Consider the following 57,671-nt stretch of genomic DNA (forward strand, 5'->3'; position numbering starts at 1 on the left):
GAGAACGTGCCCGTCAACCTGCTCCAGTCGGAGCAGAAAGGCGAGGCCTTCACCAGCCGCAATCCCTTCGGCTCGGTACCCTTGCTCGAGGCCGATGGCCGCGATCGGGTGCAGTCGATGGCGCTGATCGAATGGCTCGACGAGGCCTATCCCGAGCACCCCCTGCTCCCCGCCGATCTGGAGCAACGCTACACCGCGCGCGAGCTGGGTTATGCGATCGCCACCGAATTGCACGCCCCGCTCAACCTGCCGGTCCTGAAATACCTCAAGGACCCGCTCGGCCACGATCAGGAGACGGTCGAGAGCTGGTACCGCCACTGGCTGGCGCGCACGCTCGATCCGGTCGAGGCGCGGCTGGCGCAGCTCGGCACCGGCGACTTCCTGTTCGACGCGCCCGGCTTCTTCGAGGCGATCCTGCTGCCGCAGGTCTACAATGCTCAGCGCTTCGGCTTCGATTTCGGCGACAAGCCGCACATCGTGCGGATCGAACGCGCCTGTCTCGCATTGCCACCATTCCAGCGGGCGCATCCCGATGCCCAGCCCGACAGCCCGGAAAACCAATGAACCCCGAGAGGAATTGAGATGAAACTCGCCACGCTGAACGATGGAACCCGCGACGGGAAACTGGTCGTCGTCTCGAAAGACCTCACCCGCTTTTGCCCGGCGGACAACATCGCCCCCACGCTGCAGGCCGCACTCGACAATTGGGCCGAGTGCGAGCCCAAATTGCGCAACCTCTATACCGATGTCGAACACCAGTCGGTGCCCTGCGAGCGGTTCCACGAGCGCGAGGCGCATTCGCCGTTGCCGCGCGCCTATCAATGGGCCGACGGTTCCGCCTACATCAACCATGTCGAGCTGGTCCGCAAGGCGCGCAATGCCGAGGTGCCCGAGAGCTTCTACCACGACCCGCTGATGTATCAGGGCGGCAGCGACAAATTCCTCCCCCCGCGCGCGGACATCCCGCTGGGCGATCCCGCCTGGGGCTGCGACATGGAAGGCGAGATCGCGGTCGTCACCGACGATGTGCCGATGGGCGTCACCAGCGAACAGGCGGCCGATCACATCAAGCTGGTGATGCTGGTCAACGATGTGAGCCTGCGCGGCCTCATCCCCGGCGAACTCGCCAAGGGCTTCGGCTTCTTCCAGTCCAAACCGTCGTCCGCCTTCTCGCCCGTGGCGGTGACCCCCGACGAACTCGGAGACGCCTGGAAGGACAGCGTCGTCCACCTGCCGCTGATGGTCGATTACAATGGCGAACCCTTCGGTCGCGCCGAAGCCGGCGAGGATGCCACTTTCAGCCTCGCCGAGCTGGTCGCGCATGCCGCGAAGACCCGCGATCTCGGCGCGGGCACGATCATCGGTTCGGGCACCGTCTCCAATCAGGGTCCCGAGGGCGATCCGGGCAAGCCCGTCGCCGATGGCGGGCGCGGCTACAGCTGCATCGCCGAAATCCGCATGATCGAGACGATCCGTAGCGGCGAGGCCAGCACCCGCTTCATGCGGGCAGGCGACACCGTGCGCGTGGAAATGAAGGACAGAGACGGCCATTCGATCTTCGGCGCGATCGAGCAGACGGTAGTCGATATCTGAACCCGAAGCGTCGCGCCTGGCGGGCGACCAGTCGGACCGACGTGAAAAACCCCCGCGCCGTTGCCGGCGCGGGGGTTTTGCGTTCACCCAACTGGCGAGGGTTACGTCTTGGTCACAGTCTTGCGGCCGGTGGTCGGCCGGTTGGTGGCATCGGGATCGCGGGCCACGGCGGAACTCTCGTCGTCGCGGTGTTCGACGCGGATGTTGTTCTGCACATGGCGGACATTGCGCACCCTGTAGGCGCAGTTTTCGGCCCGCCGCTTGCTCCAGCGCGAGTCGGTCGTGCCCTCGAGCGTCACTTCGCCATTGTCGCTGGTTTTGACCTCGATATCGCTGGCGTCGAGATCGTGGTCGTCGTGCAATTCGTCGCTGACACGCTCTTGCACGCGCTCCTTGGACCTCGTATCGTTCCTGGGCCCCTTGCCGTAGTGGCTGCGGCGCGATTCATGCTCGTGGAGATCGTCGTCGCTCAGATCGCGGCGATAGGAAGAGCCGTAGCCGCGCTCGCCGCCATACCTGTCCGAGCGGTCGCTATAGCCCCAGCCGCGATCTTCGCGATCGCTGCCGCCGCCATATCCGCCCCTATCGTATCCGCCGCGATATCCGCTGTCGCGGTAGTCGTCGTCGGAATAGCCGCGACTGCGGTAGCGGCCGTAATCGTCACGGTCGCGCCCACCGAAGTGGTTGGTGTCGGGATCGCGGCGTTCGTCCATGCGGCGCCGCCGCTCGGCATCGTCGTCGCCGAACCACGACTGGATTTCGTCCCCGGCGCGATCCATCGCGCCGCGGTCGTCGCGATAGCCCCTGTCGCCGCGATAGCTGCGACCGTAGTCGTCCCGGTCGTTACCATAACTCCCGCTGTACCGGTTCTGTTGACCGTAGTCGTCGCGATAGCCTCTGCGATAGTCTGCCATAATGTCTCTCCTGCTGTATCATTGGCTCCCGTATATCCAAACAATGGAGGCGCTTGCGGCAGGTTCCGCTGTTTCGGCAATCGTCGCCAGCCGGTGGTTCTGATGGGACGCAATGCCAAAGAGGGCTGCATCCAAGGCGCGGCCGCAGACGGTTCACAGGGTCTTGTTCTCAGGATTGCTTGGCCGCATGCTCGCCGCCAGCCTTCAATCGCCAGCCGTCAGCGCAACTGCTCTTCGATGCTGCGCGTGCGCGGGGTGATCTCCTCGCCGGTGTGCTTGGTCGAGGCGGGTTCGATAAGCAGCACCCAGCACTCCTGCGCCGCCACGGGATTGTGCCGGACCCCGCGCGGAACGGTGAGGAAGTCGCCTTGCGAAAGCGCCACGGGGCCATCCTCGAACTCGATGACGAGCGATCCCTTGACGACGTAGAACAGCTCGTCCTCGCCCTCGTGCGCATGCCAGACGAACTCGCCCTTGAGCTTGGCCACCTTGAGCAATTGATCGTTCACCCGGCCGATCACCTTGGGGGACCAATATTCGGTCACCTGCGCAAAAGCGTCTGCCAGTCTCGTCGCGTTCAACATGGCGCTCCCGTTAGAGCGCCGGGGGCCGAAGCGCCAGCCTCGCGCATGCCCACCCCCCCCCGCGACAAGCCCCCCGACGGAACAAGCCCGCCGCCGACGCATTCACCGTAGATGGCAGAGAACAGCGGTCCCCGACCCGTTTCCCCCACCCGCGTGCAGCCATCGTCCGATCGCTGGAGGATTCCGATCCTGGTGATCGCATTCGCAGCGGCGTTCTGGTTGCTGCGCGAAGCCTATGCCGTGGTCATGCCGGCGGTCTGCGCCTTGCTGCTTGCGCTCGCCGTATGGCCGCTTGCCTCGGCGATATCCGAGCGCATGCCGTCCAGGCTGCGGTGGCTGGGCGCGGTCGCGGGGCTGCTCGTCGTGCTCTTTTTTCTCGGTGCCTTCGTGTTCGGTATCGGGCTCGCGGGGAGCCAGGTCTACGATCTGCTGACCGATCTCGGCCCTCGGCTGGAGCAGCAGCTCCACAATCTGGGCCTACCCGATCTCGGCCTGCCCGACATCCTTAGCGATGGCCCGGATCCCGATTCCACATCGCTGGTGTCGAACGGAGCGCTCGCATCCAGTGCGATGACTGCGCTCGGCATCACCACCAGCACGCTGGGCGGGATCGTCCTGATCCTGTTCCTGATCCTGCTGATGCTGCTGGAAGCGGGCAATTGGCACGACAAGATCGCCGCCGCGGCGACGCGCGGGCGTGCGAAGGGAGGCGCCGGGGGAAGCGGGGATCGCGCTGGCCGACGCTGGCTGGAAATCGGCCGGTCCGTGGGCGAGAAGTTCCGCGCCTATTTCCTCATGCGCCTCGTGCTGGGAACAGCGACAGCCTGCCTCTACGCGGCCTTTCTGGCGATTTTCGGCGTCGATTACCTGCTCCTGTGGGCTGTCCTGACCGTCCTGCTCGGCTTCATTCCCACTGTCGGCTCGATCGTCTCCGGCGCACTGCCCGTGTTCTATGTGCTGGTCACGCGCGATCCCGGAACGGCCGCACTGGTCGCGCTGGGCCTGCTGGTGATCGAACAGGTCATGGGCAATTTCGTCGATCCCAGGCTGATGGGCAAACGGCTCTCGATCTCTCCGCTGGTCGTGCTGCTCTCGCTGCTGTTCTGGTCGGTGCTGTGGGGCGTGGTCGGCGCGATCCTAGCGGTGCCACTCACGGTTCTCATCACGATGGTCATGGCCCATTTCGACGGCCTGAAGCCGGCCGCCCTGCTGCTCACCGATCGCTCCTCCTTCGAGGAACTCGATCGCTATATCGAGCCGAAGAGATGACCATGCCGCTCTCTCGCTGAGGGAGCAAAACCGGAGGCCCCGAGCACTGCAAGCGGCGGCGCATTGCCCTTGCTTGCTCCCTGCTGCCCCGCGACTGCTGCAATTGACAATCATTCGCATCCGCGTCAGTGGGAGGGGAGATACGGCGCGACGCGCCTACCCCCGAAGGACAAGACGGTCATGATGGTTCGCGTGGAAGGCGTCCTCGACACAGCGCAGGTGGCCGAGCTTCGGGCGCTGATCGAGAGTGGCGAATGGGTCGATGGCAACGAGACCTCGGGGCATCAATCGCGCACCGCCAAGCGCAACCGGCAATTGCGGCAGGGCAGCCAGACCGAGCAGGAGGCGGGCAGGATGGTACTCGATGCGCTCGGCCGTACCCCCGAATTCATCGCGGCGGCGCTCCCGCTCAAGGTCTTTCCGCCGCTGTTCAACCGCTACGAGGGCGGCGAGACCTTCGGCGCCCATGTCGACAATTCGATCCGCCGCCTCGACGGCACCGATTTCCGGATCCGCAGCGATCTGTCGGCGACGCTCTTCCTCGCCGATCCGGACAGCTACGGGGGCGGCGAGCTGATCGTCGAGGATCTGTTCGGCGAACACCGGGTCAAGCTGCCCGCGGGAGATCTGGTGCTCTATCCCGCCAGCAGCGTGCATCGCGTCACGCCCGTGACCTCGGGCGCCCGTATCGGCTCGTTCTTCTGGCTGCAAAGCATGGTTCGCGATCCCGGCGAACGCGAGCAGCTCTACCGCCTCGATCGGACCGTCCGCTTGCTGAGCTCCGAACGCGGGCCGAGCGATGGCGCGGTCCTCGAACTGACCAATCTCTACCACAATCTGATGCGCCGCTGGGCGGACGCCTGAGCGCAAGAGCGCCTATTTCCAGCATTCGTCAGTGCTATTGCGAATAAGTTGCATTTGCATTGACACTGCAGCCTTGGTTTCGCATAGGCCCCTCCGACGACGAAAACAGGGAGGCCATCAGAGCCATGACACGATCGACATTCACCCGCACCTCCGCACCGTTCCTCGCGCTGGGCTGTGTCGGGTTCATCGCCAGCGCCCCGGCAACGGCCGAAACCGGCATCGACCCCGATGGATCGATCGTCGTGACCGGCGAACGGACCGACGAGCTGAGCATCGACCAGGCGACCGCACCGATCCTCGACACGCCGCGCACGATCAACGTGGTGACCGAAGAGGCGCTCGAGCAGACCGCATCCTATTCCTTCGAGGAAGCGCTGCGGATGGTGCCCGGCATCACGCTGGGCGCCGGCGAAGGCGGAACCGCGGCGGCGGACATCCCGCTCATTCGCGGCGTCGACGCGACCGGCGACGTCTTCGTCGACGGCGCGCGCGATCTCGGCTCGCAGACGCGCGAAACCTTCGCCGTCGAACGTATCGAGGTGTTCAAGGGCCCCAGCGGCGCGCTCGGCGGTCGCGGGGCGGCAGCGGGCGGGATCAACCTCGTCAGCAAGACCGCCCGCGCAGGCGATTTCGCTTCGGCGACCGGATCCGTGGGAACCTCGGACCTCTATCGCGTCACCGCGGACGTCAATCGCCAGCTCGGCGACCGCGTGGCGGTGCGGATCGTCGGCTTGTTCCACGATTCGGAGACGCCCGGCCGCGATGCGATCTACGACGACCGCTGGGGCATCTCCCCCTCGATCGCCTATGGCATCGGCACGGACACCATCGCCAGTCTGACCCATTACCATTTCGAGGGCGACCAATTGCCCGATTACGGCATTCCGCTGACATCGCGAGGCCAGCTTGGCGACGGTCGCCGCGTCCCTGCGGATGTCGATTACGACAATTTCTACGGGCTGTTGGCTCGCGATTTCCAGAACACGCGGGTCGATACCACGACCTTCCAGTTCGACCACGATCTGGGCAATGGCTGGAGCGCCTCGGCGCTGCTGCGCTACTCCAGCTCCGCCATCGACTATATCGTGACCAATCCCGACGACAGCGCCGGAAACGTCGCCGACGGTCTGGTCTGGCGCGCCACCAAGAGCCGCAATTCCGACACGCAATCGATGGCCGGCAATGCCAATATCTCGGGCGAGTTCGCGACGGGTTCGATCCTGCACAATCTGTCGATCGGCGCCGAATATGGCTGGGCGGATACGCGCAACCTGAACTACAGCGTCGACACCGGCAATCGCAGCTGCCCGCCCGCTGCAATCGCCGCCTTCAATTGCACCGATCTGTCGAACCCCGATCCGTTGGATCCGTGGAGCGGCGCGATCACTCCGGCCAGCACCCCGAGCCTGTCGGAAGCCGAAGACATCAGCATCTACGCCTTCGATTCGGCAACCCTCATCCCCGAGCTCATCGTCACTGCCGGGGTCCGCTACACCGACTATCGCGCCTCCGGCTCCGGCGCAGGTCGGGGCGGGCCCTTCAGCGGGAGCGTGGAGACCGATTTCGTCAGCTGGCAGGCGGGCGCGATCTACAAGCCGGTTCCCTGGGCGAGCATCTATGCCTCCTACGCGAATGCCAAGAATCCTCCCGGCACCGATGTGGGCGCGGGCTCGGGCAATATCGCGATCAGCAACGACACCTATGCACCCCAGGAAACCGAGAATTACGAAGTGGGTGCGAAAGCCGATCTGTTCGGGGGCGCGTTGCAGCTCTCGGCCTCGGCATTCCGGGTGGACCGCAACAACATCATCGACACCGATGCGCTGGGCGAGGTGGTGGAGATCATCGATGCCGCTCGCATCGAGGGGTTCGAAGTGGGCGCGACAGGCCGCGTCGGCGCGCTGTCGCTGTTCGGCGGCTACACCTTCGTCGACAGCGAGCTGACCGGCGATACCGCCAGCGCGGGCAATCGCCTGCCGAACACTCCGAGGCACAATCTGGCGCTGACCGCGAGCGTGGAAGTGAGCGATCGCTTCGGCTTTGGCGGCGGGGTCTACCATCAGTCGGGCCGCTTCGCGGATACCACCAACCTGATCTCCGCCGATGGCTATGTCCGCTTCGATGCCTTCGCCACCTATGAGTTCAACCCGAACCTGGCGCTGCGGGTGAATGTGAAGAACGTCGGCGACGAACGCTACATTACCAAGCTGCGCAACCCGCACTTCGCGGTGCCCGCCAACGGACGCCAGGCAATCGTCTCGCTGACCGCCAAATATTGAGCGCAGGAAATGCCGCCGGGGCCGCACGGATGCGGCCCCGGTGGATCACGGTCGACCCCCGCGCATAATCCGGTTTCCTACATGCAGAGCCCGCGTTACCCTCGCATCGGCTCTTTCTCACCGTCGTTCGCGCAAGCAGACCGCCCGCCTCCCCTGAGGACGGCGACCCGCATGTGTTTCATGTACAAACGCGCGGCGACTACATCGAGCGGGCGATCACCATCCGCATGATCTCGTTCGAGCCGCCGAAGATCCGCGTGATCCGGCTGTCGCGATACATCCGCGCGATCGGGTAGTCGTTGATATAGCCCGAGCCGCCATGAAGCTGGAGGCATTTGTCGACCACCTCGCTCTGCAGTTCGGTGACCCAGTATTTGGCCATGCAGGCGGTGGGGACGTCGAGCTTGCCATCGAGATGCTTGGCGATGCAGTCGTTGACGAACACCCGCGCCGCGGTGCCGCGGGCCTTGAGGTCGGCGAGCACGAACTGGGTGTTCTGGAAGTCCCACACCGTCTGCCCGAAGGCCTTGCGCTCCTTGACGAATTCGACCGTCACATCGAGCGCGCGCTCGATCCCGGCGATCGCGCCCATGGCAATGATCAGCCGTTCCTGCGGCAGTTCGCCCATCAGCTGGTAGAAGCCCTTGCCCTCCTCGCCGCCGAGCACGTTTTCCGCCGGGACGAAGACATCGTCGAAGAACAGTTCGGAGGTGTCCTGTGCATCGAGCCCGATCTTGTCGAGCTTCTTGCCGCGCTGGAATCCCTCGGCGCCCTCGGTTTCGAGCAGCAGCAGCGAGATGCCCTTGGCGCGCTGGTTGGGATCGGTCTTGGCGACGACGATGATGAAATCGGCGATCTGGCCGTTGGAGATATAGGTCTTGGCGCCGTTGAGCCGGTAGCCATTGCCGTCTTTCAGCGCGGTGGTGGTGATGCTCTGCAGATCCGAGCCGACGCCCGGCTCGGTCATCGCGATCGCGCTCACCAGCTCGCCGCTGACCAGCTTGGGCAGGTAGCGCTTCTTCTGCTCCTCGGTGCCGTGGCGGACCAGATAGGGGAGGATCACCGTGTTGTGCAGGCTGGCGGCAAAGCCATCGACATTGTGCCTGCCCTGCTGCTCGATCACCACCATGTCGTGGCGGAAATCGCCGCCGTGGCCGCCGTATTCCTCGGGCACCGAGACGCCCAGCAGACCGGCCTCGCCCGCCTCGTTCCAGAACTCGCGCTCGACCTGGCCGTCCTCGCGCCATTTGGCGACGCGTTTTTCGGGAGCGTGCTTCTCGTAGAACTTGCCGACCGCGTCGGCGAAGATCGAGATTTCTTCGTCTTCCATGAAGGCGGGCGGCGGAATGTCGATGACGGGCATTTAGGGTGATCCTCTCTCAGGGGTAGTCAGATGGCAGTAGCGCGCTTGTGCCGCGCGCTTACTTGCCCTTCCAGTTGGGCTTGCGCTTCTCGGCAAAGGCAGCCGCGCCTTCGCGCGCATCCTCGCTCATGAAGACCTTGGGCAGCAGCTTGGCCTGCTCGTCCCAGCGCTCTTCCAGGCTCCAGCCACGCGACTGGTCGACGATCTGCTTGGAGACGCGCACCGCGAGCGGGCCGTTCTCGTTGATCTTCGCCGCCAGTTCCTTGGCCGCGTCGAGCGCCGAGCCTTCGACCACGCGGTTGACCAGCCCGAGCTCGTAGGCGCGGGTAGCGTCGATGAAATCGCCGGTCAGCGCCAGTTCCATCGCGATCTTGGGGGGGATCAGATCGGGCAGTTTCATCAGCCCGCCCGCCGCAGCGGCGAGCCCGCGCTTGGCTTCGGGAATGCCGAATTTGGCGTCCTTGTTGGCGACCACGAGATCGCAGGAGATCATCAGCTCCATCCCGCCGGCGAGCGCATAGCCCTCGACCGCGGCGATCAACGGCTTGGAGGGGCCCTGCTGGGTAATCCCGCCGAAGCCGCGCCCCTCGATGCTGGGGGATTCGCCGCGCAGGAAGCCCTTGAGATCCATGCCGGAACAGAAGGTGCCGCCCGCCCCGGTTAGGATCGCGACGCGCAGATCGTCGTCTTCGTCCAACCGGTCCATCGCCGCGGCGATGCCCTCAGCGGCGGCCTTGTTCATGGCGTTCTTGGCTTCGGGGCGGTTGATCGTGACGATCAGAATGCCGTCTTCGACCTCTATCAGGACGTCTTCGCTCACTTGCTCATCTCCCATTGCAATGTGAAACTGGTCTTGCGCCCTTGCTGCGGCAGGCTTACGCCTACGTCAACCGGCAATCGCCGCGAAAGGCGCGCCCGGAGAGGAGAACACTAAATGTCAGAAGCCTATATCGTCGATGCCGTCCGCACCCCGCGCGGGATCGGAAAACAGGGCAAGGGAGCGCTTGCCGAGCAGCATCCGCAGCACCTCGCGGCAACCGTGCTCAAGGCGATCGCCAGCCGCAACAACCTCGACACCGCGACGATCGACGACGTCATCTGGTCGGTCAGCACGCAGGACGGGATGCAGGCAGGCGATCTCGGGCGCATGGCCGCGCTCGATGCAGGCTACGACGTTACCAGCTCGGGCACGACGCTCGACCGCTTCTGCGGCGGCGGGATCACCAGCGTCAGCCTCGCGGCCGCGCAGGTGATGAGCGGGATGGAGGATTGCGTGGTCGCGGGCGGCACCGAGATGATGAGCCTCACCGGGCAAATGGCGCGCGACAAGATGGCTGCGGGCATGAAGCCGCCGATGATGGGCAGCTACAACGCGCGGCTGCAGCAGTCGCATCCGCAGAGCCACCAGGGCGTCTGCGGCGATGCCATCGCCACAAAGGAAGGCTTCACCCGCGAGGAACTGGACGAGGTCGGCTATCGCAGCCAGCAGCGCGCCGCGCAGGCCATCGCGGAAGGCCGGTTCGACAAGTCGCTGGTCCCGGTGGTCGATGACGAGGGCAACGTGGTGCTCGACAAGGAGGAGTTTCCGCGTCCGCAGACCACCCGCGAGGGGCTGGCAGAGCTGGAACCCGCCTTCACCAAGATCGCCGATGTTCCGACCGACCAGAACGGAACCACCTTCCGCGGGCTGATCAACCGCAAATATCCCGATCTCGAGATCGAGCATTTTCACCATGCCGGCAACAGCTCGGGCGTGGTCGATGGCGCCGCGGCGGTGCTGGTGACCAGCAAGGCCTATGCGCAGAAGCACGGTCTCAAGCCGCGCGCGCGGATCGTCGCCACCGCCAATATGGGCGACGACCCCACGCTGATGCTCAACGCTCCCGTCCCTGCGGCGAGGAAGGTGCTCGAGAAGGCGGGACTGACCATCGACGATATCGACCTGTTCGAGATCAACGAGGCCTTCGCGGTGGTCGCGGCCAAATTCGTCCGCGACCTCGGGCTCGACTGGGACAAGGTCAACGTCAACGGCGGCTCGATCGCGTTGGGTCATCCGATCGGTGCGACCGGATCGATCCTGATCGGCACGATGGTCGACGAGCTCGAACGCCAGAACAAGCGCTACGGCCTCGTCACCATGTGCGCCGCGGGCGGCATGGCCCCCGCGATCGTAATCGAGCGAGTCGAGGATTTCGTCGACTGATAGTTGGTTCTAGCGAAGAGTGGATGGGAGTTCGGGCACCGCGCCCGGCTCCCATTGCTCGCCGGCGAAGCGGATCGGAGGGGCGATATGATGCGCGCCGCCTTTGGTCTCGACCAGCAGCCCGCGCTCGGCAACATGTGGCTGATCGAGCGCTTCGCGAAAATCAAGCACCGGCGCGAAGGCGACGTCCTTGTCGGCGAACCATTCCACCCATTCGTCTCGCGTTTTGGCGGAGAAGGTCTCGCGCAGGAATGCGATGAGCGGTTCCTGCTCGCCGGCAGGCGCTTCGGCATAGGGCAGCAGATCCTCGCGCCCCAGCGCCGCCAGCAGCACTTTCGCGAACTTGATCTCGCGCCCGCCGAGCGCGACATGGCGTCCGTCGGCGGTCCGATAGACCTGATAGAACCCCGCCCCGCCGAGCGAGCGCTGGCTGGCCGAGCGCGGGCTTTCGCCGCCCGCGATCGCGCTGCCCGCTGTATGCGCGCACCACGGCAGCAGGCTGTCGAACATCGCGCAGTCGATATAGGCGCCCTCCCCGCTGCGTTCGCGGCCGAGCAGCGCCATCAGCACCGCCGAGAGCGCGGTGAGCCCCGCCGCCATGTCCGAGCTCGCCACCCCGGGCACCACCGGCACGCCGTCGGGCCCGTCATTGACCGCGAGGAACCCCGCCAGCGCCTGCACCGCCATATCGTGCGCGGGGTGCTGCGCCAGCGCGCCGTCCTGCCCGAAGGCGGTGATCGAGCAATAGACGATCCCCGGATTGAGCGCGCGCACCGCCTCGTGATCGAACCCCAGCCGCGGCATCACCCCGGGGCGGAACCCCTCGACGAAGACATCCGCCTCGCGGCACAGTTCGGCGAGCGCGACCTTGCCCGCCTCGCTCTTGAGGTCGAGCGCACGGCTTTCCTTGCCGCGGTTGCAATTGGCGAACCAGACCGAGTGCCCCGCCTCGAACGGCCCCTGGTCGCGCGCGGGATCGCCAGCGGGCGGCTCGATCTTGATCACCCGCGCGCCGTGATCGGCCATCATCACGGTCATCATCGGACCGGGAAGAAACTGCGTCAGGTCGATCACGGTGATCCCGGATAATTTGCCCATTCGCATTTCCCCCCTTGGTGCCCGCGGTCATTGCGAGGCGGCCCACATGGACGAGGAATTGTCGCTGCGCCAGTAGGGCGCGTCAGGGTTCGACAGGCAGTCGGGCTTCGGCAAGCGCGAGGTCTGCGACCGTGTCGATATCGAACAGGCTGGCGGGCGAGAACGGCGACAGGGCTTCCGCATCTTCGCTCCTGCCATGCCCGCCCGCTCCGCGGTCGCCGTGCAAGCCGCCGAGACGCGAGAACATGGCTGCGGGGAACCCGGCCGGATTGCCGTGTCTGCCATCGGGATAGCGGGTGAAGAGCGCGCCATCGGCCAGCGCGAGGCGGCGCAGATGCCCGGCTTCGACGAACGGCATGTCGGCCAGCAGGATCACCAGTCGCGAGCAATCCTTCGCCGCCTGCGCCGCGCACCGGACCGAACTCGCCAGCCCTTCGCCGGCGCGGTCATTTAGCGCGATGCGCCATTGGGTTCCCGAGAACAGGCTCGCCGAGTGTTCGCTCGCCACGACAAAGCGGGTCACGAAACCCGCTTGGGTCGCCACTTCGGCGGCCCATTGCCAGAGTGGGTACGGGCCGAGCTCTGCCGCCAGCTTGTCGCCGGTGAAGCGCTCGCCCCGTCCCGCGGCCAGCAGCGCGACCGCAATCGATGGGTCGAGCGGATCAGCGCAAGCGTTCATAGGAGCCGGCCACTTCGGCCAGGACCGACAGCGCCAAGGTCTGCGGGGTCCGGCAGGCTGGGAGCAGGCCAATCGGGCTGCGCAGCCGGGCGATGTCCTCTTCGGTCGCGCCGCGGGCAAGTAGCGCCATGGTGCGCTGTTCGCGCGCGTTCTCACCGCCCTGAGCGCCGATGTAGAAGGCCTCGCCCGCCATCGCCTCCTCGATCAGCGCGGCCTCCCATTCGTGATCGTGGAACAGCAGGATCTCGGCGGTCCAGCGGTCCGAAGGGGCGAGATCGGGCGCCTTGCCCAGAGTCAGTTCGCGCTTGTCGATCGCCTCGATCGCGATCCCGGAAGCGCGCGCCAGCCGCGCCAGTACTGCCAGTTCGGGACCTTCGCCATAGGCGCGCAGCCGCAACGCCGGAATGTATCGGCGGTGACGCAGATCGCCCTCGCCCGGGAGGGCGACTTCGACGGGCTGACGTGCCTTCAGTCGGTTCAGTGCCGCGCGGCACGCTCCCCGATCGGGAGCAGGGTCGAGCAATATGTCCAGCCCTCCGCCGCAGGGCAGGCGGAAGTCGATCAGATCCGAGCCATGTCCGTAGCGCCGCACGACCGGCTTGCTGCAATTCCTCACGTCCGCGGCGAGCTGGCTTTCGAGACAGCCATCGGCGAGGTCGCCGACAACGCTGCCATCAGGCAGCACTGCGAGCTGTGCACCGATCCGGCGCGAGAAACTGCCCTCTATCCCGACGATGGTGCACAGCGCGGCGCCCGGTTCGCCGGCAGCCGCCAGCGCCGCATGGTCCTCATCCAAAGCAGCGGAACTATCGGTCCGGAGCATCGTCACTCGGGCATCGTCGCGATCACCCGGTCGGGGGTCATCGGAAAGCCGAGCACCCGTGCTCCGCAAGCGTTGTAAATGGCATTGCCGATCGCCGCGGCACCGCCGCACATCCCCAGCTCGCCGACTCCCTTCGCCTGGATGGGGCTGGCCGCCGGATCGCGTTCCTCGACCATGATGACCTCGAGATCGGGAACGTCGCGGTTCACCGGAACATGGTATTCGGCGAGGTCGCAATTGGCGATATGGCCATCGACCGGATCGAACAGCAGCGCTTCCGTCAGCGCGGCACCGATGCTCCAGACGATCCCGCCCAGACATTGCGAACGGGCGGTCTTGGCGTTGAGCACGCGACCGAAGCCGTAAGCGCCGAGCATGCGGTCGACCCGCGTCTCGCCGGTGAAGCGGTTGACGCGCACTTGCGCAAAGAACGCGCCATAGCCGGACGCGGTGAAATCGTCCTCGACAGCACCGGGCTCGTAATGCCCCTCGACCGAGAGTTCCTCGCCATCGAGCAGTTCGACCAGCGAAGCGCCGCCGATCACACCGCCGTCCTTGAGTTTCAGATCCTCGACCGAAACCCCCGCCTTCTTCGCGAGAGTGGCGCGCATGTCCTCGCAGGCGACGAACACCGCCGAGCAGACCGAGGATGCGCCCCAGCTACCGCCCGACCCGGGCCCGCGGGGGGAATCGGTGTCGCCCAAATCGACCAGCACCCGGTCCATCGGCAGGCCGAGCATCTCACCCGCCACCTGGCCGACGATCGAATAGGTGCCGGTGCCGATATCGGTCATGTCGGTTTCGACCAGCGCGGTGCCGTCGGGCTTGAGCGTCACCCGCGCGCGCGCTTCGGCAATATTGTGGACCCGCGCCGCGCTCGCCATGCCGGTGCCGATCCACCATTCGCCCTCGCGCCGCTGACGCGGTTTGCGCGGGCCATGATCCCAGCCGAAGGCCTCGGCGCCCTGTTCGAGACATTCGGCCAGCTTGCGCGAGGAATAGGGCAAGCCGTTGACGGGATGGCATTCGGGAATGTTGTGCAGCCGCAGCTCGACCGGATCGATCCCGACTTCTTCGGCCAGCATGTCCATCGCCGATTCGAGCGCGGGCATGCCCACGGCCTCGCCCGGCGCGCGGACCGAACCTGCGGTCATGCGGTGAATACGCGCGACCTCGAGCTGGAGCACGCGGTTCTCGCCTCCGTAAAGGAATTCGCTCGACTGCAGCACGGGCTCGGCGAAATGCTCGCCCGGCAGCTGCGACACGCGTGCCTCATGCCCGAAACCGGTCAGGCGACCGTTCTCGTCGGCGGCGAGCCGGAAGCGCTGGCTGGTTTCCGAGCGGCGCATGATCGTCTGGAACACCTGCTGACGGCTCAGCACCACGCGCACCGGTCGCTCCAATTCCATTGCCGCAATCGACGCCGCAACGGCTTCCTCGCTGATCCCGAGCTTGGATCCGAAGCCGCCGCCGACATAGCGGGCAATCAACCGTACCTGGTCCTCCCCGAGATCCAGCGCATCGGCCAGTTCGGAGATGTTGTAGTTGGGCATTTGAAGCGAGGCATGGACGGTCAGACTGTTCCCGTCCCATTGCGCGATGGCGGCATGCGGCTCCATCGCCGCGGAACTGTGCCCTTCGGTGGTGTAGGTCACATCGACGCTGTGCGCCGCAGTGCTCATCGCCTGGGCGAGGTCGCCCTGCCGCGTGGCGCCGTCCTGCGGCTCGGCATCCGTCTTCTCCGGGTCGAGCGGCACATCGGCGACATTTTCGGCGCGGTATTCGAAGGTCAGATGCTTGGCCGCATCCCTGGCCTGTTCGAAGCTTTCCGCCACCACCAGCGCAATCGGCTGCCCGAAATAGCCGACCTCGCGTGCGGGCTGCGCCGGGGCTTCGCCCGCGCCCCCCTGCGCCGCTCGTGCGGTGAGCCGCTTGTCGTCGATCACCGCAACCACGCCGGGCATCGACAGCACCGAGTCCTTGTGGATCCCCGTTATCGTGCCCTTGGTGAAGGGAGCAGTGACCAGCACGCCTTCGAGACAATCCGCGATCGGGTATTCGGCGGCATAGGGTGCGGTGCCGGTTACCTTGCCGAGCCCGTCCGGGCGCGCGAGCGGCTTGCCGATGATCCCCTGCACCATGTCGTCGAGCAAATTGCGGGTGTCGGGTTCGTCCTGTTTCAGATGCGCGCTCACAGTTCCATCCCCGTCGCTTCGGCCAGCACCGCAGCCAGCGTGCGCCGGGCCAGCGGAATTTTGAAATCGTTTTCGCCATAGCCTTGCGCACTGTCGAGCAGCACATCGGCTGCCTCGTCGAACAGTTGCGCAGACGGCTCCTTATTCAGCAGCACCTCGCTCAATCGCGGGTCGTGCCACGGCTTGTGCGCCAAGCCGCCAAAGGCGAGATCGGCGCGGCTGAAACGTCCATCCTCGAGTGCCACCACGGCAGCGACCGAGACCATGGCGAAAGCGTAGGACGAGCGCTCGCGCACCTTGCGGTAAAGCTGGCGCGCCTCGACCGGCGAGGGAAGGATGACAGCCGTGATGAGCTCGCCCTCCTCCAGCACATTGTCGCGCCACGGGGTGTCGCCGGGCAGGCAGTGGAAATCGCGCACGGGCACGCTGCGGGACTTGCCGCTGGCGTCGGCGATCTCGACCGTGGCGCCGAGCGCACTCATCGCCACCGCCATGTCGCCGGGATAGGTGGCGATGCATTGATCGCTGGTGCCGAGCACCGCGTGCAGCCGCGCAATTCCCTTCAGCGCACCGCAGCCCGAGCCGGGCTCGCGCTTGTTGCAGGGCTGGTCGATGTTCATGAAATAATAGCAGCGCGTGCGCTGGCACAGATTGCCGCCGGTGGTCGCCTTGTTGCGCAATTGCTGGCTCGCGCCCGCCAGGATCGCGCGGGCGAGCAGCGGGTACTCGCTGCGGACACGGTCGTGGACCGCGGTGGCAGTGTTGCTCGCCAGCGCGCCGATCCTGAGGCCGCCGTCGTCGGTGTCGGCGATCTGCCCCATCGGCAGGCGATGGATATCGACCAGCGTCTGCGGCGTTTCCACCTGCAGCTTCATGAGATCGATCAGATTTGTCCCGCCGGCGATCGGCTTGCTGTCGCGGTCGGCGCAGAGCTGGGAGGCGTGGTCGAGGCCGTCGGCGCGCTGGAAATCGAACGGCCTCATGCCGGATCCTCCTGCGCGGCTACATCCTCGATCGCGGCGACGATATTGGCATAGGCGCCGCAGCGGCACAGATTTCCGCTCATCCGCTCGCGAATTTCGGCGCCGCTGGCCTCCATCGGACCTTCGAGGCTCTCGCTCGCATCGCTCGGCCAGCCGTTGGCGATCTCCTGCAGCATAGCGGTGGCCGAGCAGATCTGGCCCGGCGTGCAATAGCCGCATTGGTACCCGTCGTGCTCGACGAAGGCCTGCTGCAGCTTCGAAGGCGCAGCGGGGGTGCCGAGACCTTCTATGGTGGTGACATGGTCGCCGTCATGCATCGCGGCGAGCGACAGGCAGCTGTTGATCCGCATCCCGTCCACCAGCACGGTGCAGGCGCCGCACTGGCCATGGTCGCAGCCCTTCTTGGTTCCGGTCAGCCCGAGATCGTGGCGCAGGAAGTCGAGCAGGCTCACCCGCGGGTCTTCGGGCAGGTCGTGGCTTCGCGAATTGATGGTGATGGGCACGGCAGACTCCTCCAGCCGCCCGAACGCATATCGTGCGCATAAGGGTCCGCCGATCGGGGCTTTTCTTGTTTGCCGGAGTGAACGGACCTGCGCGGCTTGCCGGCCGGGCGTCTGGTCAGGCGGCGAAGATCGCACGCAGGACGTCGGCCAGATCCTCGTGGCTGAAAGGCTTCTCCAGCCGGGCCACGATGTCCTGCTTCGCGCCTTCGGGCATCTCCGCATAGCCGCTGGCGAGGACCACGGGCAGGTCGGGACGGGTGCGGTGGATTTCTCGTGCCAGCGCCACTCCGGTCATGTTGGGCATCGCCTGGTCGGTGACGACAAGATCGATATCATCGCGCGTAGCGAGCATGGCGAGAGCCGCGGCGCCCGAGCCGGCCTCGACGACCTCGTGGCCCAGGTCCTCGAGCAGGGCGACGGTCCCGAACAGCACCAGCGCGTCATCGTCGACAGCCAGTATTTTCAAATACTTGACCGGATTTCCCGGCTCGTCTTGCGGCGCGGAGGCGGGGGCCGGACCGGCGGCCCCATCCTGCGCCACGGGCAGGTACATCTCCGCAACGGTGCCCTCGCCGGCCCGACTTTGCAGCTGGAACGATCCGCCCAGCTGGCTGGTCAGCCCATGGACCATCGACAGCCCCAGCCCGGTCCCGCGTCCCACCCCCTTGGTGGTGAAGAACGGCTCCGCCGCGCGCGCGAGCGTTTCGGCATCCATCCCCGCGCCGGTGTCCTCGACCCTGAGCCGCACGTAATCGCCCGGTTCGAGCCGCGCCCCCCCGTCCGCATCCGCATCCTCGATCCGCACGCAATCCAGCCCGATCGTCAGCCGCCCGCTGCCCTCCATCGCATCGCGGGCGTTCACCGCGAGGTTGAGGACCGCCATCTCGAGCTGATTGGCATCGACCAGCGCCGGCGGGACCGATGCGCCCAGATCGAGCACGATATCCATCTCCGGCCCGAGCGAGCGTTCGAGCAGATCGCGCATTCCGGGCAGCAGCGCCGCGACATCGACCGGCTTGGGATCGAGCTCCTGCTTGCGCGCGAAGGCCAGCATCCGCTGGGTCAGCGTGGCCCCGCGTTCGGCGCCCGCGAGCGCATTGGCGAGATAGCCCTGCGCGCGCTCGTCGTCCGCGGGCAGCCGCTTGCGCAGCAGCTCGAGGCTCGATCGGACCGCCATCAGCAGATTGTTGAAATCATGCGCCACCCCACCGGTAAGCTGGCCGATGGTCTCCAGCTTCTGGCTCTGCCGCAGCGCGTGTTCGGCCTCGTCGCGCGCCGCCTCGGCGGCCTTGCGCTCGGTGACATCGACCACCGAGGCCATCACCCGATCGACCTGCCCCGCCGCGCCGAGGCTCGAATGCGCCGACACCAGCACCTCGGCGCGCTCGCCATCGCGTTTGATCACGGTATAGGGCAGATCGTAGAGCACCTTGGTCTCCGCCATTCGCTCGCTGTAGGCGCCCTCGTGTTCGGCAATGCATTCGGGGGTCATGAATTCGGTCACCGACCGCCCCAGCACCTCCTCGGCATGATCGTATCGCATGAAGGACAGCCAACGTTCGCTCACCGTCACGATCCGGCCTTCGCCATCGGTCGAGAGCAGCGCCACCGGGGTCTTGCGATAGAGTTCGGACAGTTCCTGGGTGCGTTCCTTCACTGCGGCTTCGAGCCGATCCTGCGACGCCGCCAGTTCCTCGCGAATGCGGACCTGTTCGTGGATATCGGTGCAGCTGCCGTACCAGCGGGTGATCCGCCCGTCTTCGTCGCGGACCGGCTGGGCCTTGCCCAGTACCCAGCGATACTCTCCCGAGCGGTGACGCAGCCGGTATTCGATCTCGTAGGGCAACCCGGTATCGAGCGATCGCTGCCAACGCTCCCAGGCGCGCGGTTGATCGTCGGGATGGAACATTCCCTCCCAGCGCTCGCCATCGGTCGAGCCTTGCGGCACTCCGGTGTATTCGTACCAGCGGTCGTTGTAGTAATCGTGGTAGCCGTCGGGCCGGGTCGACCAGATCATCTGATCGATCGAATTGGCGATGGCGTGGAACTTGCGCTCGCTCTTGCGAAGTTTGCGCTGATTGTCGCGCAGCTCTTCCATCCGCGCGCGCGCCTCGAACTGGCGCTGCCGCGCCTTGAGCGCGGAGCGGACCGCGCGCACGATATCGTCGCGATGCATCGGGCGCGCCAGCAGCACCGCATTGCCGAGCGCATCGATCCGCTCCTCCTCGGCCGGGGTGCGCTTGCGCGCGGTGCCGCTGGTCAGGACGATGAAGGGGATGTCCGACCAGGCCGGCTGCGCCGCGAGCGCGCCATGGATGAGCGCAGGATCGTCGCCGATGGCTTCCTCGGCGATCAGCACCACCCCGATATGCTGCTCGATCAGATCGCGCAGGCTGGCCAGATCGGAAACCACCAGCGCCTCGAACCCGCTGTGGGCGAGCAATTCCGCGGCGACCTGCGAATCGCGCCCGCGCGGCGCGAGCACCGCGACGGTGGTGCCGTATTTGCTGCCCGGCATGCTCAGGCGTCTTTCAGCAACTTGTCGTTTCCGGGGATGTAGTTCGGATTGCCGCTGAGGACCCCGGCGAAGCCCGTCAGCGGTTCGCCGATCGTGAGTCCCGAAGCATTGATATCGAACTCGCGAATGGTTCGCTCGTGATCCGAAGTGCGCGTCTTGATGACCGAGACGGATTTGCGCACCGTGCCCTCGGCTTCGAAGAATCGCATCAGCATCACGGTGTCGGCCAGATAGCTGATGTCGAGCTCCGAGCGCAGATCGCCGAGCACCCCGTGCTGCCCAAGGATCATCAGCGAGATGATCCCCTGCTGGCTGAGATAGCTGAGCAATTCGTGCATCTGCAGCACGAGGAAATTGTCGCTCGGCATCGAATGCATATAGGCGTTGAGGCTGTCGATCACGACCATGCTGGCCCCGTCGGTCTCGACCGCTTCCTGAACCGAACCGGAAAATTCTCCGGGCGACAGCTCGGCGGGATCGATCTGGCGCAGCGTGAGCTGGCCGTTTTCGAGATAGGGGCGCAGATCCATTCCCAGCGCGGCGGAGCGCTGCAGCAGCGTCGCGAGACGTTCGTCGAACAGATAATAGGCAGCGCGGGCACCCCGTTCGAGCGCCGCGACCAGGCACTTCACCGCGGTGGTGGTCTTGCCCACCCCGGCCGGACCAGTGATGAGCGTATTGGTCCCCGGTACCAGTCCGTTGCCCAGCAGGCGGTCGAGGCCCGCGAGCCCGGTCGAGACCGGTGCGGGGTCGAACTCGGCGTGATGTTCCGAGGCGATCAGCCGCGGATAGACGCACAGCCCGCCCTGCTCGATGGTGAAATCATGATAGCCGCCGCGGTATTTCAGCCCGCGCATCTTGATGACCCGCAGGCGCCGGCGCTCCGAACCGAAGGCGCTCGCGCTCTGTTCCAGCGAGACCACGCCATGGGCGATGCTGTGCAATTGCAGATCGCCGGGTTCGGAGGTCCGGTCGTCGAGCATTAGCACGGTGCAGTCGCGCTTGGCGAAGAAATGCTTGAGCGCGAGGATCTGGCGACGATAGCGCAAGGCGCTTTGCGACAGCAGCCGCAGTTCGGACAGGCTGTCGAGCACGACGCGGGCCGGATCGATCCGCTCGACCTGCTCGATGATCCCGGCGACGGTTTCGCCCAGCTCCACCTCGCTGGGGTGAAGCAGGCTCTGCTCGTTCTCGATGCTGAACTCGTTCTCGGCGACCAGTTCGAACAGGTCGATGTCGTCCAGCGACCAGCCATGCGAATGGGCGACCGAATGCAGTTCGTCGGCGGTTTCGGACAGAGTGATATACAGCCCGGTCTCGCCCCGCTTGCGCCCTTCGAGCAAGAAATTGAGCGCCAGCGTGGTCTTGCCGGTGCCGGGCGTGCCCTCGACCAGATAGAGCCGATACGCTGGCAAGCCGCCGCGCAGGATGTGGTCGAGACCCGCGATCCCGGTCTGTGTGGGGGCCGCGTGCTCGCGGCCTGTCGTTGTGTCGTTCATCCACACCCTTCTGAGATCACTCGACTATCTTGGCAAGTCGGACACGGGGGGCGTACCCGCCGTTCGCGCAAGCCCCGGCCGCCCCCATGCTCGCGGCGAAACCGGCCCCGCCCGCAACCCGATTGCTGGCTTCAATCACCCGGAGCGCAATGGGTTCCGGAAGGGCGGCTCGGTGGGGGCGTGGTTCGGGGCTGTCGGCTTTCGGCGCGGGACCTGGCGGGGGGGCTATGGCTGGGATTGGGTGGAAAGCCGAAATCAAAAATCGAGGGAAGTCTCGGTGTTAATATGAGGGGGATTAGAAGGTCTCTGCCAATTATCTAGGACCTTCGGTGTTCGATGACCGCATATCTCTTCTAGTGCGTCGATGGGTGAGCGTGGCAGGTATATCTGCACAAGTTTCGACGCTTGCGACCACGCAGCATTTTGCTCTTTTGCTGCGGATTTGATTTCATCAAACCCTACGTTCTCGTCGGAGATGGCGAGCCATAGCCGACAGAATTTAGCTACGTAGTCGTCATCCGCGCTTTCTTCTGGTTTCACGACCCTTAAACACTCTGATAGGCGGGTCCGCGCGAAATCAAGCCGGTCTTCTCCAACCATAACAAGCCCATCGAAGGCCAGAATGAACGGCGCAGGTTTAGGAGTGGAAGCGAGAGCCATGTCCAACCGCTTCCTTGCTCTGCCCATCTTTTCTTTCTGCTTGTGGCGCAAAGCCAGTTGCAGGTGGACTAGCTGCTTCAACTCGCCAGAGGGAAAGTTCTCAAACATGGAGCAACTATCGACTCTTGGCAGAGCATGGCAAGCTTCATTGACCCATCAATGCTCATGTCCGAGTGGCGGCTAGTGGGTCGTTAGCCGACAGGCAACTTTTGGTACAGAATAGCAGCAAGCGGCCCCGCGTGGATCGATAACCTCGCGGCATTGGCAAACCCGTCCGGGACTGCCCCCCGCGTCGCCCCGGGCTCGACCCGGGGTCCCGCTTTCCTCGTTGCGAGGGGCGCAGCGGCGAAGCAATCGAGCGCGTCACGTCGCGGCTGAGCGACTGCGTTGGTGCCCGGCGGCAAGCTTCGGTCATGGATTGCCGCGCCGCCTGCGGCGGCTCGCAATGACGAGGGGATGGGTTTGTCCCCGGAGGCGCGCCTGCCGGTGTCGAGCCTCTCGGCACGAAGGCAGCGGGACCCCGGGTCGAGCCCGGGGTGACGAAAGTGGCCAACCTGGCCCCGGCTCGGCCGGAGGCCTCCCCCCGTCGTCATTGCGAGGAGCGCAGCGACGCTGCAATCCAGGGCGGACCGTCGCGGGCCAACACTGCTGCGCAATTCGCGGGCACCGGCGTCCCTGGATTCCCACGCCGCCTGCGGCGGCTCGCCATGACGAACAGGATCGCGGAACGCTTGGGCCTGCGTTTCGCTGGGTCAGCAAGCGACACTCACAGGGATACGACATGGGTTTTCTGAAAGACGGCCAGTGGCACGACGAATGGGACTATAACGACGAGGATAGCGGCGCCTTCGAGCGCGACGAGAGTGCCTTTCGCAACTGGGTCACTCCCGACGGCAGCCCCGGCCCCACCGGGGACGGTGGTTTCGTAGCCGAGCCGGGGCGCTACCGGCTCTATATCAGCCTCGCCTGCCCCTGGGCGCACCGCGCCAATGCCGCTCGGCATCTCAAGGGGCTGACCGGGGCGATCGAACTGGTCAACGTCCACTGGCGGATGCAGGAGGGCGGCTGGTCGTTCCGCGAAGGTCAATGCGTGACCCCCGAACCGCTGATGGGCGCGAGCAATCTGCACCAGATCTACACCGCGGCGAAACCCGATTATTCGGGTCATGTCACCGTACCCGTGCTGTGGGACACGCAGACCGGCACCATCGTCAACAACGAGAGCGCGGATATCCTGCGGATGCTGGGCAGCGCTTTCGACCATTGCGGCGGCAACGATCTCGACCTCTATCCGGAGGCCCACCGCGACCAGATCGACGCGGTCAACGAGGAGGTCTACGACAGCGTCAACAACGGCGTCTACAAGGCCGGTTTCGCGACCACGCAGCATGCCTATGAGGCGGCGGTGGTGCCGCTGTTCGCCAAGCTCGACGCGCTGGAGCAGCGGCTGGAGGGGCAGGAGTGGCTGGTCGGCGGGCAACTCACGGAGGCTGATATCCGGCTCTGGACCACGCTGATCCGCTTCGACCCGGTCTATCACGGGCATTTCAAATGCAACCTCCGCCGGATCGCGGACTATCCCAATCTCGCAGCGTTCACGCGGCGGCTCTACGAACTCGACGGGATCGCCGAGACGGTGAACTTCCACCACATCCGCCACCATTATTACGAGAGCCACGACCACATCAATCCGACCGGCGTGGTGCCAGCGGGGCCCGATCCGCTGGTGCCGGGGGCCGCGGAATGAGCGCGCGGCGGCTGCTTTCGGTCCACAAGGCGCGGCGCGAGGATATCGGCGATCTGGTCACGCGCCGCCCGGTGCCGGGCCAGGGGCTGGAGCAGGTCGATCCCTTCCTGTTCCTCAACCACCACGGGCCGCAGACCTACCCGCCGGGCAATCACGGCCTGCCCTTCGGCCCACACCCGCACCGCGGCTTCGAGACTGTGACCTTCATCCTGGCGGGCAATCTGGCGCACCGCGACACCGGCGGCGGCGAGAGCGTGGTCGAGGCGGGCGGGGTGCAGTGGATGACCGCGGGGCGCGGGCTGATCCACGCCGAACTGTCGCCCGAGAGCTTCATGCGCGAGGGCGGGCCGCTCGAGATCCTGCAGCTCTGGGTCAACCTGCCGGCGCGGCTCAAGATGACGGAACCGAATTACGTTCCAGTCGCGGCGGAGGAGATACCGGCAGTCGAACCGGCGCCGGGGGTCGTCATGCGCGCGGTCTCGGGGGGCGAGCGCGCGCCGGTCTCCTCGCTGACCGGGGTCATGCTGGCGATGGTGGAGCTGGCTCCGGGCAGCAGCGCCACCCTGCCCGCCCCCGCAGGACGCAGCGTGTTCTTCTACATGGTAAACGGCGCGGCGCGAATCGGTCCGGGAGAAGTGCCCGAGCACCATCTGGCGCAAGTGGGCGACGGCGAGGGGGTGGAGGTTTCCAGCGATTCGGGCTGCCGCATCCTCTACGGCCATGCCGACCCGATCGGCGAGCCGGTGGTCGCCCACGGCCCCTTCGTGATGAACACGCGCGAGGAGATCCTTCAGGCGCTGCAGGACTACCGAAGCGGGGTTTTCGGCGATCCCGCGGCGCTGGGTTAGCGGCGGATCAGAACGACAGGGCTGCCATGAAACAAGAAAGCCCCGGCACTGCCGGGGCTTTCGTAGTTCGCTGTCTGCGCGCTTAGCGCGGCGAGACGAAGGTTCCCAACCATTTCCAGACCGACATAGTAATCTCCTGTCTGCACGGTATGTGCTGACAGCATGGTTAACAGAAATTAACCTTGTTGCAAGACCCTATGCTGCGGCGGCTCCCCTTGGCATCTGCGCGAGGAGATCGTCCATCGCGACGGGGTGTGAGAAATGATAGCCCTGCGCCTCCTCGCAGCCCATCTCGCGCAGGAGTTCGACGACCCGTGCGGTCTCGACCCCTTCGGCAACCGCGGTGCGGCCCAGCGAATGGATCATCTGGATCGCCGATCCGACCAGCGCCCGATCTTCCTCGCAGGTCGCAATCCCCGACACGAAACTGCGATCGATCTTGACCTCGTCGGCTGGAATTCGCCGCAGATATTCGAGCGAGGCATGGCCCATTCCGAAATCGTCGACCGAGAGCTTGATCCCCATCCGCTTGAGTTCCTGCATCGTCCGCGAGACGGCCTCGTCATTCTCGATCGGTGCGGTCTCGGTGATCTCCAGGATGATGTTGGCGACCGGGAAGCGATGCGCGGCGATGATCTGTTCGAGCTGGGGAACGAACAGGCGATCGCGCAGATCGAGCGCGGAAATGTTGATCGCGATCCGGAAATAGGGAAAGCGGTCCAGCGCCCTGCGCGCCTGGACCAGAGCGTGGTTGAGAACGAAAAAGGTGATCATCCCGACCCGGCCGTGCTCTTCGGCCAGCGCCACCACCTTGGCGGGTTCGATCTTGCCGCGCGTCGGGTGAGTCCACCGCAGCAGCGCTTCCGCGCCCACGATCAGCCCCGTCGAGAGCGAAACCTTGGGCTGGAAGGCGACGCCGACCTCGTCGTTGCGAAGTGCGGTTTCCAGTTCCGAAAGCATTTGCCCGCGCCAGGCGATGTCATCCGCAACCCGCATCTCGCTGACCAAAAAGACGCGACCCGCGCGCGCGGCGTCTTCGGCGCATTGCATGGCGTTCTCGGTCCGCTCGCGCAGCCTCGCCTCGTAATTGCTGTCGATCCCGATCGAGGAGGCGATATCGGGCGCTTGCGACCCGACCGTGATGCTCGTGCGGAACAGCGCATGCAGGCCCTGAGCGTGATCGGCGAGATCGGCAGCGGGCGTTCTGGCGCGGGTCCAGACGAAAGTATCCTTGTGGAAGGCGAACTGGGCGGACGAATCCGTGGCGCGCAGCATCGTGTGCGCCTTGATCAGCAGTTGCTCGATCTCGAACGGCGAAAGGATGGCCGAGATGGTCGCGAAATTGCGGATTTTGAGCGCGAGGACATCTACGGACCCGGCCGGTTGCGAACCGTGCAAAGTTTCGATCCGGCGCAGCCCAGTCGATCCGCGATAGGTCCTCTGTGCGAGACGATAAAGTCGAAACGAGGCGATCGCCAGACAGATCGCAGCTGGCATCACGTCCACGCTTATGTTCACGAAATCGAGCGCGAGCGGAATGAGCGCGAGAGCCACTGCAGCGGAAACGATAAGAGGTCGTGCGGGTACCGCCTGCCTGCTGGCGAGGATTATCACTCCGCAGACGATCAGAAACGCAGGAAACCACCCAAGATCGAGGGGGTATCCGCGCTTTAGGGTCTCTGCCCCAATCACGTGAAAATAGGCGGTCGGGACCAAGTCGCCGAAAGGCATCGGGTTGAGGTCGCGCGAGGCCCGGCTGGCCGGCGCGATTACCACATCTTTCCCGCGGACGGCCTCCGCCCCCATCTTCCCCTGCAAAGCGTCGATATAGCTGATCGTCGGGATCGTGGTGTGGTCGATGGCGAAATCGGGCCGGTAAGCGCCTCCTTCAAAATCCAGCCGTGCCAATTCAGCAGAGAACGAGGGGCGATTTTCACCGAGTATTTCCGAGCTTGTCGGGAACCGGGAAGAAAGCTCGAAGGGCGCCGTCTCGCCATACATCGAAACGATTTGAGCGGAGTTGCGGAAGCGTGCGTTCGGGAGGATGGACGAGATCGATCCGTCGCTCTGCTCGATTTTCGGGGTACCGCCGATGTAGACACCCGGCGCGTGCCGTCCGAGCGCGCGTGCGAATTGCGCATCCTCCTCGGGTTCGGTCAGATCGGCGTAGGCGCGGGCGAAGAAGACGCGATCCGCCCCTTGTGCGAACAGCCGGTCGAGCAATCGCGCATCCGCGCTGCGGCTCGGTTCGTCCGCACCCAACGCGTTGAGCGTCCGGTCGTCGATCGCGACGACCACCACCTGCTGATCCGCGGGATGCGAACGCACTTCTGCGCGGATGGCGCGAAACGTGTCCTCGAGCGGCAGGGTGAGATCGATGAAGCCGATCACCAGCCCGACCAGCATCGCCCATGCGGCGATCCGCCGCCGCGCTACGTGCGGCTCGGCGGCATCCTGCTCACTACGCAAACGGCTCCGCAGCCCTCGACGCCAGCGCGCGGCAACGCGGAACGGGCCGCGCTCCTGATCTGGTTCGTCTGTGTCACGCATTGGCTGTGGGCGGCTCCGCCTCCCCGAAGGATGGACTTGGGTCTCCCCACGGTCATCCCCCAGAAAGGCAAATATTTCGTAACTATCTTTGCGGGCGGGAGAATGGGCGGGCGGGAGAATGGGTGGACGGGAGAATGGGCGGGCGGGAGAATGGCGAGGTTCCTCGAAGCGCCATGGTCTCTGCGCTCGCCCTGCCCGACAGGCGCCGCGAGACCCCCGCAAACCGGCTCAGAAGGACTGGCTCACCGAAACGTTCAGACGCGGCGATTTGTCGTCGGTGTCGTAGCGCGGCCCGGTCAGCGGAATCGCCAGTTCCAGGTCGAGGTCGAGATCGCGGGTGATGTCGGTGCGGATGCCGCCCCCGCCCGAGGCGAGCGAGCCGCTGCCGCGCCCGCCGTCGAGATTGCCGACCACGCCGCCATCGGCATAGCCGTAGAACTGCATTCGCCGCACCAGCCCGAAGGCATCGTCCCAATCGTAGCGCAATTCGGCGAACCCCATGATGCCCTCGTCGCCCGACCGCTCGCCGAAATTGTAGCCACGCAGGAACCGGTTGCCGCCCAGCCCGATGTCTTCGGTGATGAGCAGCGGGGCGGAGGATATCTGGCCACGCGCCGCCAGCAGCAGGCTAAACGCCCCCGAGAGATCGCGCTGCCAGTCCATCCACGCCGACAGGGTCGTGAAATCGGGTGAGGCATCGGGACGCGAGGCCAGCGGATCGCCGCGCTGGGTGGCGCCCAGAACATCGAGCCCCTGCGACAGGGTCAGCCTGCCTCTGAGAGCCCCGCCGGCGGCAAGTGCCTGCGCATAGAGGCTGGTCCGGATCACCGGAATGCGGTCCTGGCGAGCCAACATATCGAACCGCTCCTGCCGCAGATCGCGGTATTCGAATTCCGCATCCAGCCACAGCGAGAAGGCGCGCGAACGGCGCAGCGGGTGCCGCAACTGACCAGCGATGCTCACCGATTCGCCGAAGATGCGGCGCTCTTCGAGATAGGCGCCGGGGTTGGTCGCGGAATAGGAACCGGTGGCGATGAACTGCGTGCCCTGCGGCGTGAGCACGACGCCGTAGCGCCCGCGGACATATTGCAGCTCGCTAGGGCTCGTCGGCACCGTGGAATTGGTGAAATCGACCTCGTCGAAGGGCGAGATCAAGCCGTTGGCATCGACATCGATCCTGGCGCGCAGCGGACCGATCGGCTGCGAACCGTCGTTGGCCAGCTCGGCGCGCGCGGAAAAATCGCTGCGCGAGGCGTCGACGACCAGAACGCCGCGACCCTGTTCGCGCACATAGCGCGGGCGGCGCAGATAGACGCCGGCGATGTCGTCTGCGAGCAGCACCTGTCGCTCGAGCCGTGCCAGAGTGACCGGGCGTCCATCGCGCAAGGGTTCGAGCTGCGCGCGGATGGCAGGATCGTCGGTGCCCTCGACCCGGATCTCGTCGATCACCCCTTCATCGACCCGCACGCGCAGGATCCCGCCGGTCAGCGATTGCGGCGCGATAGAGGCCGAGGCGAAGATATAGCCCTCGTCGCGCGCGCGCGCCGCGATCCGCTCGCTGAGAGCGGTCAACTCGCCCGGCGAAAGCGTCCGGGCGGAATATTCCTGGACGATGTCGGCGAAATCGCCGGGTTTCAGCGCATCCAGATTCTCGAGCACGACCGCGCCGACGTCATAGCTGGTCTCGTCGAAGATGGTGGGATCGATCGCGATCGGAACGAAGTCGAGCTGCACCGGAGCCTCTTCGGATCCCGGCGTTTCGGCCGCGCGCTCCTCCTGGGTGGGATCCGTCCGGTCGAGCGCATCCTGCGCATCCTGTGCATGAAGCGGCACACTTGCGAGCAAGGCAAGGCCTGCCGATCCGATCTTAAGCAAGGATTTCATGCGTGCCTTTCCCATCCCATCACTGCGGCTCTGCACCGCAAGTGGTTAAGCGATGCTCAATTTCACAAAGGATTTACCTTGGGTCTCAACCACTTCTTCGGATCGCTCTTGCTATTATAGAGGTGAAGGAGGCTGCCCGTGCGCAAGTCGATCAGGTTGATATCATCGCTGGCCCTGTTGTTGTGCGGCACCAGCGCCATGGCGCAGAGCGGCCCCTGGACCGTCAGCGAGGCGCGCGGACAGGTCCAGATTCGCGAGAATGCAGCCACGCGCGCCGCGCAGCGCGGATCGCAGATCCCCGCCGGTGCGACCGTCACCACCGGTGCAAACGGCAATGCGGTGCTGGTCCGCGGCCGCGAGTTCGTCACCCTGCGCCGCAATTCGCAGATCCGCATTCCCGCCGCCAAGGCCGAGCGGAGCATCGTCCAGGTGGTGCAGGACTGGGGTAGCGCGCTGTTCGAGATCGGCAAGCAGCCCGATCCGCACTTCGGCGTGGAGACTCCCTATCTGGCCGCCGTCGTCAAAGGCACCACTTTCACGATCACGGTCGCCCCCGAAGGGGCTTCGATGCAGGTTCTGGAAGGCGCGGTGGAAGTCGCTACCCTCGATGGCGGCGCGCGCGATCTGGTGATGCCGGGCGCGGTCGCCATGATCGCGGCGGACGACCGGCTGCGTCTGGTGGTCGAGAATGGCGAGCGCAAGATCATCGACTCCCCTTCCCGGCCGGTTGCGGGCCCCGCTGCGGGCGGCAATCTCCAGCCCGCGGCGGGAGCTACGGCAGCCGGCGGTTCCTACGGCATGGCCCAGCCTGCTGCGGCGAGCCGGATCGATGCCGTCTTCGCCAGCGGAGCGGCCGATCTCTCCGATCTGTCGGATGGTTTCATCGCCGGTGATACTGCGGATTTCGCCGCAGCGCTGGTGGCGGATCTGGCGACCGGGCAGGAAATGCCCAACCCCGCTCCACCTCCCCCTCCGCCTCCGCCTCCCGAAGTCGTGGTGGCACCGGAGACAGGTGAACCCGGACCCGAACCGAAGCCCGAACCCGGGACCGACGCCGGAAATGGCGGCAGTGGCGATCCCGACAACGGTCACGGCAACGATGACGATGGCGACGACGAGGACAACCCCGGCGCGGGCGGCAACAATCCTGGCTCGGAACCGCCGGACGGTGAGCCCGGAGACGAGCCCGCCGACGGGGGCGATGGCGATCCCGACAAGGGTCACGGCAACGACGAGGATGGCGACGACGAGGACAATCCGGGACGTGGCGGCGGGAAGCCCGGTTCCGGACCGCCCGACGGCGAGCCCGGAGGCGCGCCCGACGGCGGGGGCGATGGCGATCGCGACAAGGGTCACGGCAACGACGAGGATGGAGACGACGAGGACAACCCCGGCGCGGGCGGCAACAATCCCGGCTCGGGACCGCCGGACGGAGAGCCGGGAGACGAGCCCGACGACGGGGGCGATGGCGATCGCGACAAGGGTCACGGCAACGACGAGGATGGCGACGACGAGGACAATCCGGGACGTGGCGGCGGGAAGCCCGGTTCCGGACCGCCCGGGCGAGAGCCGGAACCTTGAGATGAGCAGGGTTTCGCTGAAGACCGCACGGCGCGACCCGGCTCGCGAGGTCTGAGGAGGATTCGGTGATCGCCCTGTCAAGCGCCGCCAGCGGCAAACACCCTCGCGCGCGGCGGCGCCTGCAACAGGTCGCAGTCGCGCTGCTGCTGGCGGCGGTCGTCGGTCTATTGACCGTCGCGGGCGCAGTGCGGCCGTTCGAGAACGCGCTGCAGAACGCAGGCTTCACCATGCGCGAGCACCCCGCAAGCGGCCAGCTGCACATCGTCGAAATGGACGCGGCGAGCGTGGCGGCAATCCGGCGCTGGCCCTGGCCGCGCGAGCACTATGCCCGCGTCGTCGACCAATTGCATCGCGCCGGCGCCCGGACGGTGGCGTTCGATGTGGACTTCTCCAGCGCGTCCGACCCCCGGCAGGATGCCCTTTTCGCGCGCGCGCTGGCCCGCTCGGATTCGACCATCGTCCTGCCCGTCTTCGGACAGCGCGAAAGCCACGGCAGCGCACGCCAGCTGGATTCGCTGCCGATCGCGGCGCTCAGGGAACATGCCCTACTCGGCTCGGTCTCGGTCGCTCCGGATCCCGACGGCCTGGTCCGGCAAATGCCGATCGGGACGCTCAACGCTGGTGCCCCGCGCCCCTCGCTTTCGGCGCAGATCGCTCACCGGTCGGGGGCGGCGGATGCGCTGTTCCCGATCGATTTCGCGATCGACCCCGACTCCATCCCCCGTCACAGCTTCGTCGCCATCGAACGCGGGGTGTTCGAGAGCGCCGAGCTGCGCGGAAAGGACGTGATCATCGGCGCAACCGCGATCGAGATGGGCGATCGCTACGCCGTCCCCGCTCACGGCGTGTTGCCGGGGGTGGTGGTCCAAGCGCTGGCCGCGGAAACCCTGGCGCGCGGGGTTCCGATCCGGATCGGCTGGCTCTGGTCGCTGACGCTTGCGGCGCTGTTGTCGTGCTGGATCCTGGCTGCTGCGGCACGAGAGGCGGTCGCCGCGCGCGCGGTCGCAACGGTCGGCGCGATGCTTGCGTTCTGGCATGTCGGCAGCTTCCTCTTCCCGCTGCGCATCGAGATGGCATCGGGTCTGCTGGTGCTGGCGGGCGCCACCGCGCTTCGCACCGCGGTGCTGCTGCATCGCGAGTTCGAGCGCGGTCGCCTGATCGATGCCGAAAGCGGGATGCCCAACCGCCGCGCGCTCGAGAAACGGATCGGCGGTGGCGCGGGCGCGCATGTGGTCGCGGCCATGATCGACGAATTCGACGCGCTCAGAACGGTCGTCGGTCAGGCGGAGATCGGCAATCTGCTCTCGCGGGTCGAGGATCGCCTGCTGGTAGGGGGATGCCAGGGGCCGATCTACCGCATCGACGACCGGGTGCTGGCATGGGTCTCCTCGCAGGAGCTCTACGAGTTGGAGAACCTGTGCTCGGGTCTGGGCGCGATCATGCGCAGCCCGGTCGAGGTGGCCGGGCGGCGGGTCGATGTCTCGCTGGCCTTCGGCATCGGCGAGGACACCGCGATTTCCGGCGCGGTCCACGCGGCGAGCATGGCGCTGCGCTCCGGCGATATCTGGAGCTATCACGAGGATGCGGGGAAGGTCGCGCTCGAACAGCAGGTCTCGCTGATGGGCGAGCTCGATCTCGCCATCGAACGAGGCGACCTCGAGGTGCTCTATCAGCCCAAGCTCGAGCTTGCGACGAATCGCGTCACCAGCGCCGAGGCGCTGGTGCGCTGGCGCCACCCGACGCGGGGTTATCTCAGTCCCGACACCTTCATCCCGCTTGCGGAGGAGAGCGACCGCATCGGCGAGCTTACGCTGTTCGTGCTCCGGCGCGCGCTCGACGATCTGGCGCAATGGTCCGCACGCGGCACGGTGATCCGGACCGCGGTCAATATCTCGGCGCGACTGATCGCATCGGCCCAGTTCGTCGGTCAGGTCGAGCGGATGATCCGTGCCGACGGGATCGCGCCCGACCGGCTGATCTTCGAGATCACCGAATCCGCCACGCTGCGCGATCCCGCGGGCGCGCGTGCGGCGCTGATGCGCTGGTGCGATCTCGGGGTGGCGATCTCGATGGACGATTACGGGACGGGCCAATCGACGCTGTCCTATCTCAAGAACCTGCCGCTGTCGGAGCTCAAGATCGACCGCAGCTTCGTCCAGCATGCCCATCAGGACCGCAGCGACGCCCTGCTCGTCCGCTCGACGGTGGAACTGGCCCATCAGCTCGGGCTGAAGGTCGTGGCCGAGGGGATAGAGGAGGCCGAGTGTCTGGCCTATTTGCGCGCGATCGGGTGCGATTACGCCCAGGGCTATTTCATCGGCAAGCCGATGGCGGGCGACGATCTCCTGCTGGCGATCGAAGAGATCGCACGGGCAGCGGCCTGACACGCCGGCGGACGCGCCGATGCGGCGTTCGTCGCGGCGGTTCGTTGTGGGAGTTCGTCGTGATCTGGCCGATGTGCGCCACGCGTCGTCGAGCGTTGCGTCTCGCGGGGAACAATCCGCCGCGGCAGCCCTTTAAGGTGCTTACGCACAAAAGGAGCGCAGTATGAAAATTCGCAATCTGATGTTTGCAGCGGCCGCCGGCTCGCTGATCTCGGCCCCGGTCGCCCTCCAGGCGGCCAATGCCGCGCCGATCGATCGCAGCGCCATGCCGGCGAACGCCGAATCCGATCTCGGCGGCGGCTTCGGTGCCGGAATCGTCATCGCCGCCCTCGCGGCTGCCGGCATGCTGGTCCTCATCCTGACCGACGATGATGACGAAGACGAAGCCGTCAGCCCCTGATCGCGGCAAATCCTAGCGAGAAAGGCGGTCCTGCGGGGCCGCCTTTTTCCTGTCGGGAGAGCTTTTCCCAGCCAGGGACCGTGCGCGATGCCGGTTTTTCCGCCGACGATGCATTCGATCTTGCGACCCGGATTGGACACAGCGGAGGCGGTTCGTTACCGGGCGGGTTGCAATTCCATGACAGATGCTCCCGAACCCGAGGCACCCGTTGCCCCCATCCACCGCATTCAGGAGAACCTGATCGCGCGGCTCGAGCGGCGGGCGCTCAATCACCTGTGCGCAGTGATGCCCGCCTGGGTCACCCCCGACCTGCTGACCTTCACAGGTATCGTCGGCGCACTGCTGGTGTTCGGGGGCTATCTGGGCAGCAATTTCGACGCCGGCTGGCTGTGGCTGTCGATCGGGGGATATTTCGTCCACTGGTTCGGCGATTCGCTCGATGGCAGTCTGGCGCGGTTCCGCAAGATCGAGCGACCGCGCTACGGCTATTTCCTCGACCACAGCTGCGACGGCTTTGCCACCATGCTGGTGGTGATCGGCATCGGGGTGACGCCCTATGTCCAGCTCGAGGTCGCGCTGATCGCGCTGGCGGGTTACCTGCTGATGTCGATCCACGCCTTCCTCTCGGTGCGCGTGCTGGGCGAATTGCGATTGTCCTATTTCAACGCCGGCCCCACCGAATTGCGGCTGATCCTGATCGGTTTGACGCTGGCGATGCTGATCGCCGGGCTCGAGAGCCCGATCGTCTGGGAATTGAACGGGTTCGACTTCTTCGTGGGCAGCGTGGGCCTGATCCTGATCGCGCTGTTCGCGCTTCAGACCGCCACCACGGCCCGCCGGCTGGCGCGGCAGGAGCCGGCCAGAAAATGGCCCTGCTGAACACGGCGGCCTAACCCGCCGGGAAGCGCACCAATTCGCGAAAGTCGTTGCGATTCTCGCAGCCGATCACACCCCGATCCGTCGCCGTGACCCAGACATGTGCGACGAGCTCGGCGTCCCGTCTCGCCATGCCGTAGTGCAGCGTGGTCGCCACGCCGCGACGCCGCAGCATCCACACGGCCGCCAGCCCCTGTTCAAAGCACTTGGCACGAAACGGCATCCGGCGGGCGCTGCGGATGATGGCGTTGCGGACCATCGCCACCGTCTCCGCGCCGGCGCTTGGTCGGGCCAGTTCGTGCGGGGGCCGCGAGGCAAATCTCGCGAGGGTGCGGAACGGCAGCAGCGCGACGCAGGCAGCGGCCACCATCAGCACCGCCACGGCTTCGATCGTGAGCAAGCGATCGGCCGACGACAGACCGAGATACCGGCGAAATGCTCTCACCGCGTCCCCGCCTTTCGCGCCAGCCGTGCGCCGATCCGCAGCAGCCACGAGGGAATCCGCACCACATGGTAGAGAAACGCCAATTTCTGCGGCAGCGCGAGATGCGTGCGATCGACCGGCGCAGTCCACAGGTTCCGCAACTCGCGCGCCCAATGGCCGGCACCGCGACCCAGAAAGAAATATCCGATCCGGGTCCGCAACCAGACCGGCGTATAGGCGCGGTGTTCGCCCCTGGCGTCGCCATATTCGAGCCCCGCCAACGCGCTGTCCGCCAGCGCCGCGACCACCCTGTCACCGCCAAGCGCTGCCTGCAGATCGCGCGACAGCTGCAATCCAAGCAGATGATGGCACAGCAGCAGAGCCACCGCGGCCGGGCGCTCGGCACCATAGCCGCAGGCGGCGCGGTACAGCCGTTCCACCTCCTCCGCTGGGCGTTTGCCCAGAAAGGCGCCGACATCGGCCAGCCATTTGAGGCGGCCCTGTTCGCGCTGGCGTCCGCGCTGTTCACCATGACCGTCTACGACCGGGTAGTGCCGAACAACGCGATCGCATCGCTGATCGCGCTCTCGATCGGACTGGCGATCATCATCCTGTTCGACTTCGTGCTCAAGCTGCTGCGCGCCTATTTCATCGACCATGCCGGGGCGCAGATCGACCGCGAGATGGGCGAAGAGGTGTTCGAGCGCTTGCTCGCGATGCGGCTGGAACTGAAGAAGGGCTCGACCGGGGCGCTCACCGGGCTGATGCGGGAACTCGAGACGCTGCGCGATTTCTTCGCCTCGGCGACCATCGCCGCGATCGTCGATGTTCCGTTCCTGTTCGTTACCCTGACCGTGGTGGCGCTGATCGGCGGACCCGTGGTGCTGGTCCCGGCGCTGATGGTGCCGCTCGTCGTCCTGATCGGCTGGTTGACACACCCCGCCCTCGAGCGCCTGTCGGCTCGCTCGATGGGCGAAGGTCTGCTCAAGCAATCGGTGCTGGTCGAGGCGATCGGCAGTCTCGAGACGCTGAAGGCATCGGGCGCCGGCCCGCTTTTGGCCGGGCGCTGGTCGCAGGCGGTGGGGCAGCATTCTGACAGTTTGCTGCGCCAGCGCCTGATCGCCTCGATCGGGGTAACCTTCGCCGGCTCGGCCGCGATGCTCGCCTATGCCGGGGTGGTGGTCGTCGGGGTCACCCGCATCGCCGAGAACGCGTTGACGATGGGCGGGCTGATCGCCTGTTCGATCCTCGCCGGACGCGCGATTGCGCCGCTGGGGCAGATCGCGCAATTGCTGTCGCGTCTCACCGCCACCCGCACCGCCTATTGGCAGATCCGCGAGTTGATGGAATTGCCGCCCGAAGGCCCTGCTGAAGAAGCGCTGAGCCTCGCCCGATCGAGCGGCAAGATCGAGGCGCGCAACCTCAGCTTTCGCTATCCAGGCGCAACGGAGAAGGCGCTCGACGGCATCTCCTTCACGATTCAGCCCGGCGAACATGTCGCGCTGCTCGGGCGGGTGGGCTCGGGCAAATCGACGATCGCCCGTCTGATCCTGGGGCTCTATCCGCCCGAGGACGGGCTGATCATGGTGGATGGTACCGACGTCCGCCAGTTCGACCCCGCTTCGCTGCGCGGCAATTTCGGCGCGGTGATGCAGGACGGGGCGCTGCTCACCGGCTCGGTGCGCGAGAATGTCTCGCTCGGGCGCGAGGCCATCGACGACGACGAAATGCTGCGCGTGTGCGGCATTTCCGGCACCCACCAATTCCTCGGCCAGATCGCCAATGGCTACGATCTGAAGCTCGCCGATCGCGGCGAAGGGCTCTCGGGCGGCCAGCGCCAGTCGATCGCGATCGCCCGGGCGCTCGCAGGAAGCCCGCAGATCGTGGTCTTCGACGAACCCACCAGCGCGATGGATGCGCACACCGAAACGGGTTTGATCCAGCGCTTGCAGGACGAGTTGAAGGGCCGCACGCTCGTGCTCATCACGCACCGCCCGCCATTGCTCGAATTGGTCGACCGCATCATTCTGCTCGATAAGGGCAAGATCATCGCCGACGGGCCGCGCGACGCCGTCCTCAAGCAGATCACGCGGCCCAAGGCGGCCTGAGATGGAGCATCGCAATCTCGAGGATCTTGCGTTGCGCGTAAAGCCGCGCACCGCCACCACCATTCTGCTGTGGGCGATGGTGGCTTTCGTCGTCGTCTTCTTTATCTGGGCCGGCTTCGCCGAATTGGAACGCACCGTCCGCGCGCAAGGCCGGGTGGTGCCCAATTCGCAACTCCAGATCGTCTCCAACCACGAGGGCGGCATCGTCGAGGCCATCCTGGTCGAGCCGGGCGAGGAGGTCGATGTCGGGCAGGAATTGATCCGGCTCGATCCGACGCAGACCGGCGCCGATCTCGGCAGCGGTCAGGCGCTGGTTTCCGCGCTGCAGATCAAATCGGCCCGGCTGGAGGCAGAGGTTCAGGGCCGCACGCCGGTCTTTCCCGCCGCCGGCGATGCCACCACCGCGGAGCAGGTTCGGATCGAGCGCGCGCTTCACGCTTCGCGCATGGCCGATCTCGCCAGCCTCGGCGCCGGCGCGCAGGCCCGGGTGGCCCAGGCGGAGCGCAGCGCCGCCGAAGCCGGAGCGATGCTCGAAGCGCGCAACGCGGCGCGAGAGGCGCGCACCGCCGAAGCGGAACTGCTGCAATCGCTGGTCGAGCGCGGGATCGAACCGCGGCTCACCCTGATGCAGGCCGAGAGCGCCGCCAATATCGCCTCGCGCGAAGCCGCCGCCGCCGCCGCCAGCCTTGCAAGGGCGCAAGCCGGGATCGCCGAAGCGCGCGCATCCGCGGCGCGGGTCCGGCAGGAGTGGCGCGCACTGGCGGCCAATGAGCTGGCCAGCACCCAGGCCGAACTCGCGGTCCGGCGCAGCGCCATGCCGGCGCTCACCGAACGCGCAAACCGCACCGTGGTGCGCTCCCCGTTGGCGGGCCGGATCAATCGCGTTCTGGTGACGACGATCGGCGGCAGCGTCGCGCCCGGCGCCCCGCTGGTGGAGATCGTTCCGGGCGACGAGAACCTGCTGGTGGAAGCGCGGGTCAGGCCACAGGACATCGCCTTCATCCATCTTGGCCAGCGCGCCAAGGTCGAGGTGACCGCCTACGATCCAAGCGTCTATGGCGGACTGGAAGCCGAGGTCGTGGCGATCTCACCCGATGCCGTGCCCGACGAGCAGAGCGGCGAAACCTTCTACATCGTCCGCGTCCGCACTGCCGAGAACGTGCTGCGCAGCGGGGCGAACCGGGCGCTCCCGATCGGACCGGGAATGGTCGCCAACGTCAGCCTGATCGGCGACACCAGGACGGTGCTCGACTATCTGCTCAGTCCGATCACGAAGCTGCGCGACAGCGCCTTGCGGGAATAGCTCGAGGGGCGAGGACACGCACACCGTATTCGGGAATGGCGAAGCCTGGTTTAGACGCCTGATCCCCTCTGTAGCCGATCGAGGATTTTCTTACTCAGGTTCACCACTGCCGCGGCGCTGACGCGCGCTTCGCGTCGAGACCCTATCCAGACCGGGCCCGTTCGCCGTGGCCGGCCGTCGCGCGACGCGGTCCTGATCGCGCAGATCGATCACGAGACCGGCGAACTGTGCTATTTTCCGGGTAGCTGGATCGGGCTGACCATCGATCATCCGCGAATCCCGACACGAAGCGACAAGCGCGCATCCGGCAGGAGGCCGGATGCGCGCCTGGCATCGTGAATTCTACAATCGGGCTGGAGCAGACCCTAGAAGGAGGTCCAGTCTTCGTTGGCAGCCCGGTCGTTCGCGACCGCGAGGGCGGGCATTGCCGCCACGGCAGCCGCGGCTTTGGCTTGCAAGGCCTTGGCATCGGACCTGGCACGAAGCGAAGCGACACGTGCAGAGCCACCCTGCGCTGCGGTGCCGACATCGAACTGCGAAGCCCGTTCGGACAGAGCGTTGACCTCACCCGACAGGCTGAGCGCCGCGGCGGAGGTTTCTTCCACCATCGAGGCGTTCTGTTGGGTGGCCTGATCCATCGAACCGACCGCGCTGGCGATCTGACTGATCGCGGTGGCCTGCGCCTCGTTGTCGGTAGCCATCCCGCCGAGCAGCGAGTGCACCTCCGAAACGCCCTCAGCGATATCCGCAAGCGCCCCGTCGACCTTCTGCACCATCTCGACCGCAGCCCCGATATCGTCCTGCGTCGCTGTCAGCTGGTCGCGAGCGCGACCGGCTTCTTCTTCCGCCCGCATCGCAAGCGCCGAGACCAGATCCGCGACCACCGCGAAGCCTCGACCAGCATCTCCGGCACGGCCCGCCTCGACCGCCGCGTTCATGGCGAGGACGCGGGTCTGGAAAGCGATCTTGTCGACGCCCTCGATCACATCGTTGATGCCCTTTGCGCTCTCCGAAACGCGCGTCATCGCCTGGACCGCCTCGTCGGCGACGCCGCGACCGCCGCTGACGGTCGAGATGGCGCTGTCGGCGCGCTTGACGGTCTGGACCGCAGCCTTGGCGGTCGCTCCAATCCGCTCGTCGATCTGCGACAGCGCGGCGGAGGTCTCCTCCAGGCTAGCCGCATTGGCTTCGGTGCGGCGAGCGAGGTCTTCGGAAGCCTGAGCGATTTCACCCGAGCCGGTGCGAATGGTGGCGGCGCTTTCGATGACCGAACCGACCAGCTCGCGCAGACTGGCCAGCGCTTCGTTGAAATCGCTGCGTAGGGCGACATAGGCGGGCGGGAATTCCGCGCGGATCTCGGCGGTCAGATCGCCCGCCTTGAGCGCGGTCAGGCTCTCGCTCAGCGAACTGGTGACGACCTGCTGCTCGGCCGCGGTGCGGGCATCGATCTCCGCCCGCTGGACGGCGGCCATGCGGAACAGTTCGACCGCCTGCGCCACCTCGCCGAGCTCGTCCGTGCGATCACGATGCGGAACCTCTGCCTTGCCGCCCTCGGCAAGCGTGGTCGTAGCGCGGGACACCTCGGCGAGCGGCACGGCCACGGTGCGGCCGATCAGTTTCCAGATAACGAACAGCGCGCCCAGCCCCGCCAGCGAGAGAAGAACGAGAAAGGTAAAGGCCGTCGAGGCAAAGGCATTGCCGGCTTCATCATTGGCCTTGGCCCGCTGGCCCTGAAGATTGATCAGTTCCTCAGCGGCGTCCAATGCTGCAGTGGACGCTTCCCGGGCCTCTCCCCTGACCAGCGGAAGGGCTGCCGCACCCCCTTGCGAATCGATCGTCTGGAAAATGCGCTCATTTACTGCTCTTAGATCATCGATCCGCTGCTCCAGCTGTCGCAGTTGCGGGGAGAGCTCACCAGCGAGCGGCTCATAGTCGGCGACCGCCTGTGCGATCGCGGCTTCGTTCTTTTCCAGCCTTGTTTCGTACGTCGGCTTGTCCTGCGCCGAATCCGAGGTCATCCGGGAAAATACGATTATCCGTTCCTCGCGCAACGCCGACACCAGCCGCCCGAGCGCTTCCGTTCCGCTGATTCCGCGGTCGACATGGGCGGAAGCGATTTCGCTCATGGTGCGCGTCGCATAGATCCCGGAACCCGCGACCGTCGCGAGAATTGCGGCGATGATCGCGAAGGAAACGAACATCTTCTTGGGCAAAGGCCAGCTGTTGAACGTCTGAACCATGAGTCTTCCAAATTCGAGAGAGTGGACGGTACGGCTCAATTATAGAGCGATTTCCCCCCAACCCGCTGCGGCGCAGAGCTTTTCGTCGACGTTTGGCAGTCGAGCAACGACGAAGCCCCGGCGATGGCAGCAGGCGCAGGAAACAGTCTCTGGGTTCAGGATTTCATTCGTGACGCAGCGCGTCGATCGGATCCAGTTTCGAGGCCCGGCGGGCCGGATAATAGCCGAACATTATGCCCATTGTGGCCGAGAAGACGAAGCTCAGAATGTTGATCATCGGATCGAACACGAAAGGCACCTCGATCAGCCCGGCCAGGCTCCACGAGAACAGGAAGGCCAGGCCGATCCCCAGCAGGCCGCCGAAGCAGCACAGCACCACAGCCTCGGTCAGGAATTGCAGCCGCACCTCGCGCGCCAGCGCTCCGATGGCGAGGCGGATGCCGATTTCGCGGGTCCGCTCTGTCACCGAGACCAGCATGATGTTCATGATCCCGATCCCGCCGACCAGCAGGCTGATCGAGGCGATCACCGCCACCATCGCGGTCAGCGCGCCGGTCACCGCTCCCAGGGCCTGATTGACCTGCGCGGTGTCGATGACGTTGAAATCATTGTCGGTTCCGACCTGCAGCAACCGTCTCTCGCGCAGCAGTTCGACCAGCGAATCCTGGATCGCGGCGGCGGAGTAGGCGCTGTCGTATTTGATGACGAAGCTCTGGATGTTGTCGCTGCCCGTGAAGCGCCGCTGGACGGTCTTGAGCGGCATCATCACCACATTGTCGGCGTCCTGGCCGCCGCCGCCCTGCCCCCGTTCCTCGAGCACACCGGTTACGGTGCAGGACACCTGGTCGAGCCGCAATTGCTCGCCCAGCGGGCTGACTCCCGGGACGAAGATCGCCTCGACCACCTTGGGGCCGACGAGGCACACGTTCCTGCCGCCGCTTTCTTCCTCGCGGGTGAAGGGGCGCCCTTGCGCGATGCCGATCGACTGGGCGCGCAGGAAGGCGTTCTCGACTCCTTCGACATTGGTCTCCCAGTCCTGTCCATTGTAGAACGCCGTGGCGGGCGCCGAGACGCTGCCCGCCGCCTCCACCACGCCGGCGATCTGGTTGCGGACGGCTTCTACATCGGCGCGATCGAAGGGTCGCGGTGCGCCCCGATCGCCGCCGGTCGGAAAGACGATGAAGACATTCGAGCCGAGCGAGGAAATCTCCTCCTTGACCGAGGCGGTCACCCCATTGCCCAGCGTCACCATGGTGATGACCGCCGCGACACCGATTATGATGCCCAGCGTGGTCAGGAACGAGCGCAGCAGATGCCGCCGGATCTCGCGAAACGACAGCAGCAGGGTTGCGCCGAACATCCCGAACATCAGCGCGCCGCCTCGGCCTTGGCGAGATTCCCGCGCTCGACCGACTCCACCAAGCCGTCGCGGAAGTGGACGATGGTGTTGGCGAAGGCAGCCATTTCCTTTTCATGAGTGACCATCAGGATGGTGATGCCCTCGCGGTTGAGCCGGGTGAGCAGCTCCATGATCTCGATCGAACGCTCGGTGTCGAGATTGCCGGTGGGCTCGTCGGCGAGCAGGACATCGGGCTGGGTCACCAGCGCGCGGGCGATCGCGACGCGCTGTTGCTGCCCGCCCGACAGTTCCGCCGGCGTGTGATCGGCCCAGGGGCCCAGCCCGACCTGATCGAGCGAATGCATCGCCGCCGCGCGCCGCGCCTTCTTGCTCTCGCCGCGATAGAGCAGCGGGAGCTCGACGTTTTCGATCGCGGTGGTGCGCGACAGCAGATTGAAGCCCTGGAACACGAAGCCGAGATATCTGCGCCGCAGCAGGCTGCGCTGATCGCGGTTCAGCGACTGCACCTCGACTCCGCGAAACCGGAAGATCCCGGCGGTGGGCACGTCGAGACAGCCCAGAATGTTCATCGTCGTCGACTTACCCGATCCAGAGGGGCCCATGATCGCCACGAAATCGCCGCGCTCGATCGTGACATCGACGCCCTTGAGCGCCTGGAACGCCGCCGCGCCCTCGCCGAAGGTCTTGGTGATGCCGACCAGTTCGATCAGCGGCGCTTGGCTCATGGTGCGTCGGCCTCGATCCCGGTCACTACCTCCATGCCCGCCTTGAGCGCGTCCGAGCGAACCACCGTAAGCCGTCCGTCGCTCTGTCCGGTCACGACCTCGATCGCCTCCAAGGTGCCATCGGCCTGCGGGACATAGACCTGCTGGCGACTGCCGACGCCGATGGTGGCGCGCTGCTCGTTCTGTTCCAGCCCGATCGAGGGATTGAGAACGCCGCCGCCTTCATCCTGTTCGGCATCCTCGGGGCGAAAGCGTAATGCGCTGTTGGGAACCAGCATCCGCCGTCCGGTGCTCTGCGTCGCGATGGTCGCAGTCGCGGTCATTCCCGGGCGCAGCAGCCCCTGCGGATTGTTCACCGCAAGCCGCGCCTCGTAGCTGACGACCGCATTGGCCCGCGCAGAAGGATTGGCCTGCTGGCTCGCCTCGGAAGCGGTGTTGCTGCTCGCCTGATCGACCCGCTCGACCACCGCCGGGAAGCGGCGACCGGGATAGGCGTCCACGGTGAAGCTGGCTTGCTGCCCTTCCTCGACCTGCCCGACATCGGCTTCGTCGATAGCCACCTGCAGCTGCATTTCCGACAGATCCTCGGCGATGATGAACAGGGTGGGCGTGCTGAAGCTGGCGGCAACGGTCTGGCCGGGCTCGACCTGCCGCGCCAGCACGATACCAGCGACCGGCGAGCGGACAACCGCACGGTTGCGGTTCGTCACCGCAGACGAGAGCTGCGCCTCGGCCGCGCGCACGCTGGCCTGCGCGGATGCCACGGCGGCGCTCCCCCGCCGCACCGCAGCTTGCGCCTGCTCGAGTTCGACCTGGGAGGGCACTCGGCCGCCGGAGATCTCGAACACCTCTCGGAAGCGTGCGAGCTGCGCGCGGTCGACCTCGAGCGTCGCGCGCGCTTGTTCGACCTGGGCCCGCGCGGCGTTGAGATTGGCTCGAGCCTGGGTGATCTGATCCTCGATCACATCGGTGTTGATCTCGGCCAGCACCTGTCCGGGGACGACGCGATCGTTCACATCCACCAGCACCCGATCGATGCGGCCCGATACTTCGGAGCCGACCTGCACCTGATTGGTCGGCCGCAGATTGCCCGTCGCCGTTACCGTCAGATCGAGCGAGCGCAGCACCACCTCCTCGGTGATGTAGCCGGGCGCCTCGTCGCCGCCGAAGCAGCGCGAAACCATCAGCACGAGTATCAAAAGGATCAGCGCCGGCAGCCAGAACTTCATCCAGCGCCGCCAGCGCGGGCGCGGCTTCTCGCCGAGGAACGCGTCGAGTTCGCCGCTTTCCGCGGCCGGGCTAGTGTCGCTCATCGCGGGTTTCCTTCGTCCATATCGTCGAGTGCGCCTTGCCAGCCGCCGCCCAGCGCCTGGGTCAGGCGAACGAATGCGGCCGCGCGCTCCACTGCGCTCGATGCCAGCGAATTGCGCGCCGAGAGCAGCTGGTTTTCCGCCAGCAGCAGCGTCTCGAAATCGATCAGCCCGGTTTCGTACTGGCTGCGCGCCAGGATCGCCGCGTTCTCGGCGGCTTCTAGCGCAACCGCGAACAGCGCGACCCGCGCACGCGCTGCGCGCAGATCGACCGCAGCGCTTTCCACATCCTCGAGCGCGAACAGGATCGCCCGCTCCCAATTGGCGAGCGACGCTAGCGCGGCGGCCTCGGCAGCGTCGATCTGTGCCCTTGTGCGCCCGCCGTCGAAGATCAGCTGGCTAATCCCGGCGAAGAGCCCGCCGGTGATCGTATCGAACAGCCCGTCGAAGCCGATCGAACCGGTTCCGATGCTGCCGGTCAGCTGCACCAGCGGCAGCAATTGGGTCCGCGCCAGCCCGATGCGCGCGCCATCGGCGATCAGCGCCGCTTCGGCCTGGCGCACATCGGGTCTTTGCCGCAGCACCGCGGCGGGGGGCGCGAAGCCGACAGCTGCCGGGGGAACCGGGATTGTGCTGGTCTCCGCCTCGAACAGCGCCAAGACGCGGCCCGGCGGCTCGCCGATCAGTGTGGAGAGGGCGTAGCTAGTGGTCGCAAGTTCGGCTTCCAGCGCCGGAATGATGGCCGCCGTCTGCGCCCGCTGCGCGCGCGCCTGCTCGACATCGAGACTCGAGACCAGCCCCGCGTCGCGGCGCCAGACCGCGATCTGGAGATTGTCGTCCTGGATCGCCAGCGTTTCGCGCGCGATCTCCAGCCGCACTGCGACACCGCGTGCGGAGACGGCGGTCTGCGCCACCTGTCCGACGATCAGCCGTTGCACATCCGCCAGCGCGTATCCCGCCGCGGCGAGTTCGGCGCGCGAGATCGCCACATTGTAGCCGATCCTGCCGAACAGATCGATTTCCCACTGCGCATCGGCGCCGAGCGAAAAGCCGAAATCGTCATCGGCGAAATCGCCGAAGTCGCGCTGGACACCGGCATTGCCATCCAACCGGGGCAGATAGGCGGCCCGCGCCTGCCGCACGCCCGCCCGCGCCTGCGCGAGGCGCGCAGCGGCGACAGCGACATCACGGTTTTCCACGATCGCCAGTCTGACGAGCTCGGCAACCAGCGGATCGCCAAGCAAGGTCCAGTATTGCGCAGTGTCGAGCGTAACCGGTGGCGGGTCGGCGACCCAGGAGCGGGGAACCGCGACAGACGCCTCGGGCGCCGGTTCCAGACCTGGCGAAGTGGCGCACGCCGCCAGCACCAGGGAAAGGCCCGCGACCACTGCAATTTTTCCCTGCAACCCCGCCCCTCCTTCGCCCGAAATGCTTATTAAAGACTTGGCGGTTCAAGGAAACACTTATCTGGTTGCAGTCATCGATGAATTCATCCGCTTCGGTTGCTATGCTGCAGTGTCGCGACCATGCGCCGCGCGCGCTGTGCCGACACCGCAAGGGTGGCAGGGCGCGAGCCCGCTGCTAAGAGCAGCTATGCCCGACAGACGCACCATAATTCAGGGTCTGGGCGCACTGCCGCTCGCCCTGGCCATGTCGGGAGTTCCGGCGGCTGCCCGAACGGCGCGCAAGCCGCCCCGCCTGCGTCCGGGGGACACGGTCGGCCTGGTCGAGCCCGCTGCCTTCAGCGACGATCCAGAGCAGATCGAGGCGGTTAAAAGCACTATTCGCGCCATGGGGCTGGTCCCGCTCGTGGGCCGCCACGTAGGGACCCGCCACGGCTATCTCGCGGGTACCGACCGGCAGCGCGCCGCCGACCTCGACGCGATGTTCGCCAACGACGAGGTGCGTGCGGTGTTCGCGGTACGTGGCGGCTGGGGCAGCGCGCGGCTGCTTCCCCTGCTCGACTGGAAAACCATCCGCGCAAATCCCAAGCTGCTGATCGGATTCAGCGACATCACCGCGCTGCACCTCGCCTTTGCGGCGCGGGCGGGTTTCCCCACGATCCATGCGCCCAATGCGGGTGGCAGCTGGCCGGAGATCAGCTGGAACAGCCTGTGGCATCTCGCCTTCGCCGGGGCCACGCCGACCTTCCGCAACCCCGCCGCCGACGCCGGCGATCCTACCGCCCAGGAGCGCTGGCGCACGACCGCCATCCGTTCTGGCAAGGCGCGCGGGCGGCTGCTGGGCGGCAATCTCTCGGTCCTCACGGCGCTGGTGGGCACCCCATGGCTGCCCGATTTCGATGGCGCGATCCTGTTTCTGGAGGATACCGGCGAAGCCGAATACCGCATCGACCGGATGCTGAGCCAGCTTGCGCTGTCCGGCATCCTCGGCCGGGTCGCGGGGGTGGTGTTCGGCCGGTGCACGCGCTGCACGACGGGCGGCGAGGACTACCTTGGCTTCACGATTCCCGAATTGCTCCAACACTATTTCGCCCCGCTCGGCATTCCGGCGTTTTACGGGGCGAATATCGGACATGTCGCCAACCAACTCAGCCTTCCCGTCGGCGCGAAGGTCGAGATCGATGCCGACCCCGGGACGATCCGAATACTGGAGCCGGTGGTCGCCTAGAGGGTCTGCCCGGCGATGACCCTGGGAGACCCAGGGGTGGACGATGTTCAGAGGCCGAACGGAAAGGTTTCCGCCGCGCCCCCATGGGGTTCGTGTGCCCTCAGCGGCTGTAGCGCTTGCGTCTCGTCGAACCAGCAATACCCGTCGAACTGTCGCGCGAGCACCGCTTCGCTGTAGTGACTCCAGCGTTCGGTCTCGGGGCGGTAGATAACGCCGATGAACCGCTCGAGCAGCGGCTCGGACAGCCGCGACGCCAACGTGGGATTGTCGCCCAGATCGAGCAGAAAGCGCTCGACGCCGCTGTCGTGGCACAGGCGTTCATAGCTGTCGCGACGCGAGGGATTGACGGCTTTGACTTCTCGCTCGCCGTCCCAGTCGGTCGCGGCGCTGACGGTGCCGCCATGGGTGCCGAAACCGATCAGCGCGACATCGTCGCCCCATCGTTCGCGCGCCAGCTGCCCGATATTGTGCTCTCCACGCACCGCGCCCATCTCGGTGGCACGGGCGTCGCCGATATGGCTATTGTGCGCCCAGACCACGGCTTTCGCCTGTTCGCCGCCCCTCTCGAGCAGGTGCTCCAGCGTGTCCGTCATATGGCTGTCGCGCAGATTCCAGCTTTCGGGGCCGCCGTAATACATGATCCGGTAGTAGCGCTCGGCCGAGGCGATCAGGCGCGCATTCATCGCCGCCGAGAACGATCCTCCGCCGTCCTCCAGCGCTCGCTCCAGTAAGTCGCGGCATTGCGCGGCGACCGCTTGCTCGCACTCGGCATAGCCCTTCCGCAACGCGGCGCGTCCGTAGGTGGCAGGATCCGCTTGCCAAGGGGTCAGACAGCCGTAGCGCTCGCGCGCGATGGCCGCCGCTTGCGGATCGTGCTCGTCGAGATAGGCGAGAACCGATTCGATCGAGCCCGACATGTTGTAGATGTCCAGCCCGTAGAAACCGGCCTGATCTTCCGGCGCGCGGCCTGCATTGATGCTGCGCAAGCTCTCGAGGAAGCCGGGCATGACGGTGTTGCGCCACATCCATGTCGGGAAGCGCTCGAAGGGCGGCGAAGCGCCCTCGCGCGGCTCCTTCCCGCGGATGAAGCGGTCGTAGGCGGCGGCATCGGGCCAGTCGCCTTCGACGGCGACGATGGTGAACCCGTGACGTTCGACCAGGTGCCGGGTTATCGCTGCGCGCGCGGCATAGAATTCATGGGTGCCGTGACTGCATTCTCCCAGCATGACCACGCGCTTGTCGGCGTATCTGTCGAAAGCCGCGGGGAAGTCCGGATCGGTTATGTCGGGAAGCGGGGTGCAGGCCTCCGCGATGGCTTGCGGCAGCGGCATGTCCTGCATTCCCCGATGATCGGAAGCCGCGCGGGTGCCGTTTTCGGGGACCACGCCTTCGAGCAAGGGCACGAACCGAACCGGAGTTATATCGCGGCTGCTCCAGCTGTCCTCGCCCGTACGGACGATGGACTGCAATTGCTGCACGCTCTCCTCGCCCACCGGAATGACCAGAGAACCGCCGATCCTGAGTTGCCGCTTGAGCGCTTCGGGAATCTGAGCGATGCGGGCGGCGACCAGAATGGCATCGAAGGGCGCCTCATCGGGCATGCCCCTGATCCCGTCCCCGGCAACGATCGAGCAATTGTCATAGTTCAGAGAATCGAGACGCTCCCGCGCTTTGCGGGCCAGCACCTCGTGGCGCTCGATCGCAAACACGCGGTCGGCGATGCGCGAAAGCACGGCGGCGGCATATCCCGAGCCTGCGCCCACTTCGAGGACCCGGTCTCCGCGTTTTACATCCGCCGCATCGATCATGCTCGCCACGATATAGGGCTGGCTGATGGTCTGCCCCTCGCCGATCGGCAAAGGGCCGTCTGCGTAGGCGAATTCTTCCATGCCCGGTTCGACGAACGTCTCGCGCGGAACCTCTCGGAACGCGGAAAGAATGGCCTCGTTGGTGATCCCGCGCGCGGCGATCTGGCGATCGACCATTGCGCTTCTCTGGTGGCTTGGATCGGTGCTCATCGCTCGAGATTCCCCTTGCAGCAGAAGTAGACAAGCCGTGGGTCAGACGGCGATTCCGCACCGGGTTGGCCAATTCGCAACCACCACGTGCCGCAAACGCCGCCGTTGGAACTAACCGTCCGGCCGGAAAGCGAAAACCGACATACCCCGCGTTGTTTCAACCGGTCCGGGCCGCTCAGCGGCGCAACTGTCCGCGGATCGCCCCATTGGGGTATTCGGCATTGTGGACGTTGACGTAATATCCGCTCGGATTGGCCTTGATCCGATCGATCACGGCATCGGAAGCTGCCGCACAACCGCTGACTTCTCCGCTGGCGGGGGCCTCGAGAGGAACCACCGGCGGACCCGCCTCTCCGGCCGCTCCGACGTGGATATGCGCGGCCGTGGCCGGCGCTATGCCCGTAACGGCGATTTCGTAGCAAACCTGCTCGATCTCATCGACGATGGAAATCTGCGCCATGCCGCTGCCATCCGGATCGCCCGGACCCGCCACCTCTGCAGCCCCGGTAAGGCTTGCCATATAGGTCGTTCCCACTGCGCTTGCCGCGGGCTCCGCGACAGTTTCACAGCTGGCCAGAGCCAATGCGGCGCTCGAAATCAGCGCCAGTTTCGCGATCGGTCTGATCATCTCGTCCTCCTTAGGAAGCATCCCGTCCTAAGTCGCTCGCATAACCGCCCAACCGGAGTGGCCAGCGAATGTTCCGCTATTCACCCCAGAAGGAAGGTCTTGCGCCCGGAAGATGAACTCCGGTTTGCGCTCGACCGGATTTCCCAGACGCCGTCGTTGGTCCGCTTCAATGTGCACAGACTGCTCCCGTCGCACCACAACTCGACCGATTGGTTGGAGGCCTCGGACTGAGCAATCGATATAGCTTTGGCGGCGGTGGCGGCCTTGAATTCGATGTCCTTGTGAGGACCAAACCGGTCATCGAAGAATTTGAGGCGATAGGTATGAATAGCCGGCTCACCTGAATGGGTATTCACTGCATCTTGATAGCTCGACCGCTGCATGTGATTCTCCTGCCTTAGCGAGCAGAAGATGCGGGACCCACGCGTGGAGCGCCATCTCAAATGTTTGAATCGGGGTTTTATTTCCCAATCGGATCCCGTTCAGCTGCGTTCTGGTTGTGACATGCTGCGTCCGCCTACAGACGTCAGCTCGGGAACAGCGCCGCAATCGCGGCGTCGAAGGCGAAGGGTTTCTGGAGGATCGGCCCCATCTTGCGCTCCTCGGCCAGACTGCTGCTGTCGTAGCCGGTCACGAAGACGAAAGGTACATCGTCTTGCGTCAGTCGCTGCGCGACGCGGGCGCTCCTTTCGTCGCCCAGATTGACGTCCAGCACCGCTGCGTCGGGCGATCCGCCATCATCGAGAGCCTCCAGTGCCGCCGAGACGCTGGCGAAGGGGCCCAGCACCTGCGCTCCGGCGGTTTCGAACTGGTCGGCGATATCGAAAGCGATCAGAAACTCGTCCTCGACGATCAGCACGCTCTTGCCGGCGAGCCGGGAAGCGCTCGGTTTGTCAGACATGCAGGTTGTGCTCTCCCTTCAGGCGCAGCTCGATCGTACATTCAAGCCAGTCGGCACCGAACGCGAGACCGGTTTTGGCGTTCAGCTGGTGAGGAATGGCCCGTTTGATCAGCGCAAAGCCGAACCCCGCGCCCAGTTCTGCGTCCGCAGCGATCGAAATTCCCTCTTCGCGCCAAGTCAACACCAGCGAGCGCGACCGCCCTTCCCCGACGCTTTCCCACCCGACCTTCAGCCGACCGCCATCCTGTTTGAGAGCGCCGTATTTGCGCGCATTGGTAGCAAGTTCGTGCAGCACGAGGGCCAACGTCTGCACGGTCGTCTCGCCGACGCAGACATGCGGTCCAGCAACGGCGATCCGATCGTCGAGGCGATCCGCCGCCATTGCCTCGAGCTCCAGAGTGATCAGGCGCTCCAGAGTTATCGATTCCTGATGCGACTGCGACAACAGGCCCTGCACGCGTGAAAGCGCCTGTAGCCGGCCCTGCACCTTGCTACGCAGCTCGCCGGGCAGCGAAGCGCCCCTGAGCGTCTGGCCGATGACGCTGTCGACCACGCCGATGAGATTTCGGGTCCTGTGCTGCAATTCGGCGACCAAGGTCTGCTGTTCGGTCTGCAGGCGGCGCAACTCGTCGATGTCGGTGGCCGTGCCGAACCATTCGTTCACCGCGCCTTCCTCGTCGAGTGCCGGTGCGGCGCGGAGCTGGTGCCATTTGTAATCGCCGGCGGCATCCCTGATGCGGTATTCGCCCTCAAGCGGGGTCTCGCCGTCGACGCTGCTCCACGCCTCGATCGCCGCCGGACGGTCGTCGGGATGCAGAGCATCGAGCCACCCCCTCTTCAGGCTTTCGCCTCCGGACTGGCCGGTATAATCCTGCCATTGCGGGCTGGCCCACGACCAGTTCCCGCCTGCAGTCGAGCGCCACACCAGCTGCGGGATGCCCTCGACCAGAGTGCGCAGGCGCAGCTCGCTGGCCGCCAGCCGGCGCTGTTCGGACCGGCGTTCGCTATCGGTCTGCATCCGATCGACGGCCGCCGCCAGCAGATTGGCGTAGGTTCGCAGGAACGAGATATCGTCCTCGTTGAAATCGCGCGGCTCGCGGCTATCGACCTGCAAAATCCCGAAAGGCGGCTTTTCATGACCCCCGATGATTATGACGTTGACCAGCGCCCGGACGCCGTTCTCCTTCAGGAATTCGGCGAATTCGAACCGGTCTTCGGTAGCGATGTCGCGGGAAATGACCGGCGCGCCCGTGTCCAGCGCGCGGCCTTCCGACGAACCTGGATCCCGGCTCAGACACACTTCGCCCACGACGCCCGGTTTCCAGCCCACTCCGGCGCGCACGAACAGGAAGTTGCCGTCGTCGCGCAATTCCATCACTTTCGCCATGTCGGTGTCTAGAGCCTCGCTCACCAACCGGCAGGCCTCGGTCAGGATCTCGTCGAGATCCTCCGATTTCAGCGAGAGCTCTCCGAAGCTGGCGAGCGCGGACCGCTGCTGAAGCAGGGCGGAACTGCGCTGGTCGGAAGAAGATTTCACAGCGCCAGTTCCGCAGCCATGCGGAACCGGGCATTCGAAGAGCAACCATAGCGAATCATTGCATAAGTTTCGATTACCCAGCCGACATTTTCAAGCTTCATCAGCGAACTAGCAGGCGATGTTCCCCGGGAGTTGCGCTGTAGGCGGCTCGCCTGCGAGAACTACGAAAGCTGTGGAGTCCGAGAAGATGTCTGCCGCCACCCGATCCAGGGCACCGCTGCCGAAAGCGATCTGCGTGTCGCCCCACCACCACCCCGGCGGGCTGGTCTTGTCCGATCCCACCATGGGCGCAGCGCATCGCAGTGCGAACGCGCAACGCAGCACGGTGTCTTCGTGGCGGCGTTCGAACGCGATGACATGGTCCTTGCGCGGCCCGCTCACCTTCACGGGCTCGTAGCTACCGTTGCGGAACAGCTGTGGGTGTTGAACGCGGAGCAGAAGCAACTCGCGGATCAGCCTGAGTTTCGGGTGGACTGGCAGGGTGTCCGCCAGCATGTCCTGCCGCCGGGCGAAATCGACCGGGCGCCGATTGTCCGGATCGACCATGCTGTAGTCCGGCAGTTCACATCCCTGGTAGGAATCGGGCACTCCCGGGACCGTGAAGTGCAGGCCCGCCTGAACGAGCATGTTCGCCAATGCGGCACCGGCCGTTTCGTGGACGAAAGCGTGGATCGGAACGGCCAGTCCATCTCGGCGCGCCGGATCGAGCAGGCTTTCGAGGAACTGCCTGGCTGCGTCTTCGTAATGCGTGTTCGGCAGCGCCCAGGACGACCGAAGCTTCCCCTCGCGCAGCGACTTCTCCTGCCAGGCGCCGAGCCGCTCTCGGTACTCTGCCAGTCCATCCCGGTCGTCGGCCTCCAGCCCCTCCGGCCAGCATCCGTAGATCATCTGATACAAGGCATATCTGTCCGCTGCGGCGACACCGCAGTCGCGCCCGTCCGCCATTTCGTCCCAGGCTTCGAGCCTCTCTCGCCAGAGGAGCGGAATGGCGGAAAGCACCGCAAGCCGGGCGCGGACATCCTCGCCGCGCTTGTGATCATGCGTAGCGGTCGCGAGCATGGCGAGCGGGAAATCGTTGCGCCGACGCGAACAGGCGCGATGGAAATCGTCGATCGAGCTTGCCATGCGGTGGGCGTCGAAGCCGACGTCGAGACGCGAAAGCAGCGGTGCGAAACGGTAGAAGGCGGTGTCCTCCACCGCCTTGGCCGCGATCGGAGCCGACAATTGCTGGAACCGGCGAACGGCTTCGGCGGCAAGATCCGCATCGCCCGGCCCGGTCCCACCCAGCCATTGCAGAATGCGCTCGGTAACCGTAGCCTCTCCCGGCGGCGCGAAGCGCGCCACAGCCTCGCGCAGCCGCTCGCGCACTGCGGCATCGCTGGTCGGCGCTGCGGCCCCGGTGCCATAGGTGCGATAAACGGGGAACACCCACAGCAGCCGTGAGATCCCCCGACGCAGCATGGCGCTCGTCCAGCCCGCCGAAGCGGGATCGCTTCGGGCTAGCGCGAGAAAACTCTCGGTACAGGCGCACAGCTGGCCTTCAAAGCCCCAGGAAAGCATGTCCTGCCGCGCCTGCAGTTCCTCTTCCTCGAAGGTCAGGGTCCGACCGCTGAACCTCTGCCACAGGTCGATCATCTCGGGCTCGCCAGCGGGATCATGGAGCAGCGCGGAAACGTCTTCCATGAAGTCATAGCCGCTCGTTCCATCGACGCCCCAATCGGTCGGCAGAGTCTCCCCCGGCCCGAGGATTTTCTCGACGACGATATAGGCTGGATCCTTAGGCGCCGCAGCAGTCCGCTCGAGCGCATTGAAGCGCGCGCGCAGCGTTCGGCAGTAACCGGCCGGATCGGACAGGCCATCGATATGATCGATCCGCACCCCGTCGATCAGACCCTCCTGCCACAGGCGGAAATAGAGCGCATGGGTCTGCTCGAAGACATCCGGATCCTCGATCCGCAGACCGGCCAGATCGTTGATCGTGAAGAACCGCCGCCAGTTCAGCTCGTCATTGGCTTGCCGCCACCAGGCGAGGCGATAGTGCTGGCGTTCGAGCAGCGCGGCGAGCCCCTCGTGGTCGTCCGCAGCTGGCAAGGCTTCGCGATCATCGGGCCTTAGCGGCAGGCGCTGCTCGCCGTAGAGGACCACCGCCGGCTCGGCCGCGCTGCAATCCAGCGCGATGTCGCCCGCCGCCAGCGCCTCCGCAAAGGGCGCGCCCAGGATCGGCAACAGCAAGGGTTCGCGCCAGTCGATATCGAACCAGTTCGCGTATTCGCTGGCCGGGCCATGGCGCAGCACGTCGTTCCAGTAGCGATTGTGCCCACCCGCCACCCCCATGTGATTGGGCACGATGTCGATGATCAGTCCCATGCCCCGATCGTGCAAAGCCGCGACCAGGCTGCGCAGACCGTCTTCGCCCCCGATCTCGGGATTGACGCGGGTGGGGTCGACAACGTCATAGCCGTGCTGCGAACCCGGGACGGCGGCGGTGATGGGCGAAGCATAGAGATGGCTCACCCCCAGCCGGTCGAGATAGGGCACGATCTCTTCCGCCCGCGCCAAGGGGAAGTCGCGGTGGAACTGAATGCGATAGGTGGCGCGCGGGCTCATGATCGACTTGCATCGAGATCGGCAAGCCGCCGCGCGACCTCCGGGCGGGCGAGCAGATCGCCGGTGGAGGCGGGCATCCGGCGGCGCCAGTTGGGATGCTGGTCGGTGGTTCCGGGCAGATTGGGTTGCTCGACGGCCCCCACGATGTCTTCCAGAGGTACGAGCGCCAGTTCGCAGGGTGTGCGCCCGACATGCCGCAGGATAGCCTCGATCACCGGCTCCGGTCTGTCGATGTCCGGCTGCTGCCCCGCCGCGGCTCCGCTGGCGACCAGTGCGGCCCACAGATCGGTACGCTCGTGCCCGCGTGCGGCCCGCGCTTCGGTCTCGTCGCCATGGGTCGAAGAGCGCCCGATCGCCCAGGTCCAGTCGATGTCGCGCCCCTGCCACCAGCCGGCGATCGTCGGCAGATCGTGCGTCCCGGTCATCGCCACCGCCTGTTCCTGCCAGTGCGCGGGCGGCACGTAGCCGCCGTCGGCGTCGCGCTCGAACCACAACACGCGCATGCCCAGCACATGATCCTGCTCCAGCTTGGGCCGCAGCCCTTCGGGCACCGTCCCCAAGTCTTCGCCGATCACCACCGCATTGGCGCGGTGCGATTCGATGGCCAATATCCGCAGCATGTGGTCGAACGGATAGGTCAGATAGGCGCCGTCTGCGGGGCTGCCGCCGTGTGGCACCACCCATAGCCGGTTGAGCCCCAGCGCATGGTCGATCCGGATCCCGCCCGCGTGATCGAGCGCGGCCCGCAGCGTGGTGATGAAGGGCGCGAACCCGGTGCGCTGCAAGGCGGCGGGAGAAAAGGTGGTCAGACCCCAATCCTGCCCGTCGGGGCCAAGCAGATCGGGAGGCGCGCCGACCGAGAGGCCATACAGCAGATCGTCCGGGCGGCTCCAGGCATGGCTGCCGCCGCCATCCATTCCGACGGCGAGATCGGCGATGAGCCCGACTGGCATGCCGCCAGCGCGCGCCTCCTTTTGCGCGGCATCGAGGCTTTCTGCCGCGAGCCATTGCGCAAAGAGGAAGAAATCGACTTCCTCGCGGTGCTCCGCGGCGAAGCGAGCGACTGCCTCGCTTCGGGGGTCATGATAGGGGGCGGGCCAATCCTGCCAGCCATGCGCGCCGCTGCCGAAGAAATGCACATGAAGCGCGTCGTATAGCGCATGCCGTACCAGCTCTTCGCCTATGCGCTGGCGATAGGCCTGCACCCTGGCGCGGACATCATCGCCGGAGGCGGCGTGGGCTGCGCGAAGGGCCTCCATTCGTGCGGGGATGGCATGTTCCCAATCGATCAGCTCGTCGGACGGTTGCGCCGAGACAGGCTGCCCGATCAGCCCGGGATCGGCGAACAGGATATTGAGGAACAGGCGGCTGGAAGGTGCATAGGGACTGAAGCGCGCCGGATCGGCAGGAAACAGCGCGTGGGTCGGACTGATTGCCAGCGCGCCCGCCGAGCTGCTGCGGGCGAAGTGGCGGACGGTGTCGCGCAAGGTGCCGAAATCGCCGAAGCCGCGCCCCTTTTCGTCGCGCAGCGAGGGGATCTGCACCGCCGGCCCCCAAAGGCGCCGTCCCGGAGCCAGATCGCCGATGCCGAGGCAGTGCTCGGGCGCGATAGCCACCCGCAGCTGCCAGTCCGATCCTTGGAGCGTGTGATAGCCCGTTTCGGCTATGGGGGAAGCATGGAAGGCGCCCTCCGCCTCCTCGATGGAGAGGGATCGGACCGTGCCATCCTCCAGCTCGAGTTCGGCCTGCCCACCGGCGCCGCAGCCCTGCGGCAGGGCAAAGCCCCGGTTGCGCCGCGCCGAGACGAAGCTGCGGCGCTGCGCATCCTCGCGGCAGGCCGTCAGACTCTGCGCTATGTCCGCGTCGTTCTGCGCCGGATAACCCAGCGCCGACAGAATCCGCACGAGATTTTCGTCGGAAACCCTCTGAGGACGCCCCGCAGCATCCTCCCAGTCGATCCGCAGGCCGACCTGTAGGGCAAGGTCATGCAAACCGGTCATGGGACGATCTCCGCGCGCAGGCTTGCCGGCTCGCCCGCTTGCCCGAGTTGGAACAGGGGGGCACCCTCCGCCGCAGGAAACTGCACCGGCTGATGGCCCAGATTGAAGGTGATCGCCAGTTGCGCCCCATCGCCCATCCGCCAGCGCGCGGCGACGGCCCCCTCGCCCAGCACCTCGGCGCCAAGCCCGCTCGCATTTTTGAGCCGTGGCACGATCGCATCATGCCGCAGCGCGAGGAGATCGCGATAGAAGCTGCGCCACTCCTCGGCGTCCGGCCCCGGTTCGGGTCGCGAACCCCGGAAGGTTTCGGGATCGTTGGGATCGGGGATGCTAGCGCGTGCCCTGTCGTTGGAGAAGGCGGCAAAGCCTGCGAACTCGCCGCGCCGACCCTCGCGGACGGCATCGGCCAGCTCGTCGTGGAAATCGGTGAAGAACAGGAAGGGCGAGCGGCTGCCCTCGCTATCGCCCATGAAGATCAAGGGGATCTGCGGAGAGAGCAGCAGTAGAGCAGTCGCGGCCCGCATCCGCTCGCGATCGACGAGCAGCGACAATCGCTCGCCCATCGCGCGGTTGCCGATCTGGTCGTGGTTCTGCAGGAAGGATATGAACCGGGTCGCGGGCAAATGGCCGCTGGGTTTGCCGCGCCGGTGGTCCGAACCGGGTGGCGTCTCGCCCTGATAGATGAAGCCGTCTGCGAGGCAGCGCGCGAGCTTGTGCGTCTGGTCCTGCGCGAAGCCGCGGTAATAGCCCTCTCGCTCGCCGGTCAGCAGCACATGCAGCACATTGTGGAAATCGTCGTTCCACTGCGCGTCGTAGAGAGCGGGCTTCAGCCGATCGGGATCGTTGCCCTCGTTCTCCAGCATCAGGTGGATATGCCTGCCGGGAAGCTTCGCCCGGATCTCCTGCGCCATCGCATCGAGGAATTCTTCGTCGCCAATCGCATGCACGGCATCGAAGCGCAGCCCGTCGATGCGATATTCGTCCAGCCACATCAGCGCATTGTCGATGAAGAAGCGCCGCACCGGTTCCCGCGCGACCGCGACTGCCCCGCCCCATGGGGTGTGCGCATGCTCGTCGAAGAAGTCGCTGGCATAGGCGCCGAGATAATTCCCGTCGGGACCGAAGTGGTTATAGACCACGTCGAGGAACACCATCAGCCCGAGGCCGTGGGCGCGGTCGACCAGCGCCTTCAGCTCGTCGGGCGAACCGTAGCTTTCGGCGACGGCATACGGCAGCACGCCGTCGTACCCCCAATTGCGGGTTCCTGAGAACGCCCCCACCGGCATCAGTTCGACCGCAGTCAAGCCGAGTTCGGCGAGCGCCGGCAGGCGCTCCGCAACTCCCGCAAAGCCGCCCATCACGCCGGGGTGGACTTCCTCGATCACGGTCTCTTCCCACGGCCGGCCGGTCCAGTCGCGGGTTTGCCAGGCAAAGCCATCGGGATCGGTCAGCACGCTCCAGCCATGCACCCCGCCATCCTGCCGTCGCGAGGCCGGATCCGCGACAGCCAGTTCCTCGGCGAGGCGGAAGCGGTAGTGCGTCCCGACGTCAGCTGGCGCCTCGACGGCAAACCAGCCGC

Annotated in this window: 45 protein-coding genes (2 of these 45 cut by a window edge); 15 read left to right on the forward strand and 30 right to left on the reverse strand. The window is 65.9% G+C overall.

Annotated elements, in window-relative coordinates; translation table 11 throughout:
- On the forward strand, nt 1-564 hold the 3' portion of the coding sequence (gene maiA, locus Q9K01_RS09830; protein WP_305930479.1) for a maleylacetoacetate isomerase. 78 nt of this gene lie to the left of the window's left edge; 564 of the gene's 642 nt are visible here — the last part of the coding sequence; its start codon lies off the left edge, out of view; it ends in the stop codon at nt 562-564.
- An 18-nt stretch (nt 565-582) separates the two neighbouring features.
- Nucleotides 583-1,593 (forward strand): fumarylacetoacetate hydrolase family protein, encoded by a 1,011-nt coding sequence (locus tag Q9K01_RS09835; protein WP_305930073.1) that lies wholly within the window; start codon nt 583-585, stop codon nt 1,591-1,593.
- Nucleotides 1,594-1,694: 101 nt separating this feature from the next.
- Here Q9K01_RS09835 and Q9K01_RS09840 read toward each other — a convergent pair whose 3' ends face one another.
- Nucleotides 1,695-2,507: a BON domain-containing protein gene (locus Q9K01_RS09840; protein WP_305930074.1), complete on the reverse strand. Its 813-nt coding sequence runs from the start codon at nt 2,505-2,507 to the stop codon at nt 1,695-1,697.
- Nucleotides 2,508-2,725: 218 nt separating this feature from the next.
- Nucleotides 2,726-3,091: a cupin domain-containing protein gene (locus Q9K01_RS09845; protein WP_305930075.1), complete on the reverse strand. Its 366-nt coding sequence runs from the start codon at nt 3,089-3,091 to the stop codon at nt 2,726-2,728.
- A 111-nt stretch (nt 3,092-3,202) separates the two neighbouring features.
- Between Q9K01_RS09845 and Q9K01_RS09850 the strand changes: the two genes are divergently transcribed.
- The 3 genes from Q9K01_RS09850 (at nt 3,203) to Q9K01_RS09860 (ending at nt 7,506) form a co-directional block, all read left to right on the forward strand.
- Entirely contained in the window at nt 3,203-4,360 is a 1,158-nt protein-coding gene (locus tag Q9K01_RS09850; RefSeq protein ID WP_305930076.1) for an AI-2E family transporter, read from the forward strand.
- Between the two features lie 180 nt (nt 4,361-4,540).
- Nucleotides 4,541-5,224, forward strand: a complete 684-nt coding sequence (locus Q9K01_RS09855; protein ID WP_305930077.1) for a Fe2+-dependent dioxygenase — start codon at nt 4,541-4,543, stop codon at nt 5,222-5,224.
- Nucleotides 5,225-5,349: 125 nt separating this feature from the next.
- On the forward strand, nt 5,350-7,506 hold the full coding sequence (locus tag Q9K01_RS09860; protein ID WP_305930078.1) for a TonB-dependent receptor: 2,157 nt from the start codon (nt 5,350-5,352) through the stop codon (nt 7,504-7,506).
- A gap of 199 nt (nt 7,507-7,705) precedes the next feature.
- Here the strand turns inward: Q9K01_RS09860 and Q9K01_RS09865 are convergent, their stop codons facing one another.
- Both Q9K01_RS09865 and Q9K01_RS09870 read right to left on the reverse strand, forming a co-directional pair.
- The gene (locus Q9K01_RS09865) at nt 7,706-8,869 is read right to left on the reverse strand and encodes an acyl-CoA dehydrogenase family protein (RefSeq protein WP_305930079.1); all 1,164 of its coding nucleotides are present in this window, start codon (nt 8,867-8,869) and stop codon (nt 7,706-7,708) included.
- Nucleotides 8,870-8,927: 58 nt separating this feature from the next.
- Nucleotides 8,928-9,689, reverse strand: a complete 762-nt coding sequence (locus Q9K01_RS09870; RefSeq protein WP_305930080.1) for a crotonase/enoyl-CoA hydratase family protein — start codon at nt 9,687-9,689, stop codon at nt 8,928-8,930.
- A 114-nt stretch (nt 9,690-9,803) separates the two neighbouring features.
- On the opposite strand from Q9K01_RS09870, the gene Q9K01_RS09875 reads away from it, so the two are divergent.
- Nucleotides 9,804-11,072 (forward strand): acetyl-CoA C-acetyltransferase, encoded by a 1,269-nt coding sequence (locus Q9K01_RS09875; RefSeq protein WP_305930081.1) that lies wholly within the window; start codon nt 9,804-9,806, stop codon nt 11,070-11,072.
- 9 nt (nt 11,073-11,081) lie between these two features.
- On the opposite strand, the gene Q9K01_RS09880 is transcribed toward Q9K01_RS09875, so the two are convergent.
- From Q9K01_RS09880 to Q9K01_RS09920, 9 genes are all read right to left on the reverse strand, one after another.
- Nucleotides 11,082-12,170, reverse strand: coding sequence for a CaiB/BaiF CoA transferase family protein (locus tag Q9K01_RS09880; RefSeq protein ID WP_305930082.1), 1,089 nt, complete (start codon nt 12,168-12,170; stop codon nt 11,082-11,084).
- A gap of 82 nt (nt 12,171-12,252) precedes the next feature.
- On the reverse strand, nt 12,253-12,849 hold the full coding sequence (locus Q9K01_RS09885; RefSeq protein WP_305930083.1) for a nucleotidyltransferase family protein: 597 nt from the start codon (nt 12,847-12,849) through the stop codon (nt 12,253-12,255).
- Nucleotides 12,833-13,672, reverse strand: coding sequence for an XdhC family protein (locus Q9K01_RS09890; RefSeq protein ID WP_305930084.1), 840 nt, complete (start codon nt 13,670-13,672; stop codon nt 12,833-12,835). The genes Q9K01_RS09885 and Q9K01_RS09890 overlap by 17 nt, the downstream gene beginning before the upstream one ends.
- Nucleotides 13,673-13,674: 2 nt before the next feature.
- Nucleotides 13,675-15,867 (reverse strand): xanthine dehydrogenase family protein molybdopterin-binding subunit, encoded by a 2,193-nt coding sequence (locus Q9K01_RS09895; RefSeq protein ID WP_305930085.1) that lies wholly within the window; start codon nt 15,865-15,867, stop codon nt 13,675-13,677.
- Nucleotides 15,864-16,850, reverse strand: coding sequence for an FAD binding domain-containing protein (locus Q9K01_RS09900; protein ID WP_305930086.1), 987 nt, complete (start codon nt 16,848-16,850; stop codon nt 15,864-15,866). The genes Q9K01_RS09895 and Q9K01_RS09900 overlap by 4 nt, the downstream gene beginning before the upstream one ends.
- Nucleotides 16,847-17,353 (reverse strand): 2Fe-2S iron-sulfur cluster-binding protein, encoded by a 507-nt coding sequence (locus Q9K01_RS09905; protein WP_305930087.1) that lies wholly within the window; start codon nt 17,351-17,353, stop codon nt 16,847-16,849. Before Q9K01_RS09905 ends, Q9K01_RS09900 begins: the two co-directional genes overlap by 4 nt.
- Before the next feature lie 115 nt (nt 17,354-17,468).
- On the reverse strand, nt 17,469-19,871 hold the full coding sequence (locus Q9K01_RS09910; protein WP_305930088.1) for a hybrid sensor histidine kinase/response regulator: 2,403 nt from the start codon (nt 19,869-19,871) through the stop codon (nt 17,469-17,471).
- A 2-nt stretch (nt 19,872-19,873) separates the two neighbouring features.
- Nucleotides 19,874-21,370, reverse strand: coding sequence for an ATPase domain-containing protein (locus Q9K01_RS09915; protein WP_305930089.1), 1,497 nt, complete (start codon nt 21,368-21,370; stop codon nt 19,874-19,876).
- 255 nt (nt 21,371-21,625) lie between these two features.
- Nucleotides 21,626-22,138 (reverse strand): hypothetical protein, encoded by a 513-nt coding sequence (locus Q9K01_RS09920; protein ID WP_305930090.1) that lies wholly within the window; start codon nt 22,136-22,138, stop codon nt 21,626-21,628.
- Between the two features lie 673 nt (nt 22,139-22,811).
- Here Q9K01_RS09920 and Q9K01_RS09925 point away from each other — a divergent pair.
- Both Q9K01_RS09925 and Q9K01_RS09930 read left to right on the forward strand, forming a co-directional pair.
- Complete coding sequence (locus tag Q9K01_RS09925; RefSeq protein ID WP_305930091.1) at nt 22,812-23,777, forward strand: glutathione S-transferase family protein; 966 nt, start codon at nt 22,812-22,814, stop codon at nt 23,775-23,777.
- Nucleotides 23,774-24,625, forward strand: a complete 852-nt coding sequence (locus Q9K01_RS09930; RefSeq protein WP_305930092.1) for a pirin family protein — start codon at nt 23,774-23,776, stop codon at nt 24,623-24,625. Before Q9K01_RS09925 ends, Q9K01_RS09930 begins: the two co-directional genes overlap by 4 nt.
- 195 nt (nt 24,626-24,820) lie before the next feature.
- Here the strand turns inward: Q9K01_RS09930 and Q9K01_RS09935 are convergent, their stop codons facing one another.
- Both Q9K01_RS09935 and Q9K01_RS09940 read right to left on the reverse strand, forming a co-directional pair.
- Nucleotides 24,821-27,094, reverse strand: coding sequence for an EAL domain-containing protein (locus Q9K01_RS09935; protein ID WP_305930093.1), 2,274 nt, complete (start codon nt 27,092-27,094; stop codon nt 24,821-24,823).
- A gap of 309 nt (nt 27,095-27,403) precedes the next feature.
- Nucleotides 27,404-29,059, reverse strand: coding sequence for a ShlB/FhaC/HecB family hemolysin secretion/activation protein (locus tag Q9K01_RS09940; protein ID WP_305930094.1), 1,656 nt, complete (start codon nt 29,057-29,059; stop codon nt 27,404-27,406).
- A 138-nt stretch (nt 29,060-29,197) separates the two neighbouring features.
- Here Q9K01_RS09940 and Q9K01_RS09945 point away from each other — a divergent pair, with 138 nt between their 5' ends.
- From Q9K01_RS09945 to Q9K01_RS09960, 4 genes are all read left to right on the forward strand, one after another.
- Entirely contained in the window at nt 29,198-30,640 is a 1,443-nt protein-coding gene (locus Q9K01_RS09945; RefSeq protein ID WP_305930095.1) for a FecR family protein, read from the forward strand.
- A gap of 65 nt (nt 30,641-30,705) precedes the next feature.
- Nucleotides 30,706-33,024: a putative bifunctional diguanylate cyclase/phosphodiesterase gene (locus Q9K01_RS09950; RefSeq protein WP_305930096.1), complete on the forward strand. Its 2,319-nt coding sequence runs from the start codon at nt 30,706-30,708 to the stop codon at nt 33,022-33,024.
- A gap of 163 nt (nt 33,025-33,187) precedes the next feature.
- Nucleotides 33,188-33,424, forward strand: a complete 237-nt coding sequence (locus tag Q9K01_RS09955; RefSeq protein WP_305930097.1) for a hypothetical protein — start codon at nt 33,188-33,190, stop codon at nt 33,422-33,424.
- Nucleotides 33,425-33,601: 177 nt separating this feature from the next.
- A complete protein-coding gene (locus Q9K01_RS09960) occupies nt 33,602-34,303 on the forward strand; it encodes a CDP-alcohol phosphatidyltransferase family protein (protein WP_305930098.1) in 702 nt (233 codons plus the stop codon).
- A 10-nt stretch (nt 34,304-34,313) separates the two neighbouring features.
- Here Q9K01_RS09960 and Q9K01_RS09965 read toward each other — a convergent pair whose 3' ends face one another.
- Nucleotides 34,314-34,700: a lasso peptide biosynthesis B2 protein gene (locus Q9K01_RS09965; protein ID WP_305930099.1), complete on the reverse strand. Its 387-nt coding sequence runs from the start codon at nt 34,698-34,700 to the stop codon at nt 34,314-34,316.
- 41 nt (nt 34,701-34,741) lie between these two features.
- Nucleotides 34,742-35,110, reverse strand: coding sequence for a hypothetical protein (locus Q9K01_RS09970; RefSeq protein ID WP_305930100.1), 369 nt, complete (start codon nt 35,108-35,110; stop codon nt 34,742-34,744).
- Here Q9K01_RS09970 and Q9K01_RS09975 point away from each other — a divergent pair.
- Together Q9K01_RS09975 and Q9K01_RS09980 are read left to right on the forward strand one after the other, a co-directional pair.
- Nucleotides 35,087-36,832 carry an ATP-binding cassette domain-containing protein gene (locus Q9K01_RS09975; RefSeq protein WP_305930101.1) on the forward strand — a complete coding sequence of 582 codons (1,746 nt, stop codon included), beginning with the start codon at nt 35,087-35,089 and terminating at the stop codon, nt 36,830-36,832. The genes Q9K01_RS09970 and Q9K01_RS09975 overlap by 24 nt on opposite strands.
- A gap of 1 nt (nt 36,833) precedes the next feature.
- Nucleotides 36,834-38,135 carry an HlyD family type I secretion periplasmic adaptor subunit gene (locus Q9K01_RS09980; RefSeq protein ID WP_305930102.1) on the forward strand — a complete coding sequence of 434 codons (1,302 nt, stop codon included), beginning with the start codon at nt 36,834-36,836 and terminating at the stop codon, nt 38,133-38,135.
- 365 nt (nt 38,136-38,500) lie between these two features.
- Here the strand turns inward: Q9K01_RS09980 and Q9K01_RS09985 are convergent, their stop codons facing one another.
- The 5 genes from Q9K01_RS09985 to Q9K01_RS10005 all read right to left on the reverse strand — a co-directional run bounded on the left by Q9K01_RS09985 (nt 38,501) and on the right by Q9K01_RS10005 (nt 45,176).
- Entirely contained in the window at nt 38,501-40,336 is a 1,836-nt protein-coding gene (locus Q9K01_RS09985; RefSeq protein WP_305930103.1) for a methyl-accepting chemotaxis protein, read from the reverse strand.
- A 202-nt stretch (nt 40,337-40,538) separates the two neighbouring features.
- Complete coding sequence (locus tag Q9K01_RS09990; RefSeq protein ID WP_305930480.1) at nt 40,539-41,735, reverse strand: ABC transporter permease; 1,197 nt, start codon at nt 41,733-41,735, stop codon at nt 40,539-40,541.
- Between the two features lie 8 nt (nt 41,736-41,743).
- Complete coding sequence (locus Q9K01_RS09995) at nt 41,744-42,460, reverse strand: ABC transporter ATP-binding protein (protein WP_305930104.1); 717 nt, start codon at nt 42,458-42,460, stop codon at nt 41,744-41,746.
- Nucleotides 42,457-43,773, reverse strand: coding sequence for an efflux RND transporter periplasmic adaptor subunit (locus Q9K01_RS10000; RefSeq protein ID WP_305930105.1), 1,317 nt, complete (start codon nt 43,771-43,773; stop codon nt 42,457-42,459). Before Q9K01_RS10000 ends, Q9K01_RS09995 begins: the two co-directional genes overlap by 4 nt.
- On the reverse strand, nt 43,770-45,176 hold the full coding sequence (locus Q9K01_RS10005) for an efflux transporter outer membrane subunit (protein WP_305930106.1): 1,407 nt from the start codon (nt 45,174-45,176) through the stop codon (nt 43,770-43,772). Before Q9K01_RS10005 ends, Q9K01_RS10000 begins: the two co-directional genes overlap by 4 nt.
- Before the next feature lie 187 nt (nt 45,177-45,363).
- On the opposite strand from Q9K01_RS10005, the gene Q9K01_RS10010 reads away from it, so the two are divergent.
- Nucleotides 45,364-46,401: a S66 peptidase family protein gene (locus tag Q9K01_RS10010; RefSeq protein WP_305930107.1), complete on the forward strand. Its 1,038-nt coding sequence runs from the start codon at nt 45,364-45,366 to the stop codon at nt 46,399-46,401.
- Between the two features lie 47 nt (nt 46,402-46,448).
- Here the strand turns inward: Q9K01_RS10010 and Q9K01_RS10015 are convergent, their stop codons facing one another.
- From Q9K01_RS10015 to treZ, 8 genes are all read right to left on the reverse strand, one after another.
- On the reverse strand, nt 46,449-48,419 hold the full coding sequence (locus Q9K01_RS10015; RefSeq protein ID WP_305930108.1) for a protein-L-isoaspartate(D-aspartate) O-methyltransferase: 1,971 nt from the start codon (nt 48,417-48,419) through the stop codon (nt 46,449-46,451).
- Nucleotides 48,420-48,594: 175 nt separating this feature from the next.
- Nucleotides 48,595-49,047, reverse strand: coding sequence for a CHRD domain-containing protein (locus tag Q9K01_RS10020; RefSeq protein ID WP_305930109.1), 453 nt, complete (start codon nt 49,045-49,047; stop codon nt 48,595-48,597).
- An 80-nt stretch (nt 49,048-49,127) separates the two neighbouring features.
- Nucleotides 49,128-49,430, reverse strand: coding sequence for a hypothetical protein (locus Q9K01_RS10025; protein ID WP_305930110.1), 303 nt, complete (start codon nt 49,428-49,430; stop codon nt 49,128-49,130).
- 143 nt (nt 49,431-49,573) lie between these two features.
- Nucleotides 49,574-49,948, reverse strand: coding sequence for a response regulator (locus tag Q9K01_RS10030; RefSeq protein WP_305930111.1), 375 nt, complete (start codon nt 49,946-49,948; stop codon nt 49,574-49,576).
- Nucleotides 49,941-51,485, reverse strand: a complete 1,545-nt coding sequence (locus Q9K01_RS10035; RefSeq protein WP_305930112.1) for an HWE histidine kinase domain-containing protein — start codon at nt 51,483-51,485, stop codon at nt 49,941-49,943. Before Q9K01_RS10035 ends, Q9K01_RS10030 begins: the two co-directional genes overlap by 8 nt.
- Before the next feature lie 108 nt (nt 51,486-51,593).
- Nucleotides 51,594-54,092, reverse strand: a complete 2,499-nt coding sequence (gene treY, locus Q9K01_RS10040; protein ID WP_305930113.1) for a malto-oligosyltrehalose synthase — start codon at nt 54,090-54,092, stop codon at nt 51,594-51,596.
- Nucleotides 54,089-56,092: a 4-alpha-glucanotransferase gene (gene malQ / locus Q9K01_RS10045; protein ID WP_305930114.1), complete on the reverse strand. Its 2,004-nt coding sequence runs from the start codon at nt 56,090-56,092 to the stop codon at nt 54,089-54,091. Before malQ ends, treY begins: the two co-directional genes overlap by 4 nt.
- Nucleotides 56,089-57,671: the 3' portion of a malto-oligosyltrehalose trehalohydrolase gene (gene treZ / locus Q9K01_RS10050; RefSeq protein ID WP_305930115.1), read on the reverse strand. Its footprint extends 133 nt past the window's final position; 1,583 of the gene's 1,716 nt are visible here — the last part of the coding sequence; the start codon falls outside the window, past its right edge; the stop codon is at nt 56,089-56,091. The genes malQ and treZ overlap by 4 nt, the downstream gene beginning before the upstream one ends.

Origin of the sequence: Qipengyuania benthica (assembly GCF_030717865.1) — a bacterium.
Classification (GTDB): Bacteria; Pseudomonadota; Alphaproteobacteria; order Sphingomonadales; family Sphingomonadaceae; genus Qipengyuania; species Qipengyuania benthica.

What these genes read in the sequence shown, in the direction of transcription:
- Q9K01_RS09995 (WP_305930104.1), bottom strand. Translation starts at nt 42,460, where the DNA reads ATGAGCCAAGCGCCGCTGATCGAACTGGTCGGCATCACCAAGACCTTC.
- Q9K01_RS10000 (WP_305930105.1), bottom strand. Translation starts at nt 43,773, where the DNA reads ATGAGCGACACTAGCCCGGCCGCGGAAAGCGGCGAACTCGACGCGTTC.
- Q9K01_RS09980 (WP_305930102.1), top strand. Translation starts at nt 36,834, where the DNA reads ATGGAGCATCGCAATCTCGAGGATCTTGCGTTGCGCGTAAAGCCGCGC.
- Q9K01_RS09890 (WP_305930084.1), bottom strand. Translation starts at nt 13,672, where the DNA reads ATGCTCCGGACCGATAGTTCCGCTGCTTTGGATGAGGACCATGCGGCG.
- Q9K01_RS09925 (WP_305930091.1), top strand. Translation starts at nt 22,812, where the DNA reads ATGGGTTTTCTGAAAGACGGCCAGTGGCACGACGAATGGGACTATAAC.
- malQ (WP_305930114.1), bottom strand. Translation starts at nt 56,092, where the DNA reads ATGACCGGTTTGCATGACCTTGCCCTACAGGTCGGCCTGCGGATCGAC.
- Q9K01_RS09865 (WP_305930079.1), bottom strand. Translation starts at nt 8,869, where the DNA reads ATGCCCGTCATCGACATTCCGCCGCCCGCCTTCATGGAAGACGAAGAA.
- Q9K01_RS09855 (WP_305930077.1), top strand. Translation starts at nt 4,541, where the DNA reads ATGATGGTTCGCGTGGAAGGCGTCCTCGACACAGCGCAGGTGGCCGAG.
- Q9K01_RS09940 (WP_305930094.1), bottom strand. Translation starts at nt 29,059, where the DNA reads ATGAAATCCTTGCTTAAGATCGGATCGGCAGGCCTTGCCTTGCTCGCA.
- Q9K01_RS09880 (WP_305930082.1), bottom strand. Translation starts at nt 12,170, where the DNA reads ATGGGCAAATTATCCGGGATCACCGTGATCGACCTGACGCAGTTTCTT.
- Q9K01_RS10025 (WP_305930110.1), bottom strand. Translation starts at nt 49,430, where the DNA reads ATGCAGCGGTCGAGCTATCAAGATGCAGTGAATACCCATTCAGGTGAG.
- Q9K01_RS10020 (WP_305930109.1), bottom strand. Translation starts at nt 49,047, where the DNA reads ATGATCAGACCGATCGCGAAACTGGCGCTGATTTCGAGCGCCGCATTG.
- Q9K01_RS09955 (WP_305930097.1), top strand. Translation starts at nt 33,188, where the DNA reads ATGAAAATTCGCAATCTGATGTTTGCAGCGGCCGCCGGCTCGCTGATC.
- Q9K01_RS09845 (WP_305930075.1), bottom strand. Translation starts at nt 3,091, where the DNA reads ATGTTGAACGCGACGAGACTGGCAGACGCTTTTGCGCAGGTGACCGAA.
- Q9K01_RS09900 (WP_305930086.1), bottom strand. Translation starts at nt 16,850, where the DNA reads ATGAGGCCGTTCGATTTCCAGCGCGCCGACGGCCTCGACCACGCCTCC.
- Q9K01_RS10015 (WP_305930108.1), bottom strand. Translation starts at nt 48,419, where the DNA reads ATGAGCACCGATCCAAGCCACCAGAGAAGCGCAATGGTCGATCGCCAG.
- Q9K01_RS09915 (WP_305930089.1), bottom strand. Translation starts at nt 21,370, where the DNA reads ATGAACGACACAACGACAGGCCGCGAGCACGCGGCCCCCACACAGACC.
- Q9K01_RS09860 (WP_305930078.1), top strand. Translation starts at nt 5,350, where the DNA reads ATGACACGATCGACATTCACCCGCACCTCCGCACCGTTCCTCGCGCTG.
- treY (WP_305930113.1), bottom strand. Translation starts at nt 54,092, where the DNA reads ATGAGCCCGCGCGCCACCTATCGCATTCAGTTCCACCGCGACTTCCCC.
- Q9K01_RS09920 (WP_305930090.1), bottom strand. Translation starts at nt 22,138, where the DNA reads ATGTTTGAGAACTTTCCCTCTGGCGAGTTGAAGCAGCTAGTCCACCTG.
- Q9K01_RS09990 (WP_305930480.1), bottom strand. Translation starts at nt 41,735, where the DNA reads ATGTTCGGCGCAACCCTGCTGCTGTCGTTTCGCGAGATCCGGCGGCAT.
- Q9K01_RS09850 (WP_305930076.1), top strand. Translation starts at nt 3,203, where the DNA reads ATGGCAGAGAACAGCGGTCCCCGACCCGTTTCCCCCACCCGCGTGCAG.
- Q9K01_RS09835 (WP_305930073.1), top strand. Translation starts at nt 583, where the DNA reads ATGAAACTCGCCACGCTGAACGATGGAACCCGCGACGGGAAACTGGTC.
- Q9K01_RS09975 (WP_305930101.1), top strand. Translation starts at nt 35,087, where the DNA reads ATGATGGCACAGCAGCAGAGCCACCGCGGCCGGGCGCTCGGCACCATA.
- Q9K01_RS09960 (WP_305930098.1), top strand. Translation starts at nt 33,602, where the DNA reads ATGACAGATGCTCCCGAACCCGAGGCACCCGTTGCCCCCATCCACCGC.
- Q9K01_RS10010 (WP_305930107.1), top strand. Translation starts at nt 45,364, where the DNA reads ATGCCCGACAGACGCACCATAATTCAGGGTCTGGGCGCACTGCCGCTC.
- Q9K01_RS10030 (WP_305930111.1), bottom strand. Translation starts at nt 49,948, where the DNA reads ATGTCTGACAAACCGAGCGCTTCCCGGCTCGCCGGCAAGAGCGTGCTG.
- Q9K01_RS09885 (WP_305930083.1), bottom strand. Translation starts at nt 12,849, where the DNA reads ATGAACGCTTGCGCTGATCCGCTCGACCCATCGATTGCGGTCGCGCTG.
- Q9K01_RS09910 (WP_305930088.1), bottom strand. Translation starts at nt 19,871, where the DNA reads ATGCCGGGCAGCAAATACGGCACCACCGTCGCGGTGCTCGCGCCGCGC.
- Q9K01_RS09930 (WP_305930092.1), top strand. Translation starts at nt 23,774, where the DNA reads ATGAGCGCGCGGCGGCTGCTTTCGGTCCACAAGGCGCGGCGCGAGGAT.
- Q9K01_RS09985 (WP_305930103.1), bottom strand. Translation starts at nt 40,336, where the DNA reads ATGTTCGTTTCCTTCGCGATCATCGCCGCAATTCTCGCGACGGTCGCG.
- Q9K01_RS09840 (WP_305930074.1), bottom strand. Translation starts at nt 2,507, where the DNA reads ATGGCAGACTATCGCAGAGGCTATCGCGACGACTACGGTCAACAGAAC.
- Q9K01_RS09875 (WP_305930081.1), top strand. Translation starts at nt 9,804, where the DNA reads ATGTCAGAAGCCTATATCGTCGATGCCGTCCGCACCCCGCGCGGGATC.